Here is a 56,477-nt window from a genome sequence, read left to right on the forward strand (position 1 = left end):
CTGTTGCCGATCCGCTCGATCCCGTCGAGCATCCGCTGCCCGATTCCGACTTTCCCTGACGCCTGCGTTGACATGGCTCTCTCCTATGAACGCGCTGAGTTCGGGAGGAAACCGGTGAAGGGCCCGAACCGCCGAGGTGGTGCTCACTGAACTCGCGACTGCCCTGTCCGCCGGAATTGTCCGACGATCACAGTGCTGTCGTGGAACAGTCTGGCACACCTCGGTGTCCGAGCTCACATGCGCGGATGCGTGCGCGGGACTCTGCGCGGGTTCGTCCTCAGACGCGGTTGATCCGGCGCACGGCGAGTTCGGCGAGCAGGGCAGCCCCGTCGGGGAGGACGGAGTCGTCGAAGCGGGCGAGCGGCGAATGGTTGCTCGGGGCCGTCGCCGGGTCCCCCGTCGCACACGCTCCGAGGAAGAGGTACGTCCCGGGCACCTCGTCGAGGACGAAGGAGAAGTCCTCAGCCCCGGCGTCGGGCGTGGGCTTGAGGGCGAAGCGGTCCTCACCGAAGACGTCGGCGACGGTCTCGGCCATGAACGCATGCTCATCGGGGTTGTTGACCGTGAGCGGGTAGACGTTGCGCATCGTCACCTCCGACTCCAGTCCGTGCGCCGCGGCGACGCCCTCCATGAGCGGGACGACGAGTTCGGCGAGCAGGGCGCGCGATTCCCGGCTGAACGAGCGGATCGTCGCATTGAACTCCGCGGAGTCCGGGATGATGTTCTCCTTCGTGCCCCCGGCGATCCGCCCGACGGTGACGACGACGGGGTCCCAGATGTTGAAGCGCCGCGTCACCATCGTCTGGAGTGCGGTCACCGCTTCGCAGAGCGCGGGGATCGGATCCATCGTCGTGTGCGGCGCCGACCCGTGACCGCCCGCCCCGTTGAACCGCACGGTCAGCGAATCGGGCGCCGACATCAGGGTGCCGGGGCGGCCGGTGAAGACCCCGCGGGGGATCTCGTGGGCGAGCACGTGGAGACCGTAGGCGGCGTCGGCGCGCTTGCCGGCGGCGTCGAGGACGCCCTCGGCGATCATCTGCTCCGCCCCGCCGTCCATCTCCTCGGCGGGCTGGAACATGAAGACGACGTCTCCGTCGAGCTCCTCGCGCATCGCGTGGAGGATCCGCGCCGCGCCGACGAGTCCGGCGGTGTGGAGGTCGTGCCCGCAGGCGTGCATCGTCTCCCCCGTCGTCGATGCGAAGTCCTCACCGCTCTCCTCGACGACGGGCAGCCCGTCCATGTCACCGCGCAGGAGGACCACCGGCCGGTCCGCACCGGTGCGGCCTCCGGGCTTCGTCCCGCGCAGCACCGCGGTGATGCTCGTCAGCTCCTCGCCGAGGCTGATCTCGAGGTCGAGTCCCTCGAGCGCGGTGAGCACCCGCTGCTGTGTTCGGGGCAGTTGGCGACCGAGCTCGGGCTCCCGGTGGAGGTCGCGGCGCAGGGCGATGAGGTCCTCGGCGAAGCTCTGCGCAAGCTCCCGAGTCCGGGATGCCTGTGGCGCGGCGGTCGTGGTCGGCTGGGTGTCCGTGGGCGATTCTGTGGGTGTCATGGGCAATAACGTAGGGTCGGCGGCTGCGGACCGGCAACGGTTCGCGAGCCGCTCGGCGAAGGTCTCGACAACTGTCGTCTCCGCGCCCGCCAACACGCGACAATCCGTCATTGTTCCGGTCAGAGGCGAGGCGCAAGGATTGAGACACTCATCACACACCAGGTCGCACAGGGAGGCAATGATGCAGACCAAGGCCACAGACTCACCGGACTCACCTCCGAAGAAATCGTCACCGCTCCCGCTCATCGCGGGCACCACGGTCGGCAACTTCGTCGAGTGGTTCGACTTCGCCCTCTACGGGTTCGCGGCGACGATCATCGCCGCGACGTTCTTCCCGCCCGACGGCGGTGCCGGTGCCCTGGCGGCGACGTTCGCCGTCTACGCCGCGGCGTTCGTCATCCGTCCCGTCGGCGGGTACGTCCTCGGTCGCATCGGGGACCGCTACGGCCGCCGCCGCGCCCTGTCGATCTCCGTCATCATCATGGGCCTGGCCACCGCCGCAATCGGGCTCATCCCCAGCTTCTCCGCGATCGGCTGGTGGGCACCGGCGCTGCTGCTCGTCTTCCGCTGCCTCCAGGGGTTCTCCGCCGCCGGCGAGTTCGTCGGGGCGACGACGTTCCTCATGGAGCACGCCCCGCAGGGCCGTCGCGGCCTGTGGTGCAGCTTCGTCACCACCTCGACGTGGCTCGGCACCGTCGGCGCCACCGCCCTCATCCTCGTCCTCCAGGCGAGCTTCGGCCCCGTCTACCAGGAATGGGTGTGGCGCGTGCCGTTCGTCTTCGGCGGACTCATCGCAATGGTCGGCCTCTACGTGCGCCTCCGCCTCGCCGAGACCCCCGTCTTCATCAAGACCGAGGAGAAGATCGACGACGCTCCCCGCCTGCGCGACCTCTGGGCCAAGCACAAGGGCATCATCATGATCGTCTTCGTCTACAACGTCTTCCTCGGCATCCTCACCTCCTCCGTCGTCGGCTACCTGCCGAGCTACCTCATCTCCGAGCTCCGGTTCGCTCCGCTCCAGGCCACGATCACCGTCACCGGCATGCTCATCGTCGCCGCGATCACCAGCCCGATGATCGGGGCACTGGCCGACAAATACGGTCGCCGCCGTCTCCTCATCCCCAGCGTCGCGATCGCCGCCATCGCCGTCGTCCCCGCCTACGGCCTCCTCGGCGTGGCGGCACTGGCCTGGCTCGGCATGATCGTCATGGTCGTCGCGACGAACTTCGTCGGCGTCGTCGGCAGCATCAGCGTTCCCGAGCTCCTGCCCCCGCAGTTCCGCTTCGTCGGTCTCGCCCTGCCCACGGCGATCGCCTACGCGATCTTCAGCGGCACCGCTCCCCTCGTCAACTCGAGTCTCATCTCCGCCTTCGGCACCGCCCTGGCGCCCGGGTTCTACACCCTGGCGATCGGTGCGATCGCGTTCCTCGTCCTCGCCCGGTGGCTGCCGGAGACTAGGGACTCCTCGATCGCCCACGGTGCGCAGCTGCGCACCCGCTGAGACGACATGGGCTGGGCCGCGTCCGCGTCCTCTACTCTTGGAGGCATGCAAGATGAGGTCCAGTCCATCGTCGATGCCCTGAGCACGGCGCTGGGGCGCACCGTCTCGGTCAGCGACTACTCGATCCGCCACATCGCCCACTCGAGGCAGATGGGAGCCGTCGACCAGGCCCGCATCGACTCGGTGCTCCGTCGCCGCGTCTCACCCCAGCTCCAGGAGTTCATCTACTCCCAGGGCGCCCGTCACGCCACCGGGCTCTTCGAGGTCGCAGCAAACGAGAGCCTCGACGCCCGCATCGCCCGCTACGGCCACCCCATCAGCGCCGATGGTCGGACCCTGGGCTTCATCTGGCTCCTCCGCAGCGAAGGCCCGCTCGGTGCGGAGGAGGAGAAGACCGTCGCCGAGGCGGCCGCCTCGATCAGCCGGGAGCTGCGGAGACAGGCCCACGCCGGCCGTGCCCGGGACACCGCCCTCAAACAGCACCTCGCCGATGCCCTCTCCCCCGACGCGGAGGAGCGGACCAAGGGCGCTGAGGCACTCGCCCAGGAGAGGCTCTTCGGCGCCCAGGCCTCGACCCTGCTCGTCCTCGACTTCACCGCCACCGCCTCGGCGAGCACCGCCCAGACGGGGATGAGCGCCGCGCTCATGCTCGAACGCTTCACCGACTGGTTCTCCCTGGCTCCGGGCCTCTTCCACGACTTCGCCGACCACAGCGTCGTCCTCCTCGGCGCGGAGTTCCCCGACGATTCGGTGCGGCAGTGGTGGCGGGGCGAGCTCACCGACCAGGACGTCATCGCCCGGGTCGGCATCGGCCTCGGCGACGCCCTCGACGACCTCCGCGACGCCGAGGCGACGTTCGCCGCCTACCGTCACGCCCGGACGGCCGCGCGCATCGCCCTGACCACCGACACCGCCCCGGTCGCCCTGCGCCGCTTCGCCGAGCTCGGCTACTACGGACTCCTGCCCGAGGCGAGCCCGGAGACCCTGGCGACCCCGGTCGCCGCAGTCATCGCCGCCCTCGTCACCGATCATCCCGAGCTCGCCGAGACGCTCGAGCGCTACCTCGACGCCGCCGGCGACGTCCGCGCCACCGCCTCGGCGATGTACCTCCACCGGGGCAGCCTCTACAACCGGCTCAAGCGGATCGAACAGCTCACCGACCTCGACCTCGGCAGCGGCGGTGACCGGCTGAGCGCCCATCTCGGCCTAAAACTGCTCCGCACGACTGGACAGCTGTCGTGGCCGGAGACCGTCGAACACGACAGTCAGCGATAGTCGCACGGGCCGCACCTCGAGATAATCGAGACACGACCACCGTTTCAACGACGAGATCAGAGGTAACCATGGCGATCTGGCTGGCCAACCCCACTGTGATTCCCTGCACCGGCGACGAGACCGACAAGGGTCCGGGCACCGCACCGCGGGAGGTCACGGGAATCCGCATCGACGATGGCCTCATCGATCGCATCGGAGGGTCCGCCGAGGCGGGGGACGAGGTCATCGACGCCGCCGGCCTGACGCTCACCCCGGGGCTCATCGACGGACACACGCATGCGGGCATGGCGAGTCCCGTCGATGCGAGCCTGCGCCACGATCTGCCCGTCGCCGTCCTCGCCGCCGACATCTTCCACGTCTGCGGTGAGGCCCTCGACGCGGGGTTCACGACGCTGCGCGACTGCGGCGGCCTCGACCTCGGCGTCCCCCAGGCGATCGCGAGCGGCCGCGTCCGGGGCCCGCGGATCGTCCAGTCCGGTCCGATCCAGGCCCAGACCGGCGGGCACGGCCACTACTCGAGCGAATGGGAGCCGACCGAGTACTTCGACACCCATGCGATCCCGGGGCTGCGGACGATCGCCCTGCTCGCCGACAGTCCCGACGAGGTCCGCAGGAACGTCCGTGAGTCCTTCCGCCGCGGAGCCGACTTCATCAAGATGTGCGTGACCGGCGGAGTGCTCGGCTTCCGCAACAACGTCGAGGCCACCCAGTTCACGTTCGACGAGATCGCTGCGGCCGTCCACGAGGCGACCGCCCGCGGCACGTACGTCACGGTCCACGCCCACAACGCGACGGGCATCCGCACCGCCATCGAGGCCGGGGTCAAGTGCGTCGAGCACGGCACCGGCATCGACGCGGAGACCGCGCAGCTCATGGTCGAGAACGGCGTCTCCCTCGTTCCGACGTTCGCCACCGCCTACGTCTACCTCACCGGGTCGAGCGCCTCCGGGGTCGAACACGACTTCTCCGCGCAGATCGACGGGGTGATCGCCGGGATGGAGTCGTCCCTGCGCGAAGCCAGGAAGGCCGGGGTGCGCATCGGTCTCGGCTCGGATCTCACGGGACTCAACCAGGTCAACCGGGCCGAGGAGATGAAGCTGCGCTCGCAGCTCGAGTCCCCGGAGGCCGCGCTCATCGCCGCGACCCGGATCAACGCGGAGCTCTGCGACCTCGGCGAGGTCACCGGCACGATCGAGGAGGGCAAGCGCGCCGACCTCGTCGCGTGGACGGCGTCGCCGCTCGAGGATCCCACCCGCTTCACCGACCGGTCGACGATCGCACACGTCTTCCTCGACGGCAGGCGCGTGGCGGGATCGGCTGCCGGGTGATCGTCGGCCTGTTGCGCTGAACCCGTTCAGTCGAAGTAGTGCTCGACGTCGATGGCGCCGCCGGCGCGGGTGAACTCCGCGTCGACTTCGGCGGCGAGAGCATCGTCGACGAGGTAGTCGAGCGCCGTGCACGCCAGCCCGTAGGCGGCGTCGCGGGCCGCGGCCTCGGCGGCCGGGGTGATCGCGGCAGCGGCGAACTCCCGGGTATGCAGGGCCACCTCGGCGTCGGCGGTCCTGATGAGCGGATGGATGCCGGGGATCCGGTAGGAGACGTTGCCGAAGTCCGTCGAGGCCGCGATCGACTCGTCGAGGACGCCCGCCGGCAGCGGTGAGCGTCCGCGCTCCTCCTCGTGGAGGGCCCAGCGCGTCGTCAGCGCCGCATTGCCGCGCACCGGCAGCGACGGCGGGTGCTCATCCCACGTCACCTCGACCCCGGTGCCGGTCATCAGCGCCGCCCCCATCGCCGCCTCCTCGACCCGCTGCGAGAGCTCCTTGAGCGTCTCCGGGTACTTCGAGCGGACGTAGCACTGTACGGTCGCCGATTCCGTGATGATCGAGGGCCTCGTCCCGCCGTCGGCGATGACGGCGTGGAGGCGGGAGATCGGCGGCATCTGCTGCCGGAGCAGGCCGAGGCCCTGATAGAAGAGGGTCGCGGCGTCGAGTGCGTTGCGTCCCATGAAGGGCTGCGCCGAGGCGTGTGCGGCGACTCCCGTATACGTGACCTCGAGGAGGCGACGGCCGAGCCACACCTGGTCGGCGCAGTCGTAGCCGTACCCGTGGACCATGATCGCCGCGTCGATGCCGTCGAAGGCACCGGCTCGGGCCATGACCTCCTTGCCAGAATGCCCCTCCTCGGCGGGGGTGCCGAGGAGGACGACGGTGCCGGGCACGGCCGCAGGATCCCTCTTGGCGAGGTCGTCGAGTGCGAGGAACGCCCCGACTGCGGCGGCGGCGATGAGGTTGTGGCCGCACGCGTGGCCGATCTCCGGCAGCGCATCGTATTCGGCGAGGATGGCGATCGTCCTGCCCTCACCGGAGCCGGTCGTCGCGCGCAGGGTCGTGTCGACGCCGTAGCGCCCGGTCTCGACGGCGATGCCGCGGGAGGCGAGGACGGCGGCGATCGCGGCGACGGATTCGTGCTCCTCGTACGCGGTCTCGGCGAGGCCGTGGATGGTGCGGAGGAGTTCGGTGATGTCGGCGCCGACGGTCTCGAGTCCCTCCGCGATCGCCTCGGTGCTCGTCGTCGGGGCGCCGGTGAAGGTGTCGGTCCACTCCCCTGCCGCGCCGGCGCGGGCCTGCGTCTCGGCGGAGATGTGGTCGAGGTAGGACTCGTCGGGAACGGCGGGGCGGCTGAGATCGCGCAGGGGGCTCATGTCACTCAAGCATAGGAGACCCGAAGCCCACAGCCAGGCGCTAGGCCGCGGTGAGCTGGAGGGCGAGGGAGTCGACGCGGTCGATGATGAGCGCATCGACGGCCAGCGCATGCTGGAACCGGTCGAGTTCGCTGTCGTCGACGTCACCGCGGACGCCGAGGCGGATGCCGAGTTCCGGTCCTTCGACGTGGACGCGGGCGCTGCCGGGGCTGAGACTGATCGTCGCCAGCCATGGGAAGGCCTCGGCGATCGTCGCGATCGCCTGTCCCACCTCGGCGTCGGCCCACGACGGCGTCCACGGACGGCCCTGCGCGAACGCGAACAGCGCGGGACGCCGCAACAGGAACGACCGTGCGGTTCCGGGGTCGAGGACGACGAGCTGGGATTCGGCTTCGACGGCGCCGAGGACGAGGCGCTCGGCTTCGATCGGCACGGGTCGGGCCTCGGGGTGCCAGGCCGTCAGCGGGGGGATCGCGGAGAACCCGGGCGTGCATTCGCGACCGTCGGCGGCTTGGAGGCGGACCATCGCCATGTCCGAGGAGTTGTCGACCATGAGCCCGTTCTCCCCGACGCCGTGGTCGATGGCCAGGGGCACGATCGGCGCGTAGAGGCGGGTGCCGGACAGGGCCGTGACGACGCCGCGGTGGGCCTCGGGGTCGAGCGGTGCCCCGGCCACGGTCTCGAGGGCCGTGAGCAGGGCCGCGTCGGCCTCACCGGTGTCCCCGGAAAACGGGTTCGGGGCGAGGCTGCGGCCCTCCCACGGCTGGCCGGCCGAATCGGTCGACACGGTCTCAGCGTCCCGCGACGTCGAGGGCCTCTTCGAGCGTGAACTGCCCGGCGTAGAGGGCCTTGCCGACGATCGCGGAGTCGACGCCGGCGGGGACGAGACTGCGGAGGCTGCGGAGGTCATCGAGGCTCGAGACGCCGCCGGAGGCGGTGATCGGCTTGTCGGTGCGCGTCGACATCGATTCGAGCAGGTCGAGGTTGGGTCCCTGGAGGGTGCCGTCCTTGCGGACGTCGGTGACGACGTAGCGGGCGCAGCCGGCTTCCTCGAGGCCGGTGAGCACCTCGAAGAGGTCCCCGCCGTCCTTCGTCCATCCGCGGGCGGCGAGCGTCTGCCCGCGGACGTCGAGGCCGATGGCGACCTGGTCGCCGAAGCGGGAGATCATCTCGGCCGTCCACTCGGGGTTCTCGAGCGCCGCGGTGCCGATGTTGACGCGTTCGGCCCCGGTGTCAAGCGCCCTCTCGAGGCTTTCGGTGTCGCGGATGCCGCCGGAGAGTTCGACCTTGATGCCCACGGCCTTGACGACCTGGTTGAGGAGATCGGAGTTCGATCCCCGACCGAACGCCGCGTCGAGGTCGACGAGGTGGATCCATTCGGCGCCGCGCTCCTCGAAGTCGTGGGCGGCGTCGATCGGTGAGCCGTAGTCGGTTTCCGTGCCCGCTTCGCCCTGGACGAGGCGGACGGCTTTGCCGTCAGCGACGTCGACGGCGGGGAGGAGAACGAGCTTGTCAGTCATGGTGGCCTTTCCTGGGTCGCAGTCGGTGGTGCGGTGGTGGATGCGACGCTGAGTCAGTGATTCCGGGACCGGGCCGGTCCCGGGGCGTGCGGGTCAGTCGTTCGGCGCGGATGCTCCTGGCGAACCGGGGCTGTCGGGCGACCCTGGATTGTCGGGCGACTCGGGATCGCTGGGCGTTGCGGAGAACGTCGCGATCCAGTTGCGCAGGAGTCCGGCACCTGCGGTCGCGGACTTCTCCGGATGGAACTGGGCGGCCCACGTCGTCCCGTCCTCGACGGCGGCGACGAAGTCCCCGCCGTGGGTCGCGGTCGTCACGAGCGTCCCGGGCGGGTGCTCAGTGGCGGCGTAGGAGTGGACGAAGTAGAACTTCTCGTCCTCGATGCCGGCGAACATCTGCGAACCGGGGGGCGCTGTCACGCCCGTCCACCCCATGTGGGGCACGACCGGCGCGTCGAGCGCGGTGACCTCACCGGGCCACAGGCCGATGCCTTCGGTCTCCTCCCCGTGCTCGCGTCCGCGGGAGAAGAAGACCTGGAGGCCGACGCAGATGCCGAGCAGGGGACGACCGGCGGCGTGCCGGTCGCGGATGAGATCGACGGCGCCGACGGATTCGAGCCCGCGCATCACGGCGGAGTACGCGCCGACTCCGGGCACGAGCAGGCCGTCGGCGGCGTCGATGACCGCGTGGTCGGCGGTGAGGGTGACGTCGGCACCGGCGGCCTCGGCGGCGCGCACGGCGGAGCGGACGTTGCCGGCGCCGTAGTCGAGCACGGCGATCGTCGTCATCAGCGCTGCCCTCCTGAGAGGACGCGGGAGATCCGCCACAGCGAGAACCCGAGGACGATCGCCCCGACTACGGCGACGATCCAGGCGACAGCGTTGCCGCCGAGGCCGACGGTGACGCCGAAGGCGAGGACGAGACCGGCGAGGACGGCGACGACGATCCACATGAGCGCGGTGCGTGCGAGCGCGGCCCGTCCCGGCGTCATCGTCGCCGCGCTCGCCTGGAGCTTCGACATCGACGAGGTCGGGATATTGCCCTCGACCTCCTCAGGCGTGACGGTTTCGAGGAGGATCTGCTCGGTGACGTCGGGGAGGTTGCGCAGTGCGAGTCCGGCCGGGACATCGGATTCGCGTGCCCCGTGCCGGAAGTGGCCGGCGTCGATCTGCTCGTCGCTGCGGACGAGGAGGAGGACCTCGTGTTTGCCGGCGAGCTTCGAGATCGCAGCGGCCGCCTCGTTGCCGGCTTCGACACCGGTGTCGGAGAGCACGATACCGGTGAAGTCGCCGATGGGCACGATGGTGCCGGAGATGTTCGAGAGCACGCACGCGGCGGCGAGCTGGTCGGGGACGCCGAACGGGGTGACGACGACGGTGGTGCTCACAGGACTCCCTTGGTGCTCGGGACAGCGGTGGTGCGGCCGTCGGGTTCGACGGCTTCGCGCAGGGCGCGGGCGAAAGCCTTGAACTGGGCTTCGACGATGTGGTGCGGGTCGCGACCGCGCAGCAGGTCGAGGTGGACGGTGAGTCCGGCGTGGAACGCGATCGACTCGAGGGCGTGGGAGGTCATCGAGCCCGTGAAGTGCCCGCCGATGAGGTGGTACTGCTGCCCGTCGGGTTCGCCCTGGTGGACGAAGTAGGGGCGGCCGGAGATGTCGATGACGCAGCGGGCCAGCGATTCGTCGAGCGGGACGAAGGCGGCACCGTAGCGGCGGATGCCGGCCTTGTCGCCGAGTGCTTCGGCGATGGTCTGCCCGATGACGATCGCGGTGTCCTCGACGGTGTGGTGGACGTCGATGTCGGTGTCGCCGGAGGCGCTGATGTCCATGTCGATGAGCGAGTGCTTCGCCAGTGCGGTGAGCATATGGTCGAAGAACGGCACCGTCGTCGAGATGTCTGCTCTGCCGGTGCCGTCGAGATCGAGGGCGACGGACACGGTCGACTCGGATGTCGATCGGTCGCGTTGGGCCTTCCTCATAGTGAGCCTTTCTTCGCTCTGGTCATCACGCGGCGCATGGGTGCGCCGCTGTCCATTGTCTCAGTCCCCGTCCGCATCGTGCACAGCGGTCTCGCCACAGAGCATCGGCGGTCTCGTCGCCGAGGCGGTGGTGGCGGTCTCCGATGGGCGTCAGCGATGGCTGAGCAGCGTGTCCGGTGCGGTCGCGACGATGTCGTCGAGGGCGGCGAGGAACGCGTTCGTCTCCGCTTCGGTGCCGGCGTTGACCCGGGCGTGGTGGGGAATGCCGATGTCGCGGATGAGGATTCCGCGGTCGAGGAGCTGCTGCCACAGGTCGGCCGGTGAGGCGATGTTGCCGAAGAGGACGAAGTTCGAATCGCTCGGGTAGACGGTGAATCCGAGGGTGGCGAGGCGCTCAGCGATGGCCGTGCGCGAGTCGATGAGCCGGTCGACGTTGCCGAGCAGCAGATCGGCGTGATCGAGCGCCGTGCACGCGAGGACCTGGGTGATGTCGGAGAGGTGGTAGGGCAGCCGGACGAGGCGGAGCGCGTCGATGACTTCGGGGGCCGCGATCGCGTAGCCGAGCCGCAGTCCCGCGCAGGCGAAGGCCTTGCTCATCGTCCGGGAGACGACGAGGCGCGGTCGCCCCTCGAGCAGGGTCATCGCCGAGGGCAGGGCGGGTCGGGAGAACTCGGCGTACGCCTCGTCGACGATGACGATTCCACGGCAGTTCTCGTATGCGGCGGCGATGACGTCGAGGCCGATCGAGGTGCCGGTCGGATTGTTCGGGGTGCAGAGGAAGACGATGTCGGGATCGACGCGGGCCACCTCGGCGGCGACGGATGCGGCGTCGAGTTCGAACTCCTCGTCACGGGAGGCCGCCACCCAGGTCGCGCCGGTGCCGGTCGTGATGAGCGGGTGCATCGAGTAGCTCGGGGTGAAGCCGAGAGCGGTGCGTCCGGGTCCGCCGAAGGCCTGGACGATGTGGGAGAGGACCTCGTTCGAGCCGTTGGCCGCCCAGATCATCTCCGGGACGAGGTCGACCGAGCCAACCGCCCGTTCGTTGACGCCGTCGAGGTAGGTGACGAGGTGCTCACGCAGCGCCGTGAATTCCCTGTCGGGGTAGCGGTTGAGTCCGGCGAGGTGGCCGTCGACGGCCCGGCGCATCGCCTCGGTGACGACCTCGGGGATCGGATAGGCGTTCTCGTTGACGTTGAGCTGCACCGGAACGTTGAGGTGCGGAGCGCCGTAGGGCTGCTGACCGACGAGGTCGGAGCGGACCGGCAGAGAGTCGATGTTTCCCACACACCGATTTTAGCGCTGGGGAACGTCGAGACTCTGCCCGGGGTGGACGACGGGGCTGTCGAGGTGGTTGAGCTCGACGATGTCGGCGACGACCTCACGGGTGTCGCGGTCGAGGCCGAGGTTCGAGGCCACGGTCCACAGCGACTCGCCCTCGCCGACGACGACGGCGTCAGCGGCGACTCCGACGACCTCTCCCTCAGCGACCGCCTCGGCGGTGAACGTCTGGGTGGAGATGAAGAGCGTTCCGCCGATGATGGCGAGAGCGCACAGGGCGGTGCGGAGCAGGCGCACGGCGCGGCGGCCGCGGACGGTCAGACGCATTTCGTGATTCTTCTCAGACATCGCTTTACCTCTTTCTTCGTACGATTCCACCCGCAATGGGTAGAACGTCTGTTCTATTCAACATGCCAATCGAACAAATGTCCAGTCCATCTCGAACATTTATGAGACAATGAGCGAGAACCAGCGTTGTTGATCGATCTCGAACAACCATCCCAGGCGGCACTGACACGAGATCTCTCGAAGCGCTTCGACCGGTGGGATTAGAACGAAGGGGAAGAGGCAATGGTGCAGAACAAACGAGGCAGAGGCAGGCCGCGCAACGAGGATGTGGCCAGCGAGATCGCGGCTGCGCGCAGCGAAGAGGACGAGGTCGAGATCCCCGACGGGCCGACCGGAGCCGGCGACTTCCGGCTCTCCCCCCGGCAGCGGCTCGTCCTCGAGACGATCGAACGCGCCGTCGTCACCAACGGCTACCCGCCGAGCATGCGCGAGATCGGCGAGGCCGCGGGGCTCGCATCGCTCTCGAGCGTGGCGCATCAGCTCTCGCAGCTCGAGCGGCTCGGCTATGTCCGTCGCGACCCCAAGCGCCCCCGGGCGATCGAGGTCGTCAATCCCTTCGAAGAGGAGGAGGCGGAGCGCGCGAAGTACGAAGAGCTTGCCAACAACACCGTCCAGGTTCCGGTCGTCGGCCGCATCGCCGCCGGTGGTCCGATCCTCGCCGAGCAGGAGGTCGACGACGTCTTCTCCCTGCCGACGCAGGTCGTCGGCTCCGGCGAGATGTTCCTCCTCAAGGTCGTCGGCGATTCGATGATCGAGGCGGCCATCTGCCACGATGACTGGGTGGTCGTGCGCAAGCAGCACACCGCTGACAACGGGCAGATCGTCGCCGCCCTCCTCGACGGCGAGGCGACGGTGAAGACGCTCAAGCGCAAGGCCGGGCGCCAGTGGCTGCTCCCGCAGAACAAGGACTACGACCCCATCGACGGCACGTATGCGCAGATCATGGGTCTCGTCGTCGCCGTCATTCGCCGCCTCTGAGAGCTGTTACCGGGCACGGCCTGCGCGGAGCGACTGCGCATATCGCGGGCGCTATCTGCAGAGTTCGGTTGCTCGAGCACTGCCTGCGCCCGGCGACGATTGCCCCCGACCGGTCACGGTCGGGGGCACTCGTGCGTTCCGCAGGGTCCCTGGGCGCGGACGACCGCCTCGGCGGCAGGGCACGACCGCCTCGGCGGGTTCAGATTTCGAACCCCGCACACGCAGCCGCACAGACAACCCGTGCACGCGGTGGATCAGCGGCTCCGCGTAGGGGGTGCGAAGCTGCGCGGTGTGTGTGCCACTCCGGGTTGTGCGTGCGAAGCTCCGCGACGGATCTGCGGCGCCGCGGTGGTCGTCGCGCTCCGGGTGCCCTTCGACCGCCTCGGCGGGCTCAGATTTCGAATCCCGCACACGCAGCCGCACAGACAACCCGTGCACGCGGTGCGTCAGCGGCTCCGCGTAGGGCCTACGAATCTGGACGGTGCATCAGCGGCTCCGCGGTGGTCGTCGCGCTCCGGGTGCCTTTCGACCGCCTCGGCGGGCTCAGATTTCGAATCCCGCACACGCAGCCGCACCGACAACCCGTGCACGCGGTGGATCAGCGGCTCCACGTAGGGGGTGCGAAGCTGCGCGGGGTGACTGCCACTGAGGGTTGTGCGTGCGAAACCGCGCGACGGATCTGCGGCGCAGCCGAATCAGAGACTGGGATCGTTCACAGACCGTTCTGCACATCGGTCAGGGAGTCGGCAGTCGGATAGCCCTGCGTCGAGTCGCCCATTCCGAGCAGAAAGACCAGGGTGAGCACCATGGCAGCACCGCCGAGAACGAAGGCCACAACTGGCCAGACGTTGAGATAAGTGGCGCCCATGAGCAGCCCGATGCCCCCGGCGGCGAAAAGGGCGAGACCCGTGAGGAGACTCGCCAGCCAATGTTTCCGCTGGGGCTTCTTCTTCCGTTTGCGCGCCATGGCGCGAACTGTACCACCCGGCCCCGCGGACCTCATCCCTTGGCTGCGTCGTCGTCCTTCGCGTCGGCGAGCCGGCCGAGGGCGGTGCGAACGAGCTGCGCGTCGGTCGTCGGCCACATCTGCGGCATCGAGTTGACGAGGTAGCCGGCGTACCGGGCCGAGCGCAGCCGCGAGTCGAGCACCGCGACGACACCCTTGTCAGCTGTCGAGCGGATGAGGCGTCCGGCGCCCTGGGCCAGGCGCAGAGCGGCATGCGTCGCGCTCACCGCCATGAACCCGTTGACACCGCGCTTGTCGGCGTCGCGGGCCCGCGCCTGCATGAGCGGATCGTCCGGACGCGGGAAGGGGATCCGGTCGATGATGACGAGCCGGTTCGTCCTCCCGGGCACGTCGACGCCCTGCCACAGTGACATCGTCCCGAACAGACATGCCTCATCGTCGGCGGCGAACCGGGAGACGAGCGACGGCAGACCGTCCTCGCCCTGGAGGAGGATCGGAACATCGACCTTGGCTCGCAGATGCTCGGCGGCGGCATTCGCTGCCGCTTTCGAGGAGAAGAGTCCGAGCGCCCCGCCACGGGACGCGGTGACGAGCGCTTCGAGTTCGGCCAGCGCCTCCTCGCTCAGCCCGCTGCGACCGGGTTTGGGCAGGTGAGAGGCGACGTAGATGATGCCCTGCCGGCCGTAGTCGAAGGGTGAGCCGACGTCGAGGCCGTCCCACCTCGGCGCATCCGGTCCGAAGAGCCCGAGCGAGGCGGCCACGGCGTCGAAGTTCCCACCGAGGGCGAGCGTCGCCGAGGTCGCGACGACGGTGGAGTCCTCGAAGATCCCGTTGCGCATCGTCCCGGCCACGCTCAGCGGAGCGACGACGAGGTTCGTCGTCTCGCGTTCGCGGAAGGTGCTGCGGCTCAGCCACACGACGTCGTTCTTGCCGGGGTCGCAGAAGCGCTCGGCGAGTTCGAAGATCTCCTGGCACCGGGCCTTGGCCATCTGCCGGCCCGCATCGGCCTCCTCCCCGCGTCCGCCGATGTCGTTGATGATCTGCCGGGCGGAGTCGCGGATCTGCGTGAGGGCGAGTGCCAACGGCTCGGCGACGGAGAGCATGAGCCCCTCCTGGACACCGGCGGTGGCGCGTTCGAAGGCAGCCGAGGCGGTGTCGAGCATCGCGACGACCCCGTCCTCGACCGTCGTGTTCTTCCGCACCGCCGAGGTGGCTGCCGACAGCATGCCCGTGTTGATCTGGCCGGACAGGGCGTTCGTCACGCGGTCCTTGAGTTCGTGGGCCTCGTCGATGATGATGACGTCGTGTTCGGGCAGGACGGAATTCTCCCCGAACGCGTCGATCGCGAGCAGCGCGTGGTTCGTCACGATGATGTCGGCCTCCGAGGCCGCGGTCCGCGCCTGTTCGGCGTAGCACTCGGTGAAGAGCGGACAGTTCGACCCCAGGCAGTCGAACGCGTTGACCGACACCTGCGCCCACGCCTTGTCACTAACACCTGGCAGCAGATCGTCCCGGTCGCCGGTGTCCGTCGTCTTCTCCCACGTCCGAATCCGCTGGATCTCCTCACCGAGGCCGGACCGGTCGGCGGGTCGGCGGCCGGCGGCGGCATCGGCGCCGAGGTCGAAGAGCATGCCCTCGTCCTCGTCGGGATAGCCGCCCTCGAGTTTGTGCTTGCACACATAGTTGCGCCGCCCCTTGAGCAGCGCGGCCTTCGGCAGCGGGTCGAGCGTCTTCTTCAGCGCCTTGAACAGGCGCGGCAGGTCCCGGTGGATGATCTGCGTCTGCAGTGCCAGCGTCGCCGTCGAGACGACGACCGTCCCTCCGGTGCGGCTCGCGTACTCGGCGGCGGGCACGAGGTAGGCCAGCGATTTGCCGGTGCCCGTGCCCGCCTGGACGAGGAGGTGGATGTTCTTGTCGAGCGACGAGGTGACCGCCTCGGCCATCTCGGTCTGCCCCTCACGGGGCGCCCCACCGATCGCCCCGACCGCGGTCTGGAGCAGATCGGAGACCGTGCTCACTCGCCGATGACCAGGTCGGGCCTGCGGAACTCCTCGAGTTCGGCGGCGAGTTCGGCCGGGACCTTCGCCTGCATGCCCGTGCCGCCGGCGCCGTGCTCCTCGTGCTCGACGGTGCCGAGCGCATAGATCTTCGACACGAGGTCGCCGCGCTCATACGGGATGAGGACGGTGATCTCGATGTTCGGCGAGGGCAGCTTCTCCTCGATCGTCTCGACGAGCTCGGCGATGCCCTCCCCCGTCGCCGCGGAGACGAATCGCGCTCCGGGGTATTCGGCGCGCAGCGCGGTGACGACGTTCTCGTCGGCGAGGTCGACCTTGTTGAAGACGAGGAGTTCGGGGATGTCACCGGTCTCGACGTCGCCGAGGACCTCGCGCACGGCGTGAATCTGCCCGTGCGGGTCCGGGTGCGAGGCGTCGACGACGTGGAGGAGCAGATCGGAGTCGGCCGCCTCCTCGAGCGTCGACCGGAACGCCTCGACGAGCTGATGGGGCAGGTTCCTCACGAAGCCGACGGTGTCGGTGTACGTGAACGTGATGCCCTCAGCCGTCCGCGACTGCCGGACGGTCGGGTCGAGGGTCGCGAACAGGGCGTTCTGGACCATCACCTCGGCGTCGGTGAGCCGGTTGAGCAGGGAGGACTTGCCCGCGTTCGTGTACCCGACGATCGCCACCGACGGGATGTGGTTGCGGTTGCGGTTCTTCCGCTTCGTGTCCCTGGCCGGCGCCATGCCGGCGATCTCCCGGCGCAGCTTCGCCATCCGCGTACGGATCCGGCGGCGGTCGAGCTCCATCTTCGTCTCACCGGGACCGCGCGAACCGATGCCGGCACCGCCGGCGACCCGGCCACCGGCCTGACGGGACATCGACTCACCCCAGCCGCGCAGACGCGGCAGGAGGTATTCGAGCTGCGCGAGCTCGACCTGGGCCTTGCCCTCGCGGGACTTCGCGTGCTGGGCGAAGATGTCGAGGATGAGCGCGACGCGGTCGACGACCTTGACCTTGATGACGTCCTCGAGCCCGCGCCGCTGGCTGGGGGCGAGTTCGGAGTCGATGATCACGGTGTCGGCGCCGACGGCTTCGACGATCTCCTTGAGCTCGGCGGCCTTGCCCTTGCCGAGGTACGTGCCCGGGTCCGGCTTCTCTCGGCGCTGGACGATCGCATCGAGAACTTCGGAACCTGCGGTCTCGGCGAGCGCGGCGAGTTCGCGGATCGAGTTCTCCGCCTCGTCGAGTGTGGTGTTCCACAGTCCGGCGAGTACGACGCGCTCGAGCCGGATCTGGCGGTATTCGACCTCGGTGACATCTTCGAGTTCGGTGGAGAGTCCGGCGACGCGCCGCAGGGCGGCACGCTCGGCGAGATCGAACTGGGAGTCCTCGTCAGCGGGGGTTCCCTGCGGGCTGAGCGCCTGAGCACCTCTGGCGAGGACGCGGTCGAGCATGGCATCTCGACGCTCTTTGTCGGTGGACGTCATTCATTCCTTTGTTCGTGTGTCGTTGTCGTCTGCATTCTGTGCAACGCATTCCGACGTCGTTCTATTCTCCCACAGCCGACTAGACTGCAACCGTGGCAGAGCACTATTTCACGCAGAGCCCGACGAGCGACGCGAAGCGCCGGGAGATCACCCTCGACCTCGCCGGTCGCACCGTGACCGTAGAGACGATGAGCGGGACCTTCTCCCCCACTCGACTCGACCCCGGCACCGCTGTGCTCCTCAAGCACCTTCCCGCGCCCGCCCCCGGGGATCTTCTCGATCTCGGGGCCGGGTGGGGTCCGATCGCGCTCCATTCCGCGTTCCAGGCTGCCGACGCCGAGGTGGACGTCCGCATCTGGGCCCTCGACGTCAACTCCCGGTCACTCGAATCGACGGCGGGCAATGCCGCCCGCCTCGGACTCGAGACGATCCGTCCCGTCACCGCAGACGAGATCCCCGCGGACCTCGAGTTCTCGACGATCCGGTCGAATCCGCCCATCCGGATCGGCAAGGAGGCCCTCCATGAGCTGCTGGAGACGTGGCTGCCCCGTCTTGCCCCCGGTGGGCGCGCGGACCTCGTCGTGTCGAAGAACCTCGGCGCCGACTCCCTTCTCGGCTGGATCTCCACGATGCTCGGTGAGGGGTTCACCGCTGAGCGCACCGCCTCGGCGAAAGGGTTCCGGATCCTCACGATCCACCGGGACTGATGCGAGTGCGGACACGGTGTGCCTTCCGGCGTCGAGCGTCCGCGAATCTCAGTCGAGGGTGCCGCTTGCGACGAGGACCGCGGGACCGGCCAGCGTGACGGTTCCGGCCGTCCCGGTCTGATCAGGGGTGATGCCGATGCGCAGGCGACCGCCGGGAACGTCGACGCGCCACTGCAGGGGCGAGGCCGCACCGGCCCAGTGATGGGCGGCGATCGCGGCCGCGCACGCACCGGTCCCGCACGATCGGGTCTCCCCGACGCCGCGTTCGGACACGCGCATTCGCAGGGCGCCCTCCCCGCCGGCGACGTCGCTGCGGGCCGGTTCCATGACGATGTACTCGACGTTCGACCCGTGCGGCGGCACCGGGTCGAGGACGGGGTAGTCGCGGAGGTCGGCGGCGGCGAGCTCGGCCGCCTCGGCGAGTGCCACGACGGTGTGCGGATTGCCCGTCTCGACGGACAGTCCCGGACGGGCAACGTCGATGCCGTCGGTCGTCACGAGCACCTCGGCGCGGTCGTCGAGTGACCACGCGCCCATGTCGACGGTGTACCACGCGTCCTCGGGCGAACCGGGGATCCGCGCGGTCGAGGCCTCGGTCGCGGGGTCGGTCTCACCGAGGGCGGGGTTGAGGGTGGTGCGGACGGTCTTGATGCCGTCGCGGGTGGCGACCTTGATCTCCGGGGCGTCAGCGGGGACGCGCCCGGTGGTGACGAGGGCGTGGGCGAAGACGCGGACGCCGTTGCCGCACATCTCCGAGAGGCTGCCGTCGTGGTTGTAGTAGTCCATGAACCATTCGGCACCGGCGGCGGCCTGGTCGGCGGCGCCGGGGATGCCGCTGTCGGCGGAGCGGACGATGCGGATGACGCCGTCGCCGCCGAGCCCGGTCTGCCGGTCGGCGAGCAGCGCGACGGTCTCGGGGTGGAGCGTGAGGTCACCGTTGTCGTCGTCGAGGAGGACGAAGTCGTTCTCGGTGCCATGCCCCTTGTGGAAGCGGGTGCCGGAGAGTGCGGCGAACGGTGAGGTCATGCCTCCATCCTAACGATCTCCAGTGCCCGGCTCAGCGGTGACCCCGGGGACTCCGGTGCCGCTGCCCCTGCCTCGCTCATGTCGATCCAGGTGATGCGCGGGTCGCGGCGGAACCACGTGTCCTGACGGCGGGCGAACTGGCGGGTGCGCACGGTCGTCGACTCCTGGGCCGCGGCCGCGCTCATCGTGCCCGCGAGATGCTCCTGGATCTGCGCGTACCCGATCGCCCGGGAGGCCGTGCGACCGCGGGCGAGCCCCTGGCCGAGCAGGGTGCGGACCTCGTCGACCCAGCCGGCCTCCCACATCCGGGCGACGCGGGTGGCGATGCGTGTGTGCAGGGTCGCCCGATCGACGCCGAGGCCGAGGTGGATCGTCGGTTCGATCTCCGTGTAGTCGGGCAGGGAAGCGCTGAAGGGCCGGCCGGTGAGTTCGATGACCTCGAGGGCGCGGACGATGCGGCGTGCGTCTCCGGTGCCGATCTTCTCTGCGGCGACCGGATCGAGGTCGGCGAGTCGGTGGTGGGCGGCCCACCGGTCGGCGGCGACCTCGGCCTCAAGGCGGGCGCGCACCGCAGGGTCGGTGCCCGGGAACTCCATGTGGTCGGTCGCGGCGCGGGCGTAGAGGCCCGAGCCGCCGACGAGGATCGGGCGCCGCCCGCGCGTCCGGATGTCGGCGATCGCCTCCCGGGCCGCGGTCTGGAAGGCCTGGACCGTGGCCTCCTCGGTGACGTCGAGGATGTCGATGAGGTGATGGGGCACCCCGCGGCGCTCGGTCACCGGCAGCTTCGCGGTGCCGATGTCCATGCCCCGGTAGAACTGCATGGAATCGGAGTTGATGATCTCCCCGTCGAGGCGTTCGGCGAGGTCGAGGGCGAGGTCGGACTTGCCCGTCGCGGTCGCGCCGACGATCGAGATGATCGGTGCCGGGGCGGTCATCTCAGCCTTCGGCCACGGCGCACAGGGTGCGCACGTCGTGGACGGTCGAGTCGTGGACGATCATCACCTCGCGGGTCCCCGGGGTGCCGGCCTCGTGGTGCTCGAGGGCGGCGCCGAGGAGGTCGAGGTCGGCGTGGACGGCGCGGGCGCCGCTCACGGCGGTGCGCAGGGCCGGGGTGTCCCAGCGTGCGATCGCGGCGGCGACGTCGGCGTCGAAGTCGCTCGCCCTGGGCACGGGGGCGAGTGGGGCATCCGCCGAGGCGGCACCGGAGAGGTCGATGGGCGCGAGCACGTCCTCGCTCGTGCCGGCCGCTCCGATGGTCACGCCGACCTCGTGCGCGTGGAGTGCGGCGATGGCCAGGCCGGGATGCGCGGTGCGGCAGGCGTCGCGCTCGTCCTCGCCCAGGGCGGTTACGGCGTCGACCCAGGCGTCTGCCTCGAGGAGGTCTCCGGTGCGGGTGTCGATGCCGCGGTCGATGCCGAAGCCGCCGAGTCCGAGGAGGACGGGCAGGGTGTCGACCGGCAGGGCCCACGCCGAGGCGGTCGCCAGGATGTCGAGGATCGCTGCGCGGGCTGCGGTGGAGCGTCGGGGTTCGGTGCGGTCGATGTGCGACAGCAGCACGGGGGTGGCCGGGATGAGCGCGAGGCGTCGCATCTCAGGTGCGCGGGCGGATCGTCGGCATTCCGAGCACGGTGGCGCCGCCGGGGGTGACTCCTGCGGTCGGGGTGCCGCAGCTGTCGGCCTGTGCGCGATCATAGGCGTCTCCGGCCCGCGACGGCCGCACGCTGACGCCGGAGTCGGCGAGGAGGAAGTAGGGCTTCGCGTCGGTGACCGTTGCCGTGACGAAGTCTCCGGGGCGCGGCAGCTCGTTGCCGGCCGGCGGCGAGACGTGGACGAGCCGGTTGTCGGCGGCGCGTCCGCTCAGTCGCGGGGAGTCGGCGTTCGGCAGGCTCGTGACGAGGACCTCGACCTCGGTGCCGATGAGCGCCTTGTTCTCCTCCCACGCGATCTCGTCCTGGAGGGCGATGAGGCGTTCGAACCGCTCCTGGACGATCTCCTTGGGCAGCTGGTCGGGCATCGTGGCCGCGGGCGTGCCGGGACGGATCGAGTACTGGAAGGTGAAGGCCTGGGAGAATCGGGCGCGACGGACGATGTCCATCGTGCCGGCGAAGTCCTCCTCGGTCTCGCCGGGGAAGCCGACGATGATGTCGGTGGTGATCGCGGCGTGCGGGATCCGCTCCCGGACTGTGTCGAGGATGCGCATGAAACGGCTCGTCCGGTAGGACCGGCGCATCGCCTTGAGAATCCGGTCGGAACCCGACTGCAGGGGCATGTGGAGCTGCGGCATGACGGTCGGGGTCTCGGCCATTGCGTCGATGACGTCGTCGGAGAAGGCCGCGGGGTGCGGGCTCGTGAAGCGCACGCGTTCGATGCCCTCGACATTGCCGACGGCGCGCAGGAGCTTGGCGAACGCGCCCTTGTCACGGAATTCGGCGCCGTAGGAGTTGACGTTCTGCCCGAGCAGGGTGACTTCGACGACCCCGTCGGCGACAAGGGCTTCGACCTCGGCGAGGATGTCGCCGGGACGGCGGTCCTTCTCCTTGCCGCGGAGGCTGGGGACGATGCAGAACGTGCACGTGTTGTTGCAGCCGACGGAGATCGACACCCACCCGGAGTGCTGGGATTCGCGGCGGCTGGGCAGGGTCGAGGGGAAGATGTCGAGGCTTTCGAGGATCTCGACCTGGGCTTCGTCGTTGTGCCGGGCGCGTTCGAGGAGCGCGGGCAGCGACCCCATGTTGTGGGTGCCGAAGACGACGTCGACCCAGGGGGCCTTCTTCACGATCGTGTCGCGGTCCTTCTGGGCCATGCAGCCGCCGACGGCGATCTGGAGGCCGGGGTGGTTCTCCTTGACCTTCGCGAGTCGACCGAGGTTGCCGTAGAGGCGGTTGTCGGCGTTCTCCCGCACCGCACACGTGTTGAAGACGACGACGTCGGCCTGGGCGTCGGCGTCGGCGCGGACGTATCCGGCGTCGTCGAGGAGGCCGGAGAGGCGTTCGGAATCGTGGACGTTCATCTGGCAGCCGTAGGTCTTGACCTCGTAGCTGCGCGCATGCGCGTCGGTGGTGTGCGGGGCGTCGATGAGTTCAGTCATGGCCCCACCATTCTACCGCCGCGCCCGTAACTCCGCTGTCGCCGACTCAGCCCTCGGCGAGCACCTCGCGGGTGACCTTGAGGCAGATCGTCGAGGAGAACCCGCGGCGGGCGAGCATCCCGAGGATCCGGCGTTCGCGCACCTCGTGGTCGAGGCCGCGGGTCGACCGCGCCTTCTTCTCGGCGACGTCGCGAGCGAGGCTCTCCTCACCTTCGGCTCCGCCGTCGACCTCGTCGACGACACCGGCGATCGTGTCCTCGTCGATGCCCTTCCGGCTCAACTGCCGGCGTAGGGCCGACCGGGAGAGCTTCTTCCCCTCACGCTGGGCCTTGGCGAAGCGGCGGGCGAACTCGGTGTCGTTCAGGAGGTTCGAGCGTTCGAGCTTGGTGATGAGCCGGTCGATCGCGGCCGCATCGAAGTCGCGTTTCGCGAGCTTCTCCCGCAGTTCGGTGCTCGAGTGGTCGCGCATCGCGAGCATGTTGAGCGCCGTCTTCTTCGCCTTCGCATAGGACTCGGCGAACTCCGGGGAGTCCCCGACGTCGGGGGCGAGAGAAGGAACATCGGCCCGAGCGGGCTGCTCCCCCGCCGCCGCGAGTCCGTCCCCCGCCTCGGCGACATCATCTCTCGCCGGCGCGACATCATCCCCCGCTTGCGCGGCGGCATCGCCCGCCTCGGCGAGCCCGGCGAAGAACCCCGACTCCCCCTGCGCGTGACGATGTTCGAGGTCGGAAATCGCCGCACGCAGGGCGCTGAGCTGAGCGGGTTCGGGCCCGGGCTCGTCTGAACGGCGAGTATCGGGAGTGCGCTCTTCGGTCATGGGTCTCCCCCAGTCATGAGGTCATGAGGTCGTACCGACTCCGCGTACAGGTCGCGCGGTCCGGCACACGGTCACGAGATCTCGACGTCGTCCGTCTCCTCGGCGGCAGCGGCATCGGGGGCCTCGTCCTCGACCTTGATGAGGCCCATCTTGTGCTTGATCTTCAGCTCGATCTCCTCGGCGAGGCCGGGGTTGTCGCGGAGGAAGTTGCGGACGTTCTCCTTGCCCTGGCCCAGCTGGTCGCCGTCGTAGGTGAACCACGAACCGGACTTGCGGATGATCCCGTTGTCGACGCCCATGTCGATGAGGCTGCCTTCGCGGGAGATGCCGTGGCCGTAGAGGATGTCGAACTCGGCCTGCTTGAACGGCGGGGCCACCTTGTTCTTGACGATCTTCGCCCGCGTCCGGTTGCCGATCGCATCCTGGCCCTCCTTGAGGGTCTCGATGCGACGGACGTCGATGCGCACGGAGGCGTAGAACTTCAGTGCCTTGCCGCCCGAGGTCGTCTCCGGGGAGCCGAAGAAGACGCCGACCTTCTCACGGAGCTGGTTGATGAAGATCGCCGTGGTCTTCGACTGGGCGAGGGCACCGGTGATCTTGCGCAGCGCCTGCGACATCAGGCGGGCCTGGAGGCCGACGTGGCTGTCGCCCATCTCGCCTTCGATCTCGGCCTTCGGCACGAGGGCGGCGACGGAGTCGATGACGATGATGTCGAGTGCGCCGGAGCGGATGAGCATGTCGGCGATCTCGAGCGCCTGCTCACCGGTGTCGGGCTGGGAGACGAGGAGCTGATCGGTGTCGACGCCGAGCTTCTTCGCGTACTCGGGGTCGAGCGCGTGCTCCGCGTCGATGAACGCGGCGATGCCGCCGGCCTTCTGGGCGTTCGCCACCGCGTGGAGGGCGACCGTCGTCTTGCCGGAGGACTCCGGTCCGTAGATCTCGACGACGCGGCCGCGCGGGAGACCGCCGATGCCGAGCGCGATGTCGAGGGCGACCGAGCCGGTCGGGATCGACTCGATGGGTTCCCGGACTCCCTCGCCGAGGCGCATGATCGCGCCCTTGCCGTAGTTGCGGTCGATCTGGCCGAGTGCGGCGTCGAGCGCCTTGGACTTGTCGCCGCCGGTGGGGATCTGCAGGTTCTTGGGTGTACGCGCCATGACCTCTCCTAAAGTGTTCGCAAACTGTGAGACCAAGGCTAGAAGATGGCACTGACATGACGACAGGGAAGCGATCTCCCCTGTGGACAACCGGCCACTCGTGGTCACAGGTCCCGTGATTCGCTCACCATCATAGCCGATATAAGAACATGTGTTCGAAATGTCGCGGCGTGTCGTTCGAAGATTGTCGGCACCCCTGCGCGCCGGCCACACCAGCCAGCATCGCCGCCAAGCTCAGCGGCTCAGAACGGCCGGGACCGCGGCTTCTCCTTGCCGAGACGCCGCGATTCGGGCACGCCCATCGAATCGCACACGGCGATCCAGATGTCACGGGGTTCGATGCCCTGGCGGAAGGCCTCGGCGGCGGTCACCGAGCCGAGGCTGCTCAGGGTGAGGTCGGTGTGGAGGGATGCGGCGCGCGCCTCCCCGAACTCCTCGTTCATGAGGGTCCAGTAGAGCGTGTGGCGCATTACGGCTTGGCAGCCAGCCGCGGGGTCGGGTAACCGCCCGGGTGGCCGAGGATCTTGTCCGAGAGCTCCTGCGGGATGGTGTCGGGGATGGCGACACCCTCTTCGAGGGCGAAGCGGTCCGAGACCTCGCTGAGCAGGGCCGAGACCGGCAGCTCAAGAGCTTCGCAGATCGCGGAGAGGAGTTCCGAGGAGGCTTCCTTCTGTCCGCGTTCGATCTCGCTGAGGTAGCCGAGCGACACGCTGGCTCCCGTGGAGACATCGCGCAGCGTCCGTCCTTGACGGCGGCGAGCGGAACGCAGGGCATCGCCGATTTCAACTCTCAGTAACATTGTGCGTCCCTCCCTTTGATCGCGCGATCGTGGATTCAACTTTACAGCCCGGTCGCGCGGGGGCGCCAACCTGAGCGGGTGAGATGGGGGTATTGCCAGTCCTTTCGGAGAAACCGGCGCGGTGGCATGTCTGTGCGTATGTCATCTTGAACACTCAACCATCGCACAAGGGAAGTTATTCCGCGCCGGTGTCCGTGCCGGCAGTGTCCGCGCCGACGGCGTCCGGACCGGCAGAGTCCGAACCAGCAGCCGCCCCACCGCTTCCCACCCCTCCCGTGCCCGGGTCGGGTCCGAATGCGAGCTTCGCGACGAACTCGCCGAGGCGCTCGACCATGGCCGCGACCGTGGCGGACCGGATCGCCTCCCGATCCCCGGTGAAGCGGTGTTCGACGACGTGGGCGCGGGAGCCGAACGCGATCGCCGTGTAGACGAAGCCGACCTCCTTGCCGTCCTGCGGGTCCGGTCCGGCGACTCCCGTGCAGGAGACGCCGATGTCGGCGACGCAGGCGCGGGCGGCGCCGACGGCCATCTGCGCGGCGACGACCTCGTCGACGGGTCCCGTCTCCTCGAGGCGGTCGGCGTCGACGCCGGCGAGGCTCGCCTTGAGGTCGGTCGCATAGGTAACGAGGCCGCCGCGAACGACCGCGGAGGCGCCGGGGACGTCGACGAGGGTGGAGACGAATCGGCCGGCAGTCAGGGATTCCGCCGAGGCGACCGAGAGTCCCAGCTGCGCACAGGTCGCGATGATCTCCCGGGACTCCGCGAGCAGGTCACCGGCCATCGCCGGTCCGCGGGCCCTCGGAATCCTCGGCCCCGTCCGGTCCCGATCCGGGCCCGCCGGCATCGCCGTGGCCGGGCTGCCGGACCGAGCCTCCCGCAGACGTCCCGTCGGAGGCGGGACGGTCGGTCGCCTCGGCGCCGGAATGGGCGGTGCGGGCCAACCGCGCCGCCTGGATGCAGTAGTCGATGCCGGTGACGATCGTGACGACGATCGCGGCGGCCATGACGACCCACGCGACGACGATGAGGACCATCGCCACGGGCACGGGGACGATGAACGCGAGCGGCTTGAGCAGGAGGAACAGCCCGATCGCGACGGTCTGGAGGACGGTCTTGAGCTTTCCGCCCTTGGAGGCGGGCATGACGGCGATGCGGATCATGAAGAAGCGCAGCACGGTGATGCCGAGTTCGCGCACGAGGATGATGACCGGCACCCACCACGGCAGCTCGCCGACGATGCTCAGCCCGATGAGGGCCGCGGCCATGAGCGATTTGTCGGCGATGGGGTCGGCGATCTTGCCGAAGTTCGTGATGAGGTTGTATTTGCGGGCGAGGTCGCCGTCGATCTTGTCCGTGGCCATCGCCAGCAAGAAGACCGCGAGCGCCCACCACCGCGTCGTGAGGTCCTGTCCCCCGTCGTTGAGGAGGAGGACGAGGAAGACGGGAACGAGGAGGATCCGCACCACCGTCAGGGCATTGGGGAGGTTCCAGGCGCTCGGTTCGGCAGTGGGCGGGGTCTCGGGGCGATCGTTCACACCTCAACCCTATCCGAGACCGCTGCCGGGAGCGCGGATCGCAGCCGGGAGCGCGGATCGCTGCCGTGAGCGCTGACCGCAGCCGGGGCCGTGCAGCCGAAGCAACGCAGCGGACAGCACAAAGCCGGCCACCCCGATCGGTGGCCGGCTCCGCGGTCGTCAGCGTCCCGTCAGCTGCCAGGCGTCCTCTCCGGAGGCCTCGACGACTTCGAGTCCGGTCTCCGGGTCGATGTCGCCGACCTGGAGGTCCTCGGCGTGTCCGACGCCGTTGGCGTAGGGATCGGTGCGCGCCGAGGCGGCCGACCCTCCCGCCGGCGACGGACCGTGGTCGCCGCGATCGTCGTAGCCGTCCTCGTCGTCGAAGTCCTCGGCGAAGTCGTCGGCGGCCGATGGCGCACTGCCGGCCCCCGCCTCGGCGGGTGGGGTCTCCCCCTTGATGACGGCGAGGGTGGCCGGGAGGTCCTCGGGGCGGACGAGGACGTCGCGGGCCTTCGACCCCTCGGAGGGTCCGACGATGCCGCGGGACTCCATGAGGTCCATGAGGCGGCCGGCCTTCGCGAAGCCGACGCGCAGCTTGCGCTGGAGCATCGACGTCGAGCCGAACTGGGTCGTCACGACCTGCTCGGCAGCCTGGAGGAGGAGTTCGAGGTCGTCGCCGATCTCCTCGTCGATCTGCTTCTTCGGCGCCTCGACGGCGACGTCCTCGCGGTAGTTCGGGGTGAGCTGGCCCTTGACGTGTTCGACGACCTTCTCGATCTCGGACTCGTTGACCCACGCGCCCTGAACGCGCATCGGCTTCGCGGCGCCCATCGGGAGGAACAGGGCGTCACCCTGGCCGATGAGCTTCTCCGCGCCCGGCTGGTCGAGGACGACGCGGGAGTCGGCCAGCGACGAGGTCGCGAACGCCAGCCGCGAGGGTACGTTGGCCTTGATGAGGCCGGTGACGACGTCGACGCTGGGGCGCTGCGTGGCGAGCACGAGGTGGATGCCGGCGGCGCGGGCGAGCTGCGTGATCCGCTGGATCGAGGCCTCGACGTCGCGCGGGGCGACCATCATGAGGTCGGCGAGCTCGTCGACGACGACGAGGAGGTACGGGTAGGGCTGGAGGACGCGCTCGGACCCGGCGGGCACCTGGACGCGGCCCTCGCGGACGGCCTTGTTGAACTCCTTGATGTGCTTGAACCCGAAGTTCGCGAGGTCGTCGTAGCGGGCGTCCATCTCGCGCACGACCCATTCGAGCGCCTCGGCGGCCTTCTTCGGGTTCGTGATGATCGGGGTGATGAGGTGCGGGATGCCCTCGTAGATCGTCAGCTCCACGCGCTTGGGGTCGACGAGGATCATCCGGACCTCGTCGGGGGTCGCGCGCATCATGATCGAGGTGATCATCGAGTTGACGAAACTCGACTTGCCGGCGCCGGTGGCACCGGCGACGAGGAGGTGGGGCATCTTCGAGAGGTCGGCGACGACGAACCCGCCTTCGACGTCCTTGCCCACGCCCATGACCATCGGGTGGTCGGTCTTGCGGGCGGCCTTCGAGCGCAGCACGTCGCCGAGGGCCACGTTCTCCCGGTCGGAGTTCGGGATCTCGATGCCGATCGCCTTCTTGCCGGGGATCGGCGAGAGGATGCGGACGTCGGCGCTGGCCACGGCGTAGGCGATGTTCTTGCTCAGCGCCGTGACCTTCTCGACCTTCGTGCCCGCGCCGAGTTCGACCTCGTAGCGGGTCACCGTCGGGCCGCGGGAGAAGCCGGTGACCTGGGCGTCGATCTTGAACTGCTCGAGGACGTCGCGGAGGGCCTCGACGACGCGGTCGTTGGCCTCGGAGCGCTCCTTGGCCGGGGGCCCGGGAACGAGGTAGTCGGAGTTCGGCAGGGTGTAGGTCACATCCCCGGCGAGCGTGAGCTGTTCGACGCGTTCGGGCAGCTGCTCCGTGGGAGGCGGTGCCGGGGTGTTCGTCGTCGGCACCGGCGCCGAGGCGGCAGCCGAGTTGGTCTGGTGCGCGACGGTCGGGGCGTCGTCGGCCATCCCGATGGCCTTCTTCAGCGCCGAGGCCTCGCGTTCGGCCTTCGTCGGGCGGCGCTCCCCGGGCTTGAACTTCGGTTCGGTGTCGATGACCGTCGTATCGGCTTCTTCGTCGGAGACCTCCTCCTCGCGGATGTAGGCCTTGTCGTAGGCCTTGTCGGCGAGGTCGTCGTCGACCGGCGGGTCGAGCTCGGGGATCTCCGTCTTCTTCTTCCGGCTGCGGCGCTTGGCGCCCATGACGGGTTTGAGGCTCGAGGTGTGGGTGTTCTCGGCGACGAGGTCGGTGGCGCTGGCCTCGGCGTCGGCGGCGGTCTCCGGGGCGGGCCGGGCACCGCCGGTGAGGCGCTGGTAGAGCGCGGTCAGTCGCCGCGGGATCGCCCGGACGGGGGTCGCGGTGATGACGAGGAGGGAGAAGAGTCCGAGGAGGACGAGCAGCGGCACGGCGACGTAGACGGTCGTCGCGACGACGAGCGGTGAGGAGACGACGAAGCCGAGCGCCCCGCCGCCGTTGGCCATCGCCTCACGCGAGTTGACGAACGTCGGGTTGCCGGCGGCGATGTGGGCGAGTCCCGCGGCCGAGAGCAGCAGGAGGATGATGCCGATGAGGATCCGGTTGTTGCCGCGGTTGTCGTCGCCGCGGAGGAACAGGCGGATCGCGTACCCGGTGAAGATCACGGGCAGGGCCAGGGCCACGCGGCCGAAGGTGCCCTCGACGACGTTGCGGACGACGTCGCTGATCGCGCCGGGGATGTTCCACCATTCGAAGGCGGCGATGACGATCGAGAGGCCGATGAGGAAGAACGCGGTGCCGTCCCTCTTCGTCGGGGACTGCTCGTCCGGTTCGTCGCTGAGGATCTTTCGCGCACGGTTGCCGGCCATGTGGGCCACTCCCCTCCACGCACCGGTGACAACGTTTGTCCCGGGGTCTTCGGTCCCCGCTTGTCCGGAACCACCCTTCGCCTTCGAGGCAGAGCGCTTGCCGGTGCCAGAAGCGGGGGAAGTCGTTCTGGTCGCCATGGTCCATATCCTAAGGTGATTCGGCGCGCGATCCCGGCAAATCCGCAGGTTTCGGCGCGCCTTGGCGGCGCTCTCCGATCGGCCGTGGGCACCGACGCGGTGACACTGCAGTTACGCCCTTAGGAGAGGGCGTATTTGTCGGTTCACCGCGTCGGCGGCTGTTCGCCGTCAGAGGCGCCGAGGCGGTCGCCGGGAGCGCTGGGGCGAGCGCTCGGGTGCATGGCGACGAAGACCGCCCACTCGCGCACCTCAGCACCGTCGCTGCGATGGGCTGAGTTCCGTGAGCGGAAGTCCTCGAGCAGGTCCTCGAGTCGTTGCCGGAACTCGTCGACCTCCTCGGCGGTGAGCATCGCGGCCATCCTGCTCATCGTCCGTTCGTCGGAGGGCGCGGCGGCGAACTCGGCGGTGAACGCCTCGATCATCGGATTCGCCACTTCGTCACCGAGATCGAGATACCAGCTCTTGCCCGTCGCGAGGTAGGGGATCTCGCGAGCTCCGCGCCGACCGCGACGCACCTCCTGAGCCTCGAGGAACCCGGTGTCGACGAGCATCCGCACATGATGGAGCGCGGTCGCGGGATTGAGCCCCACCGCCTCGGCGATCTCCCGGTTGGTCAGCGACTCGGAGAGGGTCAGGCGCAGGATGCGGATGCGCACGCTCGAGGCGAGCGCCTTCGCCTCGGCATCGGTGGCGTCGCGGCGCTCGATCGCTCGGGCCACGCGCTCGGCGTCACGCGGCGGTCGATCCGCGTCCCCGGCTCCTGCCTCCGCACTCATGCCCTCCACGCTAACCAACGATTGGCAGAAGTCAATGACTGTGTTGCCGGATGAACGCCTCGGTGCCACACTGGTGATTGAGAGAACTCAATCACTGCCGATCGCGGCGCCCGGCGGCGATTGCCGATCGCAGCTCATCACCCTGACTCGAAGAAGAGCCGATGACTCCACACGACCCCACCGAATCCGAGCCGGACCATTCGACCGACGGCCCCATTCCGCCGAGTGCACCCACGGTGCCGACGGGTCCGCCGCTGCCGCACCTGCCGACCGCATCGCATGAGGAGCAGTCACCGCCGCCTGGCCGAGTCCCGTCACGCTCTCTGTGGCGCCACCACGACTTCCGGCAGCTGTGGATGGGCGACACGGTCTCCGTCTTCGGCAACCAGTTCGTCCTCTTCGCCCTCCCCCTCATCGCCGTCCAGCTGCTCCACGCGAACGCCTTCGAGATGGGGGTCCTCGCCGCCCTCGAATCCGCGGCGTTCCTCCTCATCAGCCTGCCCGCCGGTGCCTGGGTCGACCGGATGCGGAAGAAGCGCATCATCGTGGCCGGCGACCTCGTGCGCGCCGGACTCCTCCTGACGATCCCCCTGGCGTGGGCGCTCGGCCTGCTCTCGATCGGCCAGCTGTGGATCATCGCCGCCCTCGTCGGCGTCGTCACCGTCTTCTTCGACGTCGCCAACCAGTCGTACCTGCCCGAGATCGTCGCCGGCGACCAGATCAGCGACGGCAACGGGAAGCTCCAGGCGAGCCAGCAGACGGCGTCCGTCGTCGGACCATCCGCGGCATCCGGTCTCGTCGGGCTCATCGGCGGACCCCTGACGGTCGGAGTGACGAGTGTGTGCATGGCGCTCTCGAGCCTGTTCGTCAGCCGGATCCGCCACCAGGAGGACCGGCCGGACGCGGGCACCGACACGACGCTCATCGCCGACATCCGCGAGGGCCTCGCCTTCGTCCTCAGCCACCCGTTGCTGCGTCGCATCGTCGCCTGCACGGGCCTGACGAACCTCGCGTCCTCCGCGGTCTTCGGCCTCCTCGTCCTCTACGCGCTGCGCACACTCGAGTTCAATGAGTTCCAGCTCGGGCTCGTCATGTCGATCGGGGCTGTCGGCGGAATCCTCGGGGCACTGAGCTCGTCGTGGGTGCAGAAGGTCGTCGGCGAGGGCCGGTCGATCGCCGTGTCGGCCGTGATCGGCGGTCTCTGCTGCCTCACCGTGCCGGCCGCCTCGGTGTTGCCGGCCCTGCCGACCCTGCTCCTCGGCTGGTTCGTCCTCTCGGGGATGGTCGTCGTCTACAACGTCGCGCAGGTGAGCTTCCGCCAGCGCCTGTGCCCGAAACCGCTGCTCGGCCGGATGAACGCCTCGATCCGCTTCCTCGTGTGGGGGCCGATGCCGATCGGCGCGTTCCTCGGCGGGACCATCGCGCACGCGATCGGCATCGTTCCCACCCTGTGGATCTTCGCGGGCCTCGCCGTGCTCTCCGCCCTGCCCGTGCTCATCTCACCGCTGGCCGGGATGCGCACCCTCCCCCGCGAACTCGACGCACTCGCGAACTCCACCCCCGCGTCGTGACCGCCGGGATCACCTCGGCGGGGAGATCACGGGTTGCGGTGACCACCTCGGCGAGGGACCACCGTCCGGCACCCCGCCTCGGCGAACTATTCCAACGCAGTGAACCGACACCTGCGCGCCGAACCGACGCCTCGAACGCCCCACGGCGCTGTCCTCCGGACGCAGAGTGTCGATCATCGAGCCCGAAATCAACACTCTGCGTCCGGAACTCCCAGCACCCCGGGTGCCACCGGGATGGGCACCGACTTCAGGACGTTCTGGGCAGAGAAAACGCGCCGAAACCTGTCCAGAACGACCTCGACTCGGCCGCAACGCCCAACAATCCAGCCCAGCACAGTGCCACAGGCCCGGCCGCGCCACCCGCCGACGCCCTGGCGCAACACATACGCAGTGAACCGACACTTACGCAGTGACACAACCGGTCGGACAACAATGACGCGGTGAAACGACAAATACGCCCTCAGCTGAGGGCGTATTTGTCGTTTCACCGCGTCGAAGCAGGTAGGGTCGGCCGAACGGGCCGCGCGAACCCCGCCGATCCGACCCGGCCGACCCCGGGGTCAGTCCATCTTCGCGTACGCGGGCAGGGTGAGGAAGTCGACGTAGTCCGGCGCCACGGCCACGGAGAGGAAGAGGTCGGTGGCGTCCTTCCAGTCCGCGGGGTCACCGGGGAGGCCGGCGACCTCCTCCGCGACGAGCTTCTCGACGAGCTCCCGGGTCACCGTCTCACCGGTGTCGAGTTCGACCCCGGCGTCGAGCCACTGCCACACCTGCGAGCGGGAGATCTCCGCGGTCGCGGCGTCCTCCATGAGCCCGTGGATGGCGACTGCGCCGTTGCCTTCGAGCCACGCCCGCAGGTACTGGATGCCGACGTTGATGTTCGTCCGCAGCCCCGCCTCGGTGATGGCACCCGGCGTCGACTTGACGTCGAGGAGTTCGGCCGCGGTGACGGAGACGTCCTCGCGCTTGTTGTCGATCTGGTTGGGCTTGTCGCCGAGGGTCTCCGTGAAGACCTCCTTGCACAGGGCGACCATGCCCGGGTGCGCGACCCACGAGCCGTCGAATCCGTTGCCGGCCTCACGGGACTTGTCCTCGCGGACCTTGGCGAACGCCGCCTCGTTGGCCGCCGGGTCCTTCGCCGGCACGAACGCGCTCATGCCGCCGATCGCGTGGGCCCCGCGCTTGTGGCACGTGCGCACGAGCAGCTCGGTGTAGGCGCGCATGAACGGCACCGTCATCGTCACGTCCGAGCGGTCGGGCAGCAGGTAGTCGGCACCGCGGGAGCGGAAGTTCTTGATGACGGAGAAGATGTAGTCCCAGCGCCCGGCGTTGAGCCCGGCCGAGTGCTCGCGCAGCTCGTAGAGGATCTCCTCCATCTCGAACGCCGCGGGGTAGGTCTCGATGAGCACGGTCGCGCGGATCGTGCCGCGGGCCAGGCCGAAGGCGTCCTCGGCGTACTCGAAGACCTGGTTCCACAGGCGCGCTTCGAGGTGGGACTCCATCTTCGCGAGGTAGAAGTACGGGCCCTTGCCCTTCTCGATCTGCTTCTGACCGGCGGTGGCGAAGTAGAGCGCGAAGTCGACGAGCGAACCCGAGGTCTCCTCGCCGTCGACGAGGATGTGCTTCTCCGGCATGTGCCAACCGCGGGGTCGCACGACGATCGTCGGCAGCTCCTCGTCGGGGGCGAGCGTGTACTCCTTGCCCTCGGGCGAGGTGAAGTCGATCTCGCGGTTGAGCGCGTCGAGGAGGTTGATCTGACCGCCGATGACCGAATCCCACTGCGGGGTGTTCGCGTCCTCCTGGTCGGCCAGCCACACCTTCGCGCCCGAGTTGAGCGCGTTGATCGTCATCTTCTTGTACGTCGGACCGGTGACCTCGACGCGGCGGTCCTCGAGCCCGGGCGCCGGCGGGGCGACCTGCCAGCTCTCGTCCTCGCGGATCTCCTTGGTCTCGGGAAGGAAGTCGAGATCGGCCCCATTGGCGATCTCCTGCTGGCGAACCCGACGAGCTTCGAGGCGCTCGAGCCGGTCGCCGTTGAACTTCCGGTGCAGCTCGACGATGAGCTTGAGCGCTTCCGGGGTGAGGACCTTCTCCGCGCCGTCCGGCAGTTCGCCGGTGATCTCCATTCCGGCGGGAATGTCGAGGTTCTCGATATGAGCAGTCATCGGTGGTTCTCCTTTTTGTCGCACCGGGGCCGGTGCGTCGAGTATCGCGGGCAGCGGGGTTTGGCCGGCGAAACTTTCACATCGTGAAATTGTTTGTTCACACACCGAAAGAATATGTTGTGATACACATCTCGTCAAACCGCCGTTCTCGGCTCCTCGACTCACCTCGCCGAGGCGGCTCCCCCGTTCACATGGACCGATGCGTCCGCGCGTCAGTGGTTGTGGCCGTTGCGTCCGAGCGAGGTCACCGGCGCCGCCCCGTGGCGGGTCCACTGGGGCACCGGTCGACTCGTCGGCCCCCACGTCGCGGCACCCGTGTCGTCGGTGCGCCAGTACCAGCCGACCGGGGCGCCTCGGCCGCCCACCGGCGATCCGGCGTCGGGGACCTCGGGCCAGCCCGCGGGCACCTTCTCCCAGCCCTCGCGCCTGCCGAGCGGAGTCATGTCGAGCAGACCGAGGAACCCGGTCACCGGTTCGACACCCCGTCCGGTCGTCGCATACGTGAGGAAGACCCGGTCGCCTCGGCGCGCGAAGCTGAGCAGGGAGCCCATGTCCCCGCCGAGCGGCTCGTCGAGACCGCGCACGGAATACCACGGCTGCTCATAGCCCATGAAGTGGACGAACGGGCGCACCTCGGACCAGGCGCCGGAGGTGAGGACGGCGAACGAGACGCCGCGGGCGTTGAGGTAGACCGAGTCGCGCAGACTCCATGCCACCGCAGTGCAGCCTTCGCACTGTCCCTGGTGGGGCGCCCCGTCGTACCACATGTGCTTGTAGACGATGAGCTCGTCACGGCCGTCGAAGAGGTCGCGGAAGGCGACCGGGCCGTCCTCGCCGTGGACTTCGGCGTCCCCGTCGATCTCGACCATCGGCAGCGTGCGGCGGGCGGCGGCGATGGCGTCCGCCTCGGTGGTGTGGGCCTTCTCCCGGTCGAGGATCTCCGCCCGGGCATTGCGCCAGGTGTCGGCGTCGACGACCTCGGGCAGTCCGGGGATCTGGTCAGCGGACTCTCTGCTGATGTACGTCATGACAACCGACTCCTTCGTCCCCGGCCTGGTGCCGTGCCTGCGCTCGCCGCTGTCCGACAAGCGCCACTGCTCTGACACTATCGACACTCACGCGGGGACTCAAGAGCCCGGCGGCCCGCCCAGCGTGGTTCCTTGACCACCTGCGTCCCGCACAGGACAATGACCTAAACGCCGTGGTCGTCCGCGGCCGCACCGGTGGCACCGTTGCCGTCCCTCCAGGTGACAGCGTCACCGTTCCTCCGCGTGGCACGTGTGCCACTCCTCGAAGTGGCAGCGCCGCCACGGATCGGACACGACGATGGACAACCTGGCCGTAGCCGCACTCCTTGCCCTCACCCCGATCCTGCTCGCAGGGGTCCTCCTCATCGGCTTCCGCTGGCCGGCGAAGTACGCGATGCCGATCGGCCTCGTCGCCGCCGCGCTCATCGCGAACTTCGCATGGCAGATCGAGTGGGTGACGATCGCCGCCTCCGTCGTCCAGGGCCTCCTCGTGGCCATCGGCCTGCTGTGGATCGTCTTCGGGGCGCTGCTCCTCCTCGCGACGATCACCCGGTCGGGGGCGATCGAGACGATCCGCGCGGGCTTCGTCTCGATCTCGCCTGACCGGCGCGTGCAGGTCATCATCGTCGCGTGGCTCTTCGGCTCGTTCATCGAGGGCGCCGCCGGCTTCGGCACCCCTGCCGCCGTCGTCGCCCCGCTCATGCTCGCCCTCGGATTCCCGGCGATCGCCGCCGTCCTCGCCGGCCTCATCATCCAGTCGACGCCGGTGAGCTTCGGGGCGGTGGGCACGCCGATGATCGTCGGCATCGGCACGGGCCTGGCCCAGGAGGACGGGAGCATGTCGCCCGACGTCGCCGCCCGCGCCGCCCAGCTCGGGCTCGACCAGTCCGGCTTCATCGCCCACACGGCTGTGCAGGTCGCCCTCATCCACGCCGTCTGCGGCATCCTCATCCCGCTCCTCCTCGCCTGCCTGATGACGGGGTTCTTCGGTGAGCGCCGCCGCTTCGCCGACGGGCTCGCCGTCGCCCCGTTCGCGATCTACTCCGCGCTCGCGATGATCGTGCCCTACCTCCTCGTCGCCATGTTCCTTGGTCCCGAGTTCCCGTCGCTCCTCGGCGGCCTCATCGGTCTCGCGATCGTCGTGACGACCTCGCGGATGGGCTTCCTCATGCCGAAGAAGATCTGGGACTTCGCGCCCCGCAGCCAATGGCCGGCGTTCTGGATGGGCACCGTCGACCCCGCCGACGAGGCCGCGCACCTGACGAAGAAGATGTCCTTGGCCAGGGCGTGGGCGCCCTACCTCATCGTCGTCGCCCTCCTCCTCTTCACCCGCAACGTGCCGCCGGTCAAGGAGTTCCTCAACGGTCCGGCCGTCATCAAGGTCGAGGGCATCTTCGGCACCCCGATCAGCCAGAACATGGATCTCCTCTGGTCGCCGGGAGCGATCTTCGTCCTCGCGTGCGGACTGACCTACCTCATCCACCGGATGACGCGCGAGCAGATCGGGTCGTCGTGGTCGATCGCCGGCGCGCAGATCGCCGGCGCCGCCGTCGCGCTCCTGTGCTCCCTGCCGCTCGTGCGGGTGTTCATCAACTCCGGCCCGGACTACAACAACGCCGGGTTGGAATCGATGCCGGTCACCCTCGCCGAGGCGGCCGCCTCCACCGTCGGCGACGCCTGGCCGCTGCTCGCCCCCTTCATCGGGGCGCTCGGAGCGTTCGTCGCCGGATCGAACACCGTCTCGAACATCATGTTCTCCCAGTTCCAGTTCTCCACCGGCGTCGCGATCGGCGCAGCCTCTCCCGAGACCGTCGTCGCCGCGCAAGCGGTGGGCGGGGCGGCCGGGAACATGGTCGCCGTCCACAACGTCGTGGCCGCCTCGGCGACGGTGGGCCTCATCGGACGCGAGGGCGAGCTCATCCGGCGCACCTCGATCCCCATGCTCGTCTATGCGCTCACCGCCGGAGCGCTCGCATTCATCGGCATCAACGGCCTCGGCGCGAACGCGGGCACGGTCGTGCTCTGTGCGATCATCGTCGGTCTCGCCGTGCTCGTCATCCTCGCCCGCCGGTCGTCCGGGAAGCCCCTCGTCCCCGCAGCGTGAGGAGCCGGCGCGCCGTGAGGGGCGGGCGGGCCGTAGCCCGGCTGCAGCACCGACTTCAGGTCGTTCTGGACAGAGAAAACGCGCCGAGATCTGTCCAGAACGACCTCGACTCGCCCCCGACCGACCCGCAACCGCCCCAGCAGGGCGCCGCACGCCCGGCAGCACCGCCCAGCGCGGCGCCGCACGCCCGTCCGCCCCGTGCTGCGACGCCCCGATACGGCAAATACGCGGTGAACCGGACACTTACGCGCCGAACCGACGCCTCCAGCGCCCCGCGGCGCCGTTTCCCGGACGCAGAGTGTCGATGATCGAGTCCGAAATCGACACTTTGCGTCCGCAAGTCCCTGCGGCCCGGGTGCCGCCGGGACGGCCACCGACTTCAGGACATTCTGGACAGAGAAAACGCGCCGGAATCTGTCCAGAACGACCTGAACTCGGCCGCGAGCAGCCTGCACCCAACCCAGCGCGGCGCCACGTGCTAAACCGCCCCGTGCACCGACGCACTGGCGCGGCAACTACGCGGTGAACCGACAACTACCCGCCGAACCGACGCCGCGATACAGCGAGAGCGCCCCGCGCACCGACGCACTGGCGCGGCAACTACGCGGTGAGCCCACGCCTCAACACGCCAAGAGCGCGGTGAACCGGATCCGGCGCGGTGCAGAGCACCTCGCTGATCTCGGCTCACCGCGCTCTCACGGTGGACTCAGGGCACAGAGCCTCAGACGATGACGACCATCGGGACGATCATCGGCTTGCGGCGCAGCTTCGAGGACACCCAGCGGCCGACGGTGCGGCGGACGACCTGCTGCAGCTGGTACTGGTCGGTCGTGCCGGACTCGAGCGCCTCTTCGATCGCCTTCGTCACCTTCGGGATGATCGAGTCGAAGACGTCGTCGGACTCGGCGACGCCGCGGGCGTGGATCTCCGGGCCGGCGATGACGGTCTTCGTCTGGCTGTCGACGGCGAGGAAGATCGTCACGAAGCCCTCACCGGCGAGGACGAGACGGTCCTTGAGGTCCGCCTCGGTGATCTCACCGACGGAGGAGCCGTCGACGAAGACGTAGTTGCAGTCCACGGCCCCGACCACCTCGGCGTGGCCGTCCTTGAGGTCGACGACCCAGCCGTCGTCGGCGAGGACGATGTTGTCCGGGTCGACTCCGGTCGCCTCGGCGTGGCGGGCATTGGCGAGCAGGTGCCGCCATTCGCCGTGCACGGGCATGACTCCGCGGGGCTGGACGATGTTGTAGCAGTAGAGGAGCTCGCCGCCGGACGCGTGACCGGAGACGTGGACCTTCGCATCGGCCTTCGAGATCACCTTCGCGCCGAGCTTCATCAGGCCGTTGATGACCTTGAACACGGAGTTCTCGTTGCCGGGGATGAGCGAGGACGCGAGGATGACGGTGTCGCCGTCGCCGACCTCGATGCGGTGGTTGCGGTTGGCCATCCGCGACAGCGCGGCCATCGGCTCGCCCTGGGACCCGGTGCACATGAGAACGACCTGGTCGTCGGGCAGGTCGTCGACGTCCTTGATGTCGATGAGGACGCCCTGGGGCACGTGGAGGTAGCCGAGGTCCGCGGCGATCTTCATGTTGCGCACCATCGACCGGCCGACGAGGGCGACCTTGCGACCGTGCGCGCTCGCGGCGTCGAGGACCTGCTGGACGCGGTGGACGTGGGAGGAGAACGACGCGACGATGATGCGGCGCTCGGCGTGGCCGAAGAGGTTCTCGAGGACGGGACCGATGTCCTTCTCGAGCGCCGTGAAGCCGGGCACCTCGGCGTTCGTCGAGTCCGTCATGAAGAGGTCCACACCCTCCTCGCCGAGGCGGGCGAAGGCACGGAGGTCCGTGATCCGACCGTCGAGCGGGAGCTGGTCCATCTTGAAGTCGCCGGTGTGGAGGATGTTGCCCGCGCCGGTGCGGATGAAGACGGCGAGCGCGTCGGGGATCGAATGGTTGACGGCGACGAACTCGAGGTCGAAGGGACCGAGCTGGTCCGTGTCACCGGCCTTGACGACGCGGGTGACCGCCTTGATGCGGTGCTCCTTGAGCTTCGCCTCGATGAGGGCGATCGTCAGCTTCGATCCGAGGATCGGGATGTCGGGCTTGCGTTTGAGGAGGTAGGGCACGGCGCCGATGTGGTCTTCGTGGCCGTGAGTGAGGACGAGGCCGACGATGTCGTCGAGGCGGTCGTCGAGGTAGGAGAAATCGGGGAGGATGAGGTCGACACCGGGCTGCTCCTCCTCGGGGAAGAGGACGCCGGCGTCGACGATGAGGATCTTGCCGTGGTACTCGAACACGGTCATGTTGCGCCCGACCTCGCCGAGACCGCCGAGGGCGACGATCCGGACGGCTTCCGGATCCATCTTCGGCGGGCTGCTGAGCTCTTGGGTCAATGCATTATTCACTGAGGTAACCACTCCTGGTCAGTTGGGCGGTGACGAACGCCGTCTGCTCCTCATCTGCTGGGAGCAGCGGCATCCGGGTACCGCGGTTGTCAAGTATTCCTTGGGCCTGCAGTGCGGCCTTCGCCGAGAGGACTCCCGGCATGTGGTTCATGAGGGCATCGACGATGCCGGCCGACTCGGTGCTGAGTCGGCGTGCGGTGTCGAGGTCGTTCGCGGCGACCGCGGCGACCATCGGAGCGAAGCGGTCGGTGCACACGTGCCCGGCGACGGAGACGAGCCCGACCGCGCCGATCGCGAGCAGCGGCAGGTTGAGCGCGTCCTCGCCCGAGTAGTAGGCCAGCGGCGAGGCGGCCATCACCTGGGAGGAGGCGAAGAGGTCGCCCTTGGCGTCCTTGACCGCGAGGATGTTCGGATGCTCGCCGAGGCTGATGAGCGTGTCCGTGTCGATCGGGACTCCCGAGCGGCCCGGGATGTCGTAGAGCATGACGGGCAGGTCGGTGGAGTCCGCGGCCTCCCGCATGTGGGCGGCGATCGCCGCCTGCGTCGGCTTCGAGTAGTAGGGGGTGACGACGAGGAGGCCGTCGGCCCCGGCTTCGGCCGATCGCCTGCTCAAGTCAACAGTGTGGGCGGTGACATTGTTCCCGGTGCCGGCGATGAGCTTCGCGCGGGTGCCCACGGCGCCGCGGACGACGCGAAGGAGCTCGATCTTCTCCTCGTCGGTCGTCGTCGGGGACTCCCCCGTCGTGCCGGAGACGACGAGCATGTCGTTGCCGAGGCTCACGAGGTGATCGGCGACCTTCTCCACGCCGGCCCAGTCGATGCTTCCGTCGTCCTTGAACGGAGTCACCATTGCCGTGCCGACGGTACCGAACGCATCGATTGCGGCGCCCGCCGCACTGTCCCCGAGAATCGCCATGCCACAAGGATACCGCTGAGCACCCTCTCCTCGCGGCACCGGCTCGGGGTGCGCCGCGGCCCGGGCTGGTGAGCTGAGATGCAGATCACATAGGCTGTGCACACGCCCCGTGCGACACCCACCGAAGGAGAGTTCGATGAGCCGCACCCGCATCCGCGACTTCCACGACGACGACCTCGACGGGATCGTCCGTCTCTGGGAGTCCGCGCAGTCCTCGACGTCCGCACCCGTCTACTCCCTGCCCGAGGTCATCGCCTCGTGCCAGAACGACCATGCCGTCGTCGCCGTCCAAGGTGAGGAGATCGTCGGGGCCGCGGTCGGCCGGGCCGCGCATGCGCAGGGGTGGATCGTCTTCTTCCATGTCCTCGCCGAGGTGGAGCAGACCGATGCCGCCGAGGCGGGTCTCCTCGATGCTCTCGAGCGCCATTTCATGCCGCTGGGTCTCGGCAAGCTCTCGATCCTCGTGCCCGAGGAGTCCCCGGCGTTCGCCGGCCTGGAGTCCAACGGCTTCCAGGTGCGCTCGCAGCTGCGGTATCTCGAACGGCAGATGCCCGTGCAGCGGCGCGAGCTCGATCTGCTCCGCAGCGTCGGCGGCCGGATCCTGCCCCGGCACCTGTGGGACGCGGTGAGCGGGATGCAGCAGGAGAAGGACATGCTCGAGGACCGCCTCGTCGTGCCCCTGGCCGAACCGGACCTCGCGGATCATTTCGGTGTCGTCCCGCCGCGTGCGGTCATGCTCTTCGGTCCCCCCGGCACCGGCAAGACGACGTTCGCGAAGGCCGTGGCCTCCCGCCTCGACTGGCCGTTCGTCGAGCTCTTCCCCTCCCGGCTGTCCGGGGAGCCCGGCGGCGTGGCCGCGGGACTGCGGTCCTCGTTCGAGCAGATCGGCGAGCTCGAGCATGCCGTCGTCTTCATCGACGAGGTCGAGGAGATCGCGTCGAAGCGCGGCGGGGAACCGCCGTCGCCGACGCAGGGCGTGACGAACGAGCTGCTCAAGCAGGTTGCGGAGTTCCGGGATCGGGAGGGGCGGCTGCTCATCTGTGCGACGAACTTCGTCCGCGCCCTCGATGCCGCGTTCCTCCGGCACGGCCGCTTCGACTACGTCATCCCGATCGGCCTGCCCGACGAGACGGCGCGCCATGCGATCTGGAGCCGGTACATTCCCGATCATGTCATCGCCGACATCGATGTCGATGCCCTCGTCGATGCGAGCTCCGGGCTCACCCCGGCCGACATCGAGTATGCGGCCAGGCGCGCCTCCCAGGAGGCGCTGGCGGCGTCGCTCGGCAAGGACCAGGTGCCCATCGATGCGCGCTCGGACGTGCTGACGACGGAGAACTACCTCGAGGCGCTCCGCGCGACCCGGGCCACGGTGTCCGAGGAGACGGTCCGCGAGTTCCGCGACGACGTCCAGACCATCGCGAGGCTGTGACGACGGAGGTCCCCGCGGTCAGGGACGCCGGGCCTCCGCAGTCGAGTCGACCCTCAGCAGGGCGGCGGCCGTCGCTTCGAGGGTCACGCTGATCTGGTCGGGGGTGAGGCCCTCCCGGCCGGCGGCGATCGCGAGGTCGAAACCGTCGATCTGGGCGATGAGCGTGTCGACGATGAGGCTGGTGTCGGCCTGGGGTGTCAGGCTTCCCTCGGCGATGCCGAGGTCGATGAGGGAACGGAAGTGCGCCCGCCAGCGGGCGAACACCTCGGCGACGGACTGCTGGAGGATCCGGTTCCGGCGGGCGGCCGCAACGAGTTCGACCCACACGATCGCCCGGTGCTCATACGACTCGACGGTCGGGACCGCGGCGAACGTCGCCCGCAGGCGATCCCACGCGCTCCCGTCGACGCGGGCGAGGCGCTCGATCGCGTCGATGACCGAGCGGCTGTGCGACGACAGCGCCTCGAGAAGGAGATCGTCGCGGTTCGCGAAGTAGTACTGGACCGTGCCGACGGACACTCCGACCGCTGCGGCGACGTCCTTGAGCCGGACGGCGTCGGGTCCGCGCCGGACGATCTCGGCGATCGTCGCCTCGAGGATCGCCGTCCGTCTCGCGGCGACCGCTGTCGGATCGAGCTGGGGGCGCGGGCTCATGCGCTCGCCGCCGCAGTCTGCGCGAGGTTCTTCGCGGCGACGAGTCCCTCATAGACGGCCTCCTCGACCGTCCGCGGCGCCCGGGCGTCCCCGATGACCTCGACGCTCGCCGGTCCGAAGTCGAGGTCGGGCACCGTCGCCCGGGGAGCTGCGGACACGATCGTCGCCGCGACCCCGTCGACTTCGTGGACGATCTCGCACAGCGTCGACTGGAGGTATCCGGTGTCCTCATCGACGCCGACGAGCCGCGCGTCGCCCAGGAACTCCACTCCGACGCGCAGCGCCTGGGAGACGAGCAGGGTGCGGGTGTACTGCTGGATCGCGGCGCCGGCGAAGTTCGCGGCCGTGGCCAGTGTGACGGGATGACCGGACTCCGCGAGACTGAGTGCAACCCCGAGCCCGATCCAGTCGCCCTTCCAGTCCGCGACGAGGATGCGCCCGGCCGGCAGCCGCGGCTGCTCACTGAGGTACTCGCGGGCCCCGATGACGAGGGCGTCATCGGCGATCTCGAGGGCGGGCATCCGCTCGACCGCCCCGGTGGCGACGATGACATGGTCGGGTGCCACCTCGGCGAGGATCTCCTGGGTCACCGGCGTCGAGGTGCGCAGTTCGGCCCCGGCCCGGGCCGCCTCGGCGGACAGATTCGTCGCCGCCCCGCCGAACTCCGCACGATAGGGCAGGGTCTGGGCGAGCAGCACCGCCCCGCCGAGGTGGGGCTCGGCTTCGCAGAGGACGACGTCATCGCCCTGTTCGGCGGCGACCGCTGCGGCCTTGAGTCCGCCCGGTCCCCCGCCGATGACGAGGACGCGGCGCGGCCGCCGGACGTGCGGGCGGGGCAGGAAGGTGAGTTCGCGGCCGGTTTCGGGGTGTTGGATGCACGAGATCGGCACGCCCATCTGGAAATGGCCGATGCACGCCTGGTTGCAGCCGATGCATGCGCGGATCTCGTCGACGGCGTCGCGGGCGGACTTCTCGGCGAGGTCGGGGTCGCAGATCATCGCCCGGGTCATGATCGCCATGTCGGTGCGGCCCTCGGCGATCGCGGCTTCGGCCTCATGGGGCTGGTTGATGCGGCCGGCGACCATGACGGGCAGGTCGGTGACCTTCTTCACCTGCGCCGAGAGGGACGTCGCGTATCCGGGTTCGATCTGCATCGACGGCACGATGTGGACGGCGCCCTGGAGGGTCGAGGAGTCGCCGGCGGTGACGGAGAAGTAGTCGAGGGCGCCCTGCTCGTCGAGGTGGCCGATGAGGTCGAGGATCTCTCCGGCGACGAGGCCGTCCTCGGTCTTCTCCTCCCCCGAGATGCGCAGGCCCACGACGATGTCGGGTCCGACGGCGGCGCGCACGCCATCGACGACCTCGGTGAGGAAGCGGCGGCGGTTCTCGGGGCTGCCGCCGTAGTCGTCGGTGCGGGTGTTGATCCGCGGGTTGACGAACTGGATGGGCAGGTAGCCGTGGCTCGCGACGATCTCGACGCCGTCGATGCCGCTGGTCGCGATCCGCGCCGCCGAGCTCGCGTATCCGGCGATGATGTCTCTCACCTGCGCGGTGCTCAGGGCTTCGGGCACGACCTTGAAGCGCTCCTGCGGTGCGTCGCTCGGTGCGACGGCCCGCGGGGCCATGCCGCCCTGACCGTCCATGACTTCGCGGCCAGGGTGGAAGAGCTGGGCGAAGATCGTTCCGCCGTGCCGGTGGACCGCCTCGGCGACGGCACGATAGCCGGGGATCGCGGAGTCGTCGGTGGCCATGAGGACGTGGTTGGTGTACCGCGCGGTCTCGTGGATGCCGGAGACCTGGAGGACGATGAGCCCGCAGCCGCCGCGGGCCCTTGCCTCGTGGTAGGCGACGAGGTCGGGGCCGATCTGCCCGTGGTCGTCGAGGACCGTGTCATGGCCGGATGAGACGATGCGGTTTCGGATGGTCCGTGACCCGAGGGTGATGGGCTCGAAGAGATGGGGAAAGAGGTGAGACATGATCGTCCTTGATCGATGCGCGAGGTGAAGCCGACCAGTAATTCATATCACGGTATGGATAACTGGGGAAGGGGCACTCGCGGCTGCCTCAGAACTGGTTGGTTCAGAGCTGGCTGCCGGGCACGGCGAAGGCGTCGCAGCTGCCGAGGCCTTTGTTGTAGCCGTCGGTGAACCACCGCTGGCGCTGTTCGCTCGTCCCGTGGGTGAAGCTCTCGGGGTTGACCATGCCCGACTGCCCCTGGATGTAGTCGTCGCCGACGACGAAGGCGGCGTTGAGGGCGTCGTCGATCTGCGTCTGCGTCGGCGGCTCGAGGTACGGGGTGCCGTTGTCGTCGGTGAGCGTCGTGACGTCGCCGAGCCAAGCACCGGCATAGCAGTCGGCCTGGAGTTCGGTGCGGACACCGTTGCTCTCGGGTCCGGTGCCGTTGTTGGGGTACCGGTCCATCGTCCCGGTGATGTTCTGGATGTGGTGACCCCACTCGTGGCCGACGATGTAGAGCTGGGCGAGTTCGTCGGCGGAGGCGCCGAAGCGATCCCGCATCACGCCGAAGAAGGTCGGGTCGATGTAGACGCCCTGCTCGGGCGGGCAGTAGAAGGGACCGACGGCGTTCGAGGCGGTGCCGCACTGCGTCGACGTCTGCCCGTCGACGATCGTCATCTGCGGCGGCGTGTATCCCTCGACCTGCTGCGACCAGTAGTCGTCGAGGACGACCTGGGCTCCGGCCATCCGGCAGTCGGTCGACTTGTTGGCATCGGCGCCGGTGTCGCATTGGGCCATCGCGGCTTCGTTGGAGATGTTCCCTCCGCCGCCGCTCTCGAGCGCGGGATCGTCGATGAACCCGCTGAGGTCCACGCCGAGGAGAGGCCCGACGAGGAAGACGAGGAGGCCGATGACTCCGACACCGCCGCCGGCGATCGCCGTGTTGCGTCCGCGACGACTCGTCCGGTTCGAGCTGATGTCAGCATTCGGATTGAAGGTCATGGCATTAACATACCGTTCACACCCGGCCCAGGGGGCTCACATGTGAGAATCGTTCCATGAGCACTCAACCGGCGACCGCCTCGGCGCGGTTCGTCAGCAGACTGAGTCCGCCCGGCCGCCTCGTCGGTCTCGACGCCGCCCGCGGACTGGCGCTGCTGACGATGATGGTCACCCACATCTTCCCCCTCACCGATGAGATGGGCGACCCGACGTGGGCGGCGATCTTCTCCGGTCGCGCCTCGGCGCTCTTCGCGGTGCTCGCCGGCTGCTCGCTCGTCCTCTCGACCCGCGGCACCCTTGAGGCCACCGGTCGTCTCCGCGATGTGGCGCCCGGGGTCCTCGTGCGGGCGGCGTCGATCATCGTCGTCGGGCTCTTCCTCGGAGCGATCACGACGAACCTCGCGGTCATCCTCGTCAACTACGGTGTCATGTTCGCCATCGCGCTGCTCTTCCTGCGCCTGCGGCCGTGGGCGCTCTTCACGCTCGCGGGGCTGTGGATGGCCCTCAGCCCGCTCGTGTCGATGTGGGTGCGCAGCACGTACGGTCTCGAGACCTCGTACTCGGCGATGTCGTGGTTCGATCTCGGGGCGCTCGGCCCGATGTTCACCGACCTCGTCTTCACCGGCTACTATCCGATCCTCCAGTGGATGGCCTACATCCTCCTCGGCATGGCGGTCGCGAAGATCGACATCGGCCGGCACCTCACCGCCCTCTTCCTCGCCGGAGTCGCCCTCTTCGCCATCGGCCGCGGCGGCTCGTGGTTCCTCCTCGACGTCGCCGGCGGCCGCGCCGAGCTCGAAGCCCTCGCCGCCACCTCAGGGGCCGACCTCAACGCCGCGCTCTTCATCAACAGCTACGGGGTGACACCACCGGATTCGTGGTGGTGGCTGGCGATCGCGGGACCGCATTCGGCGACCCCGTTCGATCTCATCTCCACCGCCGGCACCTCGCTCGCCGCGATCGCCGTGCTCCAGGCCGCCGCGATCCTGCTCGGCCGGCGGTCGTGGCTGCTCGCCCCGCTGAGCGCTCCGGGATCGATGCCGCTGACCGTCTACGCCGCCCACGTCGTCCTCGTCGAGATCACGCACCCCTTCTACCAGCCGGCGCCGATGATCGAGCAGGCCGACCCGGCGAAGATCACGACCGAGTACGCGATCCACGCCCTGACCTTCATCATCCTCGCGATCGTCTGGAAGGTCTTAGTCAGTCCGCGCGGTCCGCTCGAAGGCGTCATCGCCTCCCTCGTCAAAGCGGTGAGTCCGGTACGCGCGGGCAATGGTCAGGGCGCCGAGGCGGCACCGGGCACCGCGGCCGCGGCTCCTCCGGCGCACCGGGCGGATCCTCCGGCGAACCCGGGTCCCCCGGCGAACCCCGACCCCCCGGCGCATCCCGATCCGCCGGCGCATCCGGGTCCCCCGGACCGGCGATAGGCAGCGCCCCCGAGCCGGCGGCAGAACCGCCCGGAGGCAGAGCGCCTACGCCTGCCCGGCTCTCTCCATCGAGATCGCCTTGCGCATCGTCGCGCGGGCACGGCGCCGGTCGCCGCTCGCGTCATAGGCGCACGAGAGACGGAACCACGAGCGCCAGTCATCCGGTGCGGCGTCGGCTTCGGACTGGTACTGGGCGAACGCCTCGTCGGCGGCCTCCCGCACGATCCGGCCGCCGGGCGTGCGCGGCAGATCGTCGACGGGCAGTCCCCCCTCGGATTCGAGGATCTTCGCGAGCCGCTCCATCCGCGAACCGAAGAGGAGCTCCATGATGAGCGCCCACGCGCCGACGATCGGCAGCACGAGCAGGGCGATGCCCATGAGCTTGGGGATGAGCTCGGGTTCGCGCAGGAGGATCCACGCCCGCTGTCCCATGAGGACGAAGTAGAACGCGAGCACGACGGAGACGATGATCGCCCCGATCTTCGCTTTCGACATCAGAGGTCGAGGATGCTCTCGAGGCCGTGCAGGAGCCCGGTCCGATCGCCGATCGCACGGACGGCGGTGATGATGCCGGGCATGAACGCCGAGGTGGAGAACGAATCGGTCCGAATCGTCAGGGCCTCGCCGGCGGCACCGAAGTGGATCTCCTCCGAGGCGGTCATGCCGAGCTGGCGGATCGCGTGGACGTGGATGCCGTCGATGACCGCACCGCGGGCGCCGTCGGGGTCGGTCTCGGTGGCGTCGGGAACGGCAGGCAGGCCGGCGTCGCGGCGGGCAGCGGCGATGCGCTGCGCGGTGTGCACGGCGGTGCCCGAGGGGGCGTCGAGCTTGCGGGGATGGTGGATCTCGACGACCTCGGCGGAGTCGAAGTAGGGGGCGGCCACCTCGGCGAAGCGCATGGCGAGCACCGCCCCGATCGAGAAATTGGGGGCGATGAGGACGGCCGTGTCCGGGTGGTCGGCGAGGAGGGCGGTGAGCCGCTCGAGCCGGTCGGCATCCCACCCGGTCGTGCCGACGACGGTGTCGATGTCGTGTTCGACGAGGAACCGGACGTTGTCCTCGGTGGCCTTGGGCACCGTGAGTTCGACGGCGACGTCGACGTCGAGGTCGGTGAGCGTCTCCAGCGGATCCGAGCTGCCGAGCGCGGCGACGAGGTCGAGGCCCTCGGCCTCCTCGACGGCCTGGACGGCCTGGGCTCCCATCCGTCCCTGTGCTCCGATGACGGCTACCCTCATGTGCGCTCGCTTCCTCCGACGGTGATCTGCGGGCAGTTTCGCCCGCAGGCCAGTCTAGCGAGTCCGCTGCCGTCGGTCGTTCAGGTCGTCACCGCACCGAGGCGGTCCGTCACTCGCCGCCGGCGATGGGCAGCCGTCCGCCCGGCGCCCGCGGGTCCCCGCTCAGCCGCGCAGCCACCTCGGTGTCGTAGCGGACGCCGCCGTAGTCGAGGCGCTGCCGTTCACGTCCCTCGACGAGGAACCCGGCGGCCGCGGCGACGACTCCGGAGGCCGGGTTGTTCACGCGGTACCCGAGTTCGAGGCGATAGACGCCGAGGTCGTCGTGGAGGACGTCGACGAGTGTGCGCAGCGCGGAGGAGGCGAGGCCCTGCCCCCGCGCCTCCGGGCGCAGCCAGTAGGAGATCCACGCCGTCGAGTGGCGTCGTTCGACCCCTGTCGCCATGACATTGCCGAGGATCCTCGTGCCGTCGACGATGACGAAGGCGCGCGCTGTGCCGTCGGCCTCGGCGGTGAGGATCGACTCGATCCATGTGCTCGCCCCTGCCGCGGTGTGCTCCTCGGGGATGTTGCGCTGCAGCTCGGGGTCGGACTCGGCGTAGATCTCAGCGAGCGCCTCGGCGTCGGACGGCGACCATGATCGCAGGTGAGCAGTCATGGGCTCACCCTACCGGTCGCCCGCGGATCCCCTCTCAGCCGCTCAGCCGCCCAACGAGCGGCGGCCCGGACTCCGTGATGAAGTCCGGGCCGCCTGATGAGCGCGAGCGTCAACGCTGAGACCCGCGTCGGCCTCACGCGCTCAGCTCAGGAGAGCGTCTCAGCCGAGGAGCAGTCCCTTGGTCTGGTTGACCGCGCGGTCGAAGCGAGCGCCGGCGTCCTCCCAGTTGACGATGTTCCACCAGGCCTTGACGTAGTCGGGCTTGACGTTCTGGTAGTCGAGGTAGAACGCGTGCTCCCACATGTCGAGCTGGAGGATCGGGGTGCCGCCCTGCTGGATGTCCGACTGCTGGTCGTGGAGCTGTTCGACGAAGAGGTTGCCGCCGAGCTGGTCGTAGACGAGAACGGCCCAACCGGAGCCCTGGATCGTCGTCGCTGCAGTCGTGAAGACCTCACGAAACTTGTCGAAGGAGCCGAACTGGTCGTCGATCGCAGCCGCGAGCTCGCCGACCGGCTTGTCGCCGCCGTCCGGGGACATGTTCTGCCAGAAGATCGAGTGGTTGACGTGACCGCCGAGGTTGAACGAGAGGTCACGGATGAGCTTGGGCAGGTTCGCGAGGTTGCCGCTCTCGCGGGCTTCGGCGATCTGCTCGACCGCGGTGTTCGCGCCCTTGACGTAGGTCGCGTGGTGCTTGTCGTGATGCAGCTCCATGATGCGAGCCGAGATGTGCGGCTCGAGAGCGGAGTAGTCGTAGGGCAGCTCCGGAAGTGTGTACTGCTCAGCCATGAGATTCCTCCTGAAGAGAATTGATGCCCGCCTTGGCCGGCGGCTTCATTTTCGACCCTATATCAGGGCCTCATCTCGAACAACACAAGGTTAGGTCAGGCTATTCCGGGACTCGCCGAGGTTTCTCGAACCGCTCGCCGACCAGGCAGGGCGCCTGGTCGGCGACGGTCTCACTGCCGTTCTCCCGGGGCGGAACCCTCACGGGAGGCTGCGCGAGATGAGCAGGCGCATGATGTCGCTCGTGCCCTCCTCGATCTCCTCGAGCTTGACGTCGCGCATCCACTGCTCGACGGGATGCTCCCGCGAGTAGCCCCAGCCGCCGAGGGTCTGCACGGCCGCCCACGTCGAGAACATCGCCGTCTCCGAGGCGCCCAGCTTCGCCATCGCCGCTGCGGCGGTCACCCGCTCCCGCGGCACCGCGTCACCGGCGTCGATCATCCGGGCGGCGTTGAGCACCTGCAGCCACGCGGCGTCGATGCGCGAGGACATGTCGGCGAGCCGGAACGCGACCGCCTGATGGTCGATGATCTTCGTCCCGAACTGCTCGCGCTCGCGCGCATAGTCCCGGGCGTACTCGTAGGCGGCCCGGGCAGTGCCGAGGGCGGCGGCGCCGAGGACGACGCGGGAGATGTCGAAGGTGCGCATGAGCCCGTAGAACCCCTGGCCCTCCGCGCCGAGGCGGTTGTCCTCGGGCACGAATGCGTCGGAGAGAAAGATCTCCCGGCACACGATCGCCCGCTGCCCCATCTTCTTCATCGGCGCCCCGAACTCCATGCCCGGGGTGTCCTTCTCAAGGAGGAACGCGCTGACCCCGCGGGCCCGCTGCGCAGGGTCGGTCTTCGCGAAGACGACGTAGAAGTCGGCGAGTCCGGCGTTGGAGATCCACGCCTTCTGCCCGTTGAGAAGGTATCCGCCGTCGGTCCGATCGGCGCGGGTGATGATCGACGCGGAGTCCGATCCGGAGCCGGGTTCGGTCGTCGCGAGCGCCGTGAACTTCGGGCTCTCCCCGGTCAGGGGCCGCAGCCACGCCTCCTTCTGCGCGTCGGTGCCGAGCGCGAGCACGGGGTCGGCGAAGAAGCCGTTCGAGCACACGAAGTTCCCGATCCCCGGATCCCCGAAGCACAGCTGCTCCTGGACGAGGCACTGTGTGAACACGTCGGTGAACCCGCCCCCGCCGTACTCCTCGGGGATCATGAAATCGGTGATCCCGAGCTTCGCCGCCGCGGCGAAGAGGTCGACCGGCGATTCGGTGTCGGCCTCGTCGACGGTGCGGCCCGCCGGTCGGATCTGCTCGACGGCGAAGGTCCGGCACAGGTCGATGACGGCGGACTGCTCGTCGCTGAGCGGCCACGGGGTGTAGGTCATAGCTCTCCTTCGTCCCTCACCGGCGGCAAGGGTGGATGTCGGGTCGGGTGGGTCCTCAGCGGCCGAGCATGTCCTCGGACGCCCGGGAGTCCTCCCACAGGTGGATGAGGGTGGGACCGGTCCGCTCCATCGCCGAGGTGAGGGCGGCCGTGAGTGCCTCTGCGCCGTCGACGTGGACTCCGTGGGCCCCCAGCGCCGAGGCGAGGGCCGGGAAGTCCGGTCCGCGCAGGGCGACGCCGGTGGGCACGTCGCCGCGGTCGGCCATCTCGTTGCGGATCTCCCCGTATCCGCCGTTGTCGACGATGATGAGCGCGAGGCTGACCTCGTCCTGGACGGCGGCGGCGAGTTCGGGGATCGTGAACATCGCTCCCCCGTCGCCCTCGATCGCGATGACGCGGGCCGCGGGGTCGGCGAGCTTCGCACCGATCGCCGCCGGCAGCGCGAACCCGAGCGTGCCCGCGCCGGCCGGATAGAGATAGCGATCGCCGAGGCGGGCCGCCCAGCCGGTCTGCACGCCGTAGTAGCAGCTCATCGTCTGGTCGGCGGCGATGACGACCGGGGACTCCGCGGCCTGGGTGAACGCGGTGAGCCCCTCCGACAGCGCCGCCCACGGCTGCCCGTCGCGGGCGGCCGCGGCGCGGGCGATCTCCACGACCTCGGCCGGCCAGCCGCCCGCGCTCCGCTCAACGGCCGAGCCCGGCGCCGCTGCGCCGCCCGACGCCACCGCCTCGGCGCCGCTGTGGTCCCGCACCCGCTTCACGGCGGCGGCGAGAGAGGCGGTGGCCTCGGTCGCGTCGGCGATGAGGGGATGGCTGACCGCGGCATTGCCGAGCATCTGCGTCTCGTCGATGTCGATGCGTACGACGGTGTCGGGCAGGGTCAGTAGTACGGGCCAGAAGTCGCTCGGGGCGAGTTCGGTGCCGACCGCGACGACGGCATCGGCGCGGGCGAGGATGTCGGGCAGCTCGGGGAGGAACCCGTTCGCCCCGAGCACGAGCGGATGGTCGCCGGCGATCGCGCCCTTGGCGTTCGCGGAGAGGATGATCCCGGCGCCGAGCGCCTCGGCGAGGGCGACGATCCCCTCCCCCGCACCGTGGGACCCGCCGCCGGCGATGACGAGCGGACGCTGGGAGGCGGCGAGCGCCTCGGCGGCGGTGGCGACGCCCTGCTCATCGAGCACGGGCAGGGGCCGGGTGACGGCGGGGTGGATGATGCCTGGCCCGGTGGCCTCGATGAGGTCGAGCGGGATCTCGATGCTCGCGGGCCGGGGCCGGCCGGAGCGGATGCGCGTGAGCGCCTGCGCGACGGCCAGCGGCACCTCCCCCACGGTCGTCACGCGGTGACTGTCGCCGAGGATCGCCTCGATCGCGAGCGCCTGGCTGCGCACCTCGTGGAGGAGTCCGGTGCCGCGGCCGGGATGGGTCGAGGGCATGCCGGGGCTGATGAGGAGGACCGGCACGGAGTCGGTGAACGACTGGAGCAGCGCGGTCAGCGCGTTGAGCACGGCGGGTCCCGTCGTCGTCACGACGACCTGGACGTCACCGGTGACGCGGGCGGCGCCGTCGGCCATGAAGCCCGCCCCCTGTTCATGGCGGGGCGAGACGATCTCGATGCCGTGCTCGCTCAGCTGCGCGAAGATCTCGAGGTTGTGGGTGCCGGGGATCCCGAAGACGCGGGTGATGCCCTCGGCGGCCAGGGCTGCGGCGAGGTGGCCGCCGCCGGTGAGTTCGCTCATGCGCTCGTCTCCGTTCGTGTGTCGGTGCGGGGATGGGTGGGGATGGCCTGGCCCCGGTCGCTGGTGTCGGTGCTCGGATGGGTGGGAGCTGTGACGTCGTCGCCTGCGGCGTCCGCGTCCTCGGTCTCTCCGGCCTCCTCGGTCTCACCGGGGTCGGTGATGACGAGGGCGTCGACGGCGAGCGCCCCGGATGCGGCGACGCGCACGGGGTTGATCTCGATCTCCGTGATCGCGTTCGACCCGGCGATGAGCCGGGAGACGGCGACGACGACGTCGGCGAGGCTCTCGACGTCGGCGGCCGGCCGGCCCCGCCATCCTTGGAGGAGCCGGTGGATCTTCAGTCGCGCGAGCATGTCGAGGGCCTCGGTCCGCGACACCGGCGCGAGTTCGAGACGGGTGTCCTCGTAGAGCTCCGTCTCCGTGCCCCCGGCCCCGACCAGGACGATGGGACCGAAGTTCTCGTCCTGCCGCCCGCCGACGAGGATCTCGACGACGTGCTCACGCCGGTCCATCTCCTCGACGATGTAGTCACCGGCACCGAGGCGGCCGACCATCTCCGTGTGCGCGGCGTCGAGCGCGGCCAGGTCCGGCAGCCCGAGGACGATGCCGCCGACCTCCGTCTTGTGCGCGGGCCACCCTGCCTTGAGGACGAACGGCGGGGTCAGACCCGCTGCCGCGACCGCCTCGGCGAGGTCATCGGAGTCCCCCACCCGCACCCCAGCGGGCACGGCGACCCCGGCTGCCGCGATCGTCTCCCGGGCCGCGCTGTAGCCGGTCCCCCACGGGGTCAGTGCCGCCGACTGTTCGAGTGACTCGGCGATCCGACCGGAGTGGGCGGCGTAGAACGCGGCGAGCGAGAGCACCCGCATCGTCGTGTCGATCGACCGGTAGCAGGGGACGAACCGCGCCCACAGGTCGGTCACGGCCGGGGAATCCGCGCTCATCGAATGGACGAGCAGGGGTTTGCGCAGCTCCGCGGCGGTCCCGCCGAGGACACCCACCTCGGCGAGTTCAGCCGCTTCCAGCTCCGGTGTGTCCTCCCCGTAGGCGCCGAAGTACCCGGTGAGGACGACGGCGTCGACGCTGTCGTCGGCGAGGAGCTCGCGCACGACGCGGGCGTAGACGCTCAGGTCCTTCTCCCCGGCCCCGTCGAGGTCGATGGGGTTGTCGATGTGCCCGGCCTCGGGGATGACGGCGGAGACCCTGGCGCGGGTCGCCACAGTGAGCGGATCGACGGTGAGGCCGTGGAGTTCGGCCATGTCCGCGGCGATCGCTGCCTGACCGCCCGAGTCGGAGACGATCGCGACCCGGCGGCCGCCCGGCAGCCATGAGGAGGCGAAGTACCCGGCGAGTTCGACGATCTCCGACGGTGAGGACAGGCGGATCGCGCCGGCCTTCCGGCAGGCCGCATCGACGGCGTCGATCGCCGAGGTGAGCGCCCCGGTGTGGGAGCGCGCGAGCCGTCTGCCGGCGGTCGAGGCTCCGGTGGTGAGGATCATCGTCGGTTTGCCCGCCGCCCGCAGGCGCTGCAGGGCAGCGACGATCGCCTCTCCCCCGCTGAAGGATTCGAGGTAGACGGCGACCTGACTGGTGGCGGGATCGTCGACGAGGGTGTCGAGGATCTCCGCCGCCCGGACATCGGACTGCCCGCCGATCGAGGCGAACCGGGAGATCCCGATGCCGCTGCGGGCCGAGAGGGCGGCGATCTCCGAGCCGAGCTGCCCGCTCTGGGAGACGACGGCGAGCGAGCCCGGCGTGAAATGGCCCCACGCGAGGAGCAGCTCGTTGCCGGAGTCGACGAGGCCGAGGGAGCCGGGGCCGATGAGCCGGGCACCGGCGGCGGTGATCGTCGCGGCGAGCTCGGCGGCCCGCGGCACCCGGGTGGAGACGATGAGGAACGCGCGCACGCCGGCCGCGAGCGCCTCGGCGACGACGGGTTCGACCCCGGCACCCGGGATCGAGATGACGAGGAGCTCGGGGGCCTCGGGCAGATCGGACAGGCGCGCGTGCGTCGGGACGCCCTGGATCGAGGTGGCGTTCGAGTTGATGAGGAAGACGCGCCGTCGCCCGGCCCCGGTCAGGGCTCCGGCGGCGAGCCAGAAGCCCCATTTCGCCGGATTGTTCGAGGCTCCGAGGACAGCGACGCTGCTGGGGTCGAAGAACTGGTCCACGTCGCGCCCTAAGCCTGACCCATCGGGCGGTCGAGGTCGGCGAGGGCGGCGAGGTTCGCGTCGACCCGGGCCTGGGCGGCGACCCGTGGGGTGACGCCGGACTCCCGCGCCGCGGTGATCGTCTCGGTCGTCAGGTCCCGCAGGGTCTCAACGATGAGGGCGCGGCTCTGCTCCCACGAGCCGTCGATGTCACCGAAGTACACCCACCACCACCAGGCGTTCGTCGCGGAGTTCGCGAGGAAGTCGGGAACGACGGTGACGCCGCGAGCCGCCAGCGCCTCCTCTGCCTCGGCGGTGACGGGCATGTTCGCGGCCTCGACGATGTGCCTGGCACGGACGCGGTCGCTGTTGTCGGCGGTGATCGCGTAGCTCACGGCCGCGGGCACGAGGAGGTCGGCGTCGGCGGCGAGCCAGTCGTCGCGGTCGCCGACATGATCTTCCGGGCGCAGCGCGTCCCGGGAGACGCCGCCGTAGGGATCGCGGGTGGCGAGCAGCGTCTCGACGTCGAGGCCCGCGGGGTTGGAGACGAACCCGTCGGCATCGGCGATGCCGACGATCCGCACCCCCGCCTCGGCGAGGAAGCGCGCGGTCGCCCCGCCCATCGACCCGAATCCCTGGATCACCGCGGTCGTGTCCGCCGGTGACCGACCGTCGGCCTCGAGGGCGGCCAGCGCCGAGGCGGCCACCCCGAGTCCGCCGACGAGTTCGTCCTGGGCGACCCCGTCGACGATCGTCGAGAACGCCGTCAGCGACCGCTGCTCGGCTGCGGCGGGGTCGGCGACGAGCTTCTCGACCGCGCTCAGTCCGCTGCCGAGGCCGCGGCGCTCGAGGATCTCGTCGATGTCGTCCTGCCGGACTCCGAGGTCCTCACCGAGCGCCCAGTACGCGTGCATGAGCGGATTGATAGCGACGAGGAAGCGCTCGAGGACGTCGACGGCGCCCTCGGCGCGGGGGTCGAAGTCGATGCCGCCCTTTGCCCCGCCGACCGGGACGTACCGGCGTCCGGGCACGAGGTGGATCGCCTCTTTGCGGGTCATGCCCTCGGCGAGTCCGCGCACCTCCTCCAGGGTGCACCCGGGCCGCATGCGCAGGCCCCCGGAGGCGGCGCCGCGCACGAGGGTGTCGATGACGACGAAGCCGTGGGTGCCGGTGATCGGGTCCTGCCAGGTGATGTCCATGAACATGGGGCCTCCGAGGGACGGGCGGATGGAGGTCTTACTGAATAGCGGTTCAGTAAGAGTCTCACACCAGTCTGCGGCCGCAGGGCGCCGCGCGTCAAGGCCGGGGGCGGGCGCGTCCGAGAGCGGAGTCGGCGAAGTCGCGGACCCAGTCG

At 69.4% G+C, this 56,477-nt stretch carries 50 protein-coding genes (2 of these 50 cut by a window edge); 9 read left to right on the forward strand and 41 right to left on the reverse strand.

Annotated elements, in window-relative coordinates:
* A protein-coding gene (locus ACFQ91_RS16705; protein WP_344251757.1) for an AbgT family transporter crosses the window boundary here: on the reverse strand, positions 1-74 show its start. It extends 1,570 nt beyond the left edge of the window; the window shows 74 of its 1,644 coding nt (coding positions 1-74); the start codon lies at positions 72-74; its stop codon lies off the left edge, out of view.
* A 203-nt stretch (positions 75-277) separates the two neighbouring features.
* On the reverse strand, positions 278-1,549 hold the full coding sequence (locus ACFQ91_RS16710) for a M20 family metallopeptidase (protein WP_344251756.1): 1,272 nt from the start codon (positions 1,547-1,549) through the stop codon (positions 278-280).
* A gap of 178 nt (positions 1,550-1,727) precedes the next feature.
* Between ACFQ91_RS16710 and ACFQ91_RS16715 the strand changes: the two genes are divergently transcribed.
* The 3 genes from ACFQ91_RS16715 to ACFQ91_RS16725 all read left to right on the forward strand — a co-directional run bounded on the left by ACFQ91_RS16715 (position 1,728) and on the right by ACFQ91_RS16725 (position 5,653).
* On the forward strand, positions 1,728-3,050 hold the full coding sequence (locus tag ACFQ91_RS16715) for an MFS transporter (RefSeq protein WP_344251755.1): 1,323 nt from the start codon (positions 1,728-1,730) through the stop codon (positions 3,048-3,050).
* A gap of 45 nt (positions 3,051-3,095) precedes the next feature.
* Positions 3,096-4,325, forward strand: coding sequence for a helix-turn-helix domain-containing protein (locus ACFQ91_RS16720; protein WP_344251754.1), 1,230 nt, complete (start codon positions 3,096-3,098; stop codon positions 4,323-4,325).
* Between the two features lie 68 nt (positions 4,326-4,393).
* On the forward strand, positions 4,394-5,653 hold the full coding sequence (locus ACFQ91_RS16725) for an amidohydrolase family protein (RefSeq protein ID WP_344251753.1): 1,260 nt from the start codon (positions 4,394-4,396) through the stop codon (positions 5,651-5,653).
* A gap of 26 nt (positions 5,654-5,679) precedes the next feature.
* On the opposite strand, the gene ACFQ91_RS16730 is transcribed toward ACFQ91_RS16725, so the two are convergent.
* From ACFQ91_RS16730 to ACFQ91_RS16765, 8 genes are all read right to left on the reverse strand, one after another.
* Positions 5,680-7,026: a M20 family metallopeptidase gene (locus tag ACFQ91_RS16730; protein ID WP_344251752.1), complete on the reverse strand. Its 1,347-nt coding sequence runs from the start codon at positions 7,024-7,026 to the stop codon at positions 5,680-5,682.
* Between the two features lie 40 nt (positions 7,027-7,066).
* On the reverse strand, positions 7,067-7,813 hold the full coding sequence (locus ACFQ91_RS16735) for an SseB family protein (RefSeq protein ID WP_344251751.1): 747 nt from the start codon (positions 7,811-7,813) through the stop codon (positions 7,067-7,069).
* 4 nt (positions 7,814-7,817) lie between these two features.
* On the reverse strand, positions 7,818-8,546 hold the full coding sequence (gene priA / locus ACFQ91_RS16740; RefSeq protein WP_211979070.1) for a bifunctional 1-(5-phosphoribosyl)-5-((5-phosphoribosylamino)methylideneamino)imidazole-4-carboxamide isomerase/phosphoribosylanthranilate isomerase PriA: 729 nt from the start codon (positions 8,544-8,546) through the stop codon (positions 7,818-7,820).
* A gap of 93 nt (positions 8,547-8,639) precedes the next feature.
* The gene (gene hisH / locus ACFQ91_RS16745; RefSeq protein WP_344251750.1) at positions 8,640-9,332 is read right to left on the reverse strand and encodes an imidazole glycerol phosphate synthase subunit HisH; all 693 of its coding nucleotides are present in this window, start codon (positions 9,330-9,332) and stop codon (positions 8,640-8,642) included.
* Positions 9,332-9,931: a hypothetical protein gene (locus ACFQ91_RS16750; RefSeq protein ID WP_344251749.1), complete on the reverse strand. Its 600-nt coding sequence runs from the start codon at positions 9,929-9,931 to the stop codon at positions 9,332-9,334. Before ACFQ91_RS16750 ends, hisH begins: the two co-directional genes overlap by 1 nt.
* Positions 9,928-10,524: an imidazoleglycerol-phosphate dehydratase HisB gene (hisB, locus tag ACFQ91_RS16755; RefSeq protein ID WP_344251748.1), complete on the reverse strand. Its 597-nt coding sequence runs from the start codon at positions 10,522-10,524 to the stop codon at positions 9,928-9,930. The genes ACFQ91_RS16750 and hisB overlap by 4 nt, the downstream gene beginning before the upstream one ends.
* A 150-nt stretch (positions 10,525-10,674) precedes the next feature.
* Entirely contained in the window at positions 10,675-11,808 is a 1,134-nt protein-coding gene (locus ACFQ91_RS16760) for a histidinol-phosphate transaminase (RefSeq protein WP_344251747.1), read from the reverse strand.
* 9 nt (positions 11,809-11,817) lie between these two features.
* Positions 11,818-12,129, reverse strand: a complete 312-nt coding sequence (locus ACFQ91_RS16765) for a LysM peptidoglycan-binding domain-containing protein (RefSeq protein ID WP_249121048.1) — start codon at positions 12,127-12,129, stop codon at positions 11,818-11,820.
* 243 nt (positions 12,130-12,372) lie between these two features.
* Between ACFQ91_RS16765 and lexA the strand changes: the two genes are divergently transcribed.
* Positions 12,373-13,128, forward strand: coding sequence for a transcriptional repressor LexA (gene lexA / locus ACFQ91_RS16770; protein WP_211979064.1), 756 nt, complete (start codon positions 12,373-12,375; stop codon positions 13,126-13,128).
* Between the two features lie 712 nt (positions 13,129-13,840).
* On the opposite strand, the gene ACFQ91_RS16775 is transcribed toward lexA, so the two are convergent.
* From ACFQ91_RS16775 to hflX, 3 genes are read right to left on the reverse strand one after another with little or no spacing between them, the layout of a single operon-like run.
* Entirely contained in the window at positions 13,841-14,095 is a 255-nt protein-coding gene (locus ACFQ91_RS16775; RefSeq protein ID WP_211979063.1) for a hypothetical protein, read from the reverse strand.
* Between the two features lie 32 nt (positions 14,096-14,127).
* On the reverse strand, positions 14,128-16,113 hold the full coding sequence (locus tag ACFQ91_RS16780) for an ATP-dependent DNA helicase (RefSeq protein WP_344251746.1): 1,986 nt from the start codon (positions 16,111-16,113) through the stop codon (positions 14,128-14,130).
* Complete coding sequence (gene hflX, locus ACFQ91_RS16785; protein ID WP_137825264.1) at positions 16,110-17,585, reverse strand: GTPase HflX; 1,476 nt, start codon at positions 17,583-17,585, stop codon at positions 16,110-16,112. Before hflX ends, ACFQ91_RS16780 begins: the two co-directional genes overlap by 4 nt.
* 92 nt (positions 17,586-17,677) lie before the next feature.
* Here hflX and ACFQ91_RS16790 point away from each other — a divergent pair, with 92 nt between their 5' ends.
* The gene (locus tag ACFQ91_RS16790; protein WP_344251745.1) at positions 17,678-18,292 is read left to right on the forward strand and encodes a methyltransferase; all 615 of its coding nucleotides are present in this window, start codon (positions 17,678-17,680) and stop codon (positions 18,290-18,292) included.
* 48 nt (positions 18,293-18,340) lie between these two features.
* On the opposite strand, the gene dapF is transcribed toward ACFQ91_RS16790, so the two are convergent.
* The 12 genes from dapF to ACFQ91_RS16850 all read right to left on the reverse strand — a co-directional run bounded on the left by dapF (position 18,341) and on the right by ACFQ91_RS16850 (position 30,529).
* A complete protein-coding gene (gene dapF, locus ACFQ91_RS16795) occupies positions 18,341-19,318 on the reverse strand; it encodes a diaminopimelate epimerase (protein ID WP_344251743.1) in 978 nt (325 codons plus the stop codon).
* Positions 19,315-20,253: a tRNA (adenosine(37)-N6)-dimethylallyltransferase MiaA gene (gene miaA / locus ACFQ91_RS16800; RefSeq protein ID WP_344251742.1), complete on the reverse strand. Its 939-nt coding sequence runs from the start codon at positions 20,251-20,253 to the stop codon at positions 19,315-19,317. Before miaA ends, dapF begins: the two co-directional genes overlap by 4 nt.
* Position 20,254: 1 nt before the next feature.
* Positions 20,255-20,908 (reverse strand): hypothetical protein, encoded by a 654-nt coding sequence (locus ACFQ91_RS16805; RefSeq protein WP_344251741.1) that lies wholly within the window; start codon positions 20,906-20,908, stop codon positions 20,255-20,257.
* Position 20,909: 1 nt separating this feature from the next.
* Positions 20,910-22,406, reverse strand: coding sequence for a tRNA (N6-isopentenyl adenosine(37)-C2)-methylthiotransferase MiaB (gene miaB, locus ACFQ91_RS16810; protein ID WP_344251740.1), 1,497 nt, complete (start codon positions 22,404-22,406; stop codon positions 20,910-20,912).
* Positions 22,407-22,452: 46 nt separating this feature from the next.
* Positions 22,453-23,223 carry a regulatory protein RecX gene (locus ACFQ91_RS16815; protein ID WP_344258293.1) on the reverse strand — a complete coding sequence of 257 codons (771 nt, stop codon included), beginning with the start codon at positions 23,221-23,223 and terminating at the stop codon, positions 22,453-22,455.
* A gap of 71 nt (positions 23,224-23,294) precedes the next feature.
* Positions 23,295-24,380 (reverse strand): recombinase RecA, encoded by a 1,086-nt coding sequence (recA, locus tag ACFQ91_RS16820; protein WP_344251738.1) that lies wholly within the window; start codon positions 24,378-24,380, stop codon positions 23,295-23,297.
* 242 nt (positions 24,381-24,622) lie between these two features.
* The gene (locus ACFQ91_RS16825; RefSeq protein ID WP_137826353.1) at positions 24,623-24,850 is read right to left on the reverse strand and encodes a DUF3046 domain-containing protein; all 228 of its coding nucleotides are present in this window, start codon (positions 24,848-24,850) and stop codon (positions 24,623-24,625) included.
* Positions 24,850-25,218 (reverse strand): helix-turn-helix domain-containing protein, encoded by a 369-nt coding sequence (locus ACFQ91_RS16830; protein ID WP_376870422.1) that lies wholly within the window; start codon positions 25,216-25,218, stop codon positions 24,850-24,852. Before ACFQ91_RS16830 ends, ACFQ91_RS16825 begins: the two co-directional genes overlap by 1 nt.
* Before the next feature lie 136 nt (positions 25,219-25,354).
* Positions 25,355-25,960 (reverse strand): CinA family protein, encoded by a 606-nt coding sequence (locus ACFQ91_RS16835; RefSeq protein ID WP_344251737.1) that lies wholly within the window; start codon positions 25,958-25,960, stop codon positions 25,355-25,357.
* Positions 25,950-26,714, reverse strand: a complete 765-nt coding sequence (gene pgsA, locus ACFQ91_RS16840) for a CDP-diacylglycerol--glycerol-3-phosphate 3-phosphatidyltransferase (protein WP_344251736.1) — start codon at positions 26,712-26,714, stop codon at positions 25,950-25,952. The genes ACFQ91_RS16835 and pgsA overlap by 11 nt, the downstream gene beginning before the upstream one ends.
* Before the next feature lie 159 nt (positions 26,715-26,873).
* Entirely contained in the window at positions 26,874-29,615 is a 2,742-nt protein-coding gene (locus tag ACFQ91_RS16845; protein WP_344251735.1) for a DNA translocase FtsK, read from the reverse strand.
* 281 nt (positions 29,616-29,896) lie between these two features.
* Complete coding sequence (locus ACFQ91_RS16850; RefSeq protein ID WP_344251734.1) at positions 29,897-30,529, reverse strand: winged helix-turn-helix domain-containing protein; 633 nt, start codon at positions 30,527-30,529, stop codon at positions 29,897-29,899.
* A gap of 161 nt (positions 30,530-30,690) precedes the next feature.
* Between ACFQ91_RS16850 and ACFQ91_RS16855 the strand changes: the two genes are divergently transcribed.
* Positions 30,691-32,100 carry an MFS transporter gene (locus tag ACFQ91_RS16855; RefSeq protein ID WP_344251733.1) on the forward strand — a complete coding sequence of 470 codons (1,410 nt, stop codon included), beginning with the start codon at positions 30,691-30,693 and terminating at the stop codon, positions 32,098-32,100.
* 560 nt (positions 32,101-32,660) lie between these two features.
* Here ACFQ91_RS16855 and aceB read toward each other — a convergent pair.
* Together aceB and ACFQ91_RS16865 are read right to left on the reverse strand one after the other, a co-directional pair.
* On the reverse strand, positions 32,661-34,265 hold the full coding sequence (gene aceB, locus ACFQ91_RS16860; protein ID WP_198499105.1) for a malate synthase A: 1,605 nt from the start codon (positions 34,263-34,265) through the stop codon (positions 32,661-32,663).
* Between the two features lie 212 nt (positions 34,266-34,477).
* Positions 34,478-35,293, reverse strand: coding sequence for a DUF899 family protein (locus ACFQ91_RS16865; RefSeq protein ID WP_344251732.1), 816 nt, complete (start codon positions 35,291-35,293; stop codon positions 34,478-34,480).
* A 298-nt stretch (positions 35,294-35,591) separates the two neighbouring features.
* On the opposite strand from ACFQ91_RS16865, the gene ACFQ91_RS16870 reads away from it, so the two are divergent.
* Positions 35,592-37,397, forward strand: a complete 1,806-nt coding sequence (locus ACFQ91_RS16870; protein WP_344251731.1) for an L-lactate permease — start codon at positions 35,592-35,594, stop codon at positions 37,395-37,397.
* 721 nt (positions 37,398-38,118) lie between these two features.
* Here the strand turns inward: ACFQ91_RS16870 and ACFQ91_RS16875 are convergent.
* Positions 38,119-39,765, reverse strand: a complete 1,647-nt coding sequence (locus tag ACFQ91_RS16875) for a ribonuclease J (RefSeq protein WP_137826361.1) — start codon at positions 39,763-39,765, stop codon at positions 38,119-38,121.
* A 34-nt stretch (positions 39,766-39,799) separates the two neighbouring features.
* Positions 39,800-40,723, reverse strand: coding sequence for a 4-hydroxy-tetrahydrodipicolinate synthase (gene dapA / locus ACFQ91_RS16880; protein ID WP_198499109.1), 924 nt, complete (start codon positions 40,721-40,723; stop codon positions 39,800-39,802).
* A 136-nt stretch (positions 40,724-40,859) separates the two neighbouring features.
* Here dapA and ACFQ91_RS16885 point away from each other — a divergent pair, with 136 nt between their 5' ends.
* Positions 40,860-42,155 carry an ATP-binding protein gene (locus ACFQ91_RS16885; RefSeq protein WP_198499110.1) on the forward strand — a complete coding sequence of 432 codons (1,296 nt, stop codon included), beginning with the start codon at positions 40,860-40,862 and terminating at the stop codon, positions 42,153-42,155.
* An 18-nt stretch (positions 42,156-42,173) separates the two neighbouring features.
* Here the strand turns inward: ACFQ91_RS16885 and ACFQ91_RS16890 are convergent, their stop codons facing one another.
* The 3 genes from ACFQ91_RS16890 to ACFQ91_RS16900 all read right to left on the reverse strand — a co-directional run bounded on the left by ACFQ91_RS16890 (position 42,174) and on the right by ACFQ91_RS16900 (position 45,767).
* On the reverse strand, positions 42,174-42,809 hold the full coding sequence (locus tag ACFQ91_RS16890; protein WP_344258287.1) for a TetR/AcrR family transcriptional regulator: 636 nt from the start codon (positions 42,807-42,809) through the stop codon (positions 42,174-42,176).
* Positions 42,806-44,785 carry an FAD-dependent oxidoreductase gene (locus ACFQ91_RS16895; RefSeq protein ID WP_344258285.1) on the reverse strand — a complete coding sequence of 660 codons (1,980 nt, stop codon included), beginning with the start codon at positions 44,783-44,785 and terminating at the stop codon, positions 42,806-42,808. Before ACFQ91_RS16895 ends, ACFQ91_RS16890 begins: the two co-directional genes overlap by 4 nt.
* Positions 44,786-44,888: 103 nt before the next feature.
* Positions 44,889-45,767, reverse strand: a complete 879-nt coding sequence (locus ACFQ91_RS16900) for a neutral zinc metallopeptidase (RefSeq protein ID WP_211979043.1) — start codon at positions 45,765-45,767, stop codon at positions 44,889-44,891.
* Positions 45,768-45,823: 56 nt separating this feature from the next.
* On the opposite strand from ACFQ91_RS16900, the gene ACFQ91_RS16905 reads away from it, so the two are divergent.
* Positions 45,824-47,197: a heparan-alpha-glucosaminide N-acetyltransferase domain-containing protein gene (locus ACFQ91_RS16905; protein ID WP_344251727.1), complete on the forward strand. Its 1,374-nt coding sequence runs from the start codon at positions 45,824-45,826 to the stop codon at positions 47,195-47,197.
* A 45-nt stretch (positions 47,198-47,242) separates the two neighbouring features.
* On the opposite strand, the gene ACFQ91_RS16910 is transcribed toward ACFQ91_RS16905, so the two are convergent.
* The 9 genes from ACFQ91_RS16910 to ACFQ91_RS16950 form a co-directional block, all read right to left on the reverse strand.
* Positions 47,243-47,692: a tetratricopeptide repeat protein gene (locus ACFQ91_RS16910; RefSeq protein ID WP_137826337.1), complete on the reverse strand. Its 450-nt coding sequence runs from the start codon at positions 47,690-47,692 to the stop codon at positions 47,243-47,245.
* Positions 47,692-48,432 carry a 4-hydroxy-tetrahydrodipicolinate reductase gene (dapB, locus tag ACFQ91_RS16915; protein ID WP_344251726.1) on the reverse strand — a complete coding sequence of 247 codons (741 nt, stop codon included), beginning with the start codon at positions 48,430-48,432 and terminating at the stop codon, positions 47,692-47,694. Before dapB ends, ACFQ91_RS16910 begins: the two co-directional genes overlap by 1 nt.
* Before the next feature lie 109 nt (positions 48,433-48,541).
* The gene (locus ACFQ91_RS16920; RefSeq protein WP_344251725.1) at positions 48,542-49,087 is read right to left on the reverse strand and encodes a GNAT family N-acetyltransferase; all 546 of its coding nucleotides are present in this window, start codon (positions 49,085-49,087) and stop codon (positions 48,542-48,544) included.
* Between the two features lie 159 nt (positions 49,088-49,246).
* On the reverse strand, positions 49,247-49,873 hold the full coding sequence (locus ACFQ91_RS16925) for a superoxide dismutase (protein WP_009378466.1): 627 nt from the start codon (positions 49,871-49,873) through the stop codon (positions 49,247-49,249).
* 198 nt (positions 49,874-50,071) lie between these two features.
* On the reverse strand, positions 50,072-51,238 hold the full coding sequence (locus ACFQ91_RS16930; RefSeq protein WP_344251724.1) for an acyl-CoA dehydrogenase family protein: 1,167 nt from the start codon (positions 51,236-51,238) through the stop codon (positions 50,072-50,074).
* A 55-nt stretch (positions 51,239-51,293) separates the two neighbouring features.
* Complete coding sequence (locus ACFQ91_RS16935; protein ID WP_344251723.1) at positions 51,294-52,973, reverse strand: thiamine pyrophosphate-binding protein; 1,680 nt, start codon at positions 52,971-52,973, stop codon at positions 51,294-51,296.
* Positions 52,970-55,144: an acetate--CoA ligase family protein gene (locus tag ACFQ91_RS16940; protein ID WP_344251722.1), complete on the reverse strand. Its 2,175-nt coding sequence runs from the start codon at positions 55,142-55,144 to the stop codon at positions 52,970-52,972. Before ACFQ91_RS16940 ends, ACFQ91_RS16935 begins: the two co-directional genes overlap by 4 nt.
* 8 nt (positions 55,145-55,152) lie before the next feature.
* Positions 55,153-56,328 (reverse strand): Glu/Leu/Phe/Val dehydrogenase dimerization domain-containing protein, encoded by a 1,176-nt coding sequence (locus ACFQ91_RS16945; RefSeq protein WP_344251721.1) that lies wholly within the window; start codon positions 56,326-56,328, stop codon positions 55,153-55,155.
* Positions 56,329-56,419: 91 nt separating this feature from the next.
* Positions 56,420-56,477, reverse strand: partial view of a TetR/AcrR family transcriptional regulator gene (locus tag ACFQ91_RS16950; RefSeq protein ID WP_344251720.1) — the end only. Its footprint extends 545 nt past the window's final position; the window shows 58 of its 603 coding nt (coding positions 546-603); the start codon falls outside the window, past its right edge; the stop codon is at positions 56,420-56,422.

This window comes from Brevibacterium sp. NPDC056726, from assembly GCF_042790515.1.
GTDB classification, from domain to species: domain Bacteria; phylum Actinomycetota; class Actinomycetes; order Actinomycetales; family Brevibacteriaceae; genus Brevibacterium; species Brevibacterium sanguinis.

What these genes read in the sequence shown, in the direction of transcription:
- ACFQ91_RS16710 (WP_344251756.1), bottom strand. Translation starts at nt 1,549, where the DNA reads ATGACACCCACAGAATCGCCCACGGACACCCAGCCGACCACGACCGCC.
- ACFQ91_RS16715 (WP_344251755.1), top strand. Translation starts at nt 1,728, where the DNA reads ATGATGCAGACCAAGGCCACAGACTCACCGGACTCACCTCCGAAGAAA.
- ACFQ91_RS16720 (WP_344251754.1), top strand. Translation starts at nt 3,096, where the DNA reads ATGCAAGATGAGGTCCAGTCCATCGTCGATGCCCTGAGCACGGCGCTG.
- ACFQ91_RS16725 (WP_344251753.1), top strand. Translation starts at nt 4,394, where the DNA reads ATGGCGATCTGGCTGGCCAACCCCACTGTGATTCCCTGCACCGGCGAC.
- ACFQ91_RS16730 (WP_344251752.1), bottom strand. Translation starts at nt 7,026, where the DNA reads ATGAGCCCCCTGCGCGATCTCAGCCGCCCCGCCGTTCCCGACGAGTCC.
- priA (WP_211979070.1), bottom strand. Translation starts at nt 8,546, where the DNA reads ATGACTGACAAGCTCGTTCTCCTCCCCGCCGTCGACGTCGCTGACGGC.
- hisH (WP_344251750.1), bottom strand. Translation starts at nt 9,332, where the DNA reads ATGACGACGATCGCCGTGCTCGACTACGGCGCCGGCAACGTCCGCTCC.
- hisB (WP_344251748.1), bottom strand. Translation starts at nt 10,524, where the DNA reads ATGAGGAAGGCCCAACGCGACCGATCGACATCCGAGTCGACCGTGTCC.
- ACFQ91_RS16765 (WP_249121048.1), bottom strand. Translation starts at nt 12,129, where the DNA reads ATGCGTCTGACCGTCCGCGGCCGCCGCGCCGTGCGCCTGCTCCGCACC.
- lexA (WP_211979064.1), top strand. Translation starts at nt 12,373, where the DNA reads ATGGTGCAGAACAAACGAGGCAGAGGCAGGCCGCGCAACGAGGATGTG.
- ACFQ91_RS16775 (WP_211979063.1), bottom strand. Translation starts at nt 14,095, where the DNA reads ATGGCGCGCAAACGGAAGAAGAAGCCCCAGCGGAAACATTGGCTGGCG.
- hflX (WP_137825264.1), bottom strand. Translation starts at nt 17,585, where the DNA reads ATGACGTCCACCGACAAAGAGCGTCGAGATGCCATGCTCGACCGCGTC.
- dapF (WP_344251743.1), bottom strand. Translation starts at nt 19,318, where the DNA reads ATGACCTCACCGTTCGCCGCACTCTCCGGCACCCGCTTCCACAAGGGG.
- miaA (WP_344251742.1), bottom strand. Translation starts at nt 20,253, where the DNA reads ATGACCGCCCCGGCACCGATCATCTCGATCGTCGGCGCGACCGCGACG.
- ACFQ91_RS16805 (WP_344251741.1), bottom strand. Translation starts at nt 20,908, where the DNA reads ATGCGACGCCTCGCGCTCATCCCGGCCACCCCCGTGCTGCTGTCGCAC.
- miaB (WP_344251740.1), bottom strand. Translation starts at nt 22,406, where the DNA reads ATGACTGAACTCATCGACGCCCCGCACACCACCGACGCGCATGCGCGC.
- ACFQ91_RS16815 (WP_344258293.1), bottom strand. Translation starts at nt 23,223, where the DNA reads ATGACCGAAGAGCGCACTCCCGATACTCGCCGTTCAGACGAGCCCGGG.
- recA (WP_344251738.1), bottom strand. Translation starts at nt 24,380, where the DNA reads ATGGCGCGTACACCCAAGAACCTGCAGATCCCCACCGGCGGCGACAAG.
- ACFQ91_RS16825 (WP_137826353.1), bottom strand. Translation starts at nt 24,850, where the DNA reads ATGCGCCACACGCTCTACTGGACCCTCATGAACGAGGAGTTCGGGGAG.
- ACFQ91_RS16835 (WP_344251737.1), bottom strand. Translation starts at nt 25,960, where the DNA reads ATGGCCGGTGACCTGCTCGCGGAGTCCCGGGAGATCATCGCGACCTGT.
- ACFQ91_RS16845 (WP_344251735.1), bottom strand. Translation starts at nt 29,615, where the DNA reads ATGGCCGGCAACCGTGCGCGAAAGATCCTCAGCGACGAACCGGACGAG.
- ACFQ91_RS16850 (WP_344251734.1), bottom strand. Translation starts at nt 30,529, where the DNA reads ATGAGTGCGGAGGCAGGAGCCGGGGACGCGGATCGACCGCCGCGTGAC.
- ACFQ91_RS16855 (WP_344251733.1), top strand. Translation starts at nt 30,691, where the DNA reads ATGACTCCACACGACCCCACCGAATCCGAGCCGGACCATTCGACCGAC.
- aceB (WP_198499105.1), bottom strand. Translation starts at nt 34,265, where the DNA reads ATGACTGCTCATATCGAGAACCTCGACATTCCCGCCGGAATGGAGATC.
- ACFQ91_RS16865 (WP_344251732.1), bottom strand. Translation starts at nt 35,293, where the DNA reads ATGACGTACATCAGCAGAGAGTCCGCTGACCAGATCCCCGGACTGCCC.
- ACFQ91_RS16870 (WP_344251731.1), top strand. Translation starts at nt 35,592, where the DNA reads ATGGACAACCTGGCCGTAGCCGCACTCCTTGCCCTCACCCCGATCCTG.
- ACFQ91_RS16875 (WP_137826361.1), bottom strand. Translation starts at nt 39,765, where the DNA reads ATGGATCCGGAAGCCGTCCGGATCGTCGCCCTCGGCGGTCTCGGCGAG.
- dapA (WP_198499109.1), bottom strand. Translation starts at nt 40,723, where the DNA reads ATGGCGATTCTCGGGGACAGTGCGGCGGGCGCCGCAATCGATGCGTTC.
- ACFQ91_RS16885 (WP_198499110.1), top strand. Translation starts at nt 40,860, where the DNA reads ATGAGCCGCACCCGCATCCGCGACTTCCACGACGACGACCTCGACGGG.
- ACFQ91_RS16890 (WP_344258287.1), bottom strand. Translation starts at nt 42,809, where the DNA reads ATGAGCCCGCGCCCCCAGCTCGATCCGACAGCGGTCGCCGCGAGACGG.
- ACFQ91_RS16895 (WP_344258285.1), bottom strand. Translation starts at nt 44,785, where the DNA reads ATGTCTCACCTCTTTCCCCATCTCTTCGAGCCCATCACCCTCGGGTCA.
- ACFQ91_RS16900 (WP_211979043.1), bottom strand. Translation starts at nt 45,767, where the DNA reads ATGACCTTCAATCCGAATGCTGACATCAGCTCGAACCGGACGAGTCGT.
- ACFQ91_RS16905 (WP_344251727.1), top strand. Translation starts at nt 45,824, where the DNA reads ATGAGCACTCAACCGGCGACCGCCTCGGCGCGGTTCGTCAGCAGACTG.
- ACFQ91_RS16910 (WP_137826337.1), bottom strand. Translation starts at nt 47,692, where the DNA reads ATGTCGAAAGCGAAGATCGGGGCGATCATCGTCTCCGTCGTGCTCGCG.
- dapB (WP_344251726.1), bottom strand. Translation starts at nt 48,432, where the DNA reads ATGAGGGTAGCCGTCATCGGAGCACAGGGACGGATGGGAGCCCAGGCC.
- ACFQ91_RS16920 (WP_344251725.1), bottom strand. Translation starts at nt 49,087, where the DNA reads ATGACTGCTCACCTGCGATCATGGTCGCCGTCCGACGCCGAGGCGCTC.
- ACFQ91_RS16925 (WP_009378466.1), bottom strand. Translation starts at nt 49,873, where the DNA reads ATGGCTGAGCAGTACACACTTCCGGAGCTGCCCTACGACTACTCCGCT.
- ACFQ91_RS16930 (WP_344251724.1), bottom strand. Translation starts at nt 51,238, where the DNA reads ATGACCTACACCCCGTGGCCGCTCAGCGACGAGCAGTCCGCCGTCATC.
- ACFQ91_RS16935 (WP_344251723.1), bottom strand. Translation starts at nt 52,973, where the DNA reads ATGAGCGAACTCACCGGCGGCGGCCACCTCGCCGCAGCCCTGGCCGCC.
- ACFQ91_RS16945 (WP_344251721.1), bottom strand. Translation starts at nt 56,328, where the DNA reads ATGTTCATGGACATCACCTGGCAGGACCCGATCACCGGCACCCACGGC.